The following is a 57,671-nucleotide window of genomic DNA, read 5'->3' as shown; positions in this document are numbered from 1 at the left end:
CCCTAATTTTTCATAAGAATAATTATCTTTCCCATTATTTAATAACCAAGTATCGTAATCTGTTAGTAACTTACCAAAACGATATGGGTCTTCAATGACTTGTTCACTGTCATTCCATATAATTTTTATTAAATAAGAAAAGTAAGAGTTTCTTTTAAGTTTTCCTTGAAAAAATCCATCCAAATGAATCCTGTCTAAAATAATTAACTCTTTCTTCGTTGTCTTATCAAGAATAATAACTTGTTTTGCATGAGGAAAAAAAAATCTAAATTCTAAATAACCGTTAATTAAATGAGGCCCTAAAATTGAAAAAGGATCGTTATACTCACCTTTTGTTACTTTTTCTATTATTTCATTAAAGTTATCATTTATCTTATTATGCATTTTTAATATTCAACAAATATGAATTTATCATTATTATTTAAATTATTAATCGAAACGAGATATTATTGCAAATAACATTGTAAACTGTAAAGATATATAAATCTGGTCTTGTCACAAAGTTTTAAGTTTAGTGGTTTTTAATATTTTTCTTCAAAATAGGATTTTTTAATTCATTGAATTATATAAATATTTTATAATAACTAACGCTAGTAAAAACTTAAAATTTTATAAAATTTAAACTTTGCGACAAAACCAACATAGTTGCTTTTTTGTAAAGCAACTATGTTTAACAAGATTACTTATACATTACAGGGCATTCTGGAATGGAAATTGGTTCGATCGCTTGCGTTTCCTGTGCTTTAACACAAGCTTCAGCTGCAACCGCAGCAACATATCCATTCCAAGAGCTTGGGCCTTTAATTTTTCCAGATTTACAACCATCAATAAATTCTTGGACTTCTACATCATATGCATCAATAAAACGCTCTTTCCAATCTGTAAAAATTGGAGTGGATAATTTTGCTTCAGAACGCAACAAAACCGCAGCAGGATCTGGTAAACTCACAATACCTTTTTCACCCACAACAGAACATTGGATATCATACCCATATTGACAATTCACAAATATTTCAACATCAATACGAATACCAGACTTTGTTTCTAGTAAAACAATTTGAGGATCGCGTAATTTTGCATGTGTATGGCTTGTTTGACGAGGGAAAATAACTTGTGCAGAAACATAATCATCATCTAATAGCCATCTCAACACATCAAGCTCATGAATTAATGTATCGAAAATCGCCATACTGGTTACATAATTTTCACCAACTTTTTGATTACGATGTGCTGCATGAACTATCAAAGGCGCACCAATCACACCATCCGCAATCTTTTTCCGCAACTCACGATAATCTTTGTCATAAGGACGCATAAAACCAACTTGAACCAAGCGATGACCATGTGCTTGCTCAGCTTTCATAATCTTTTCACAATCTTCGATTGTTGTTGCCAATGGTTTTTCACAAAACACGTATTTACCCACTTTAATCGCAGATAACACATATTCGGCATGTGTTGGTCCCCAAGAAGTAACCATCACTGCATCAACATCCTCTGCATTAATCACATCATGACCCGATTCATAAGCTTTGGCATTAGGATTGTGTGGAGCAACAGCTTTTTTCGCATTGTCAATAGTCACATCACTCACGGCAACAATTTCTGCACCGGATAATGTATGCGTACATCGACGAATATGATCGACACCAATAGCACCCGTCCCAATCACACCAATTCTTAACTTTTTATCTTGTTGATTTGCAGTATTCATTATCAATCTCCCTATTCAAGTCACGCGTAAATTACGGTTAATCTGTTTTTTAGAAGATAGATTATAAATCACCTTCTAAAAACTGGGCTCTTCCTAATCCAAAAGACCAATCTTCATCACTGTTTACGACAATACTCGTCATCACATCAGAGGATTCAATTCCACAATTTTCTTTTAACAATTGACAAACAAGACTATAGAATTTCTTCTTTTGCTCAACGGTTCTTGGTCTGGAAACCATTTGAATTAAAACAAATTTGTCAGTCCTTGGAATATCCAATCCTGTATCTTCAGCAACTAGAAATCCAGGCTTATGCTGTGTTAAAATCTGGTATCTATCTCGCTCAGGAACTTCAAAAGCAATGACCATTGCACGATGAATTGTTTCTTTTAACATATTCAATTCTTGCTGGTTCCTACCTTCGACAACATCAATACGAATAAGAGGCATTTTTTAACCCTTTTGAGTTTAGTGAAATATAACAAATAGTAAATATAAAATATATTCTTGACTCAAAATAGAAAAATTTTTTCATTCTAAATAAATTATTTGTGATGCTAGAATTCTGTCAATACCATCTAAATAATCATAATTATCAAAAATTAATCAATAATATAAAATATTTATACTAAAAATTGATATTAAAAGCAAAAAATAGACCCGGACAAAATCATCATTCACAAAATATTCATTATTTAAATCATATAATAAATCATAAATTTAAAAATATTTTTCTAATTTTCAGGAAAATATTCATATTGAATTAACCAACGAAAGAAATAAAAATGCTAAATATTGCTGTCCTTGGTACAGGTCGTATCGGTCGTATGCATGTTGATAATATTGTTGCCCATCCCAAAGCAAAACTGGTGGGTATATTTGATATCAATATCGCTGCTGCACAAGAAGTAGCTAGCAAACATCACGTCAAACAATTCCAATCTATAAATGATGTTTTTGCTTCTTCTGAAGTCGATGCTGTTTTCATTGCGACCTCAACCGCCACCCATGCCGATTTAATTGAACACGCTGTCGCTGCTAACAAAGCGATTTTTTGTGAAAAACCTATCGATCTATCCCTAGATCGCGTAAAATCTTGTGAACAAAAAATCAAAGGAACAAATATCCCTATTATGCTTGGTTTTGTCAGAAGATTTGATAAAGGGCATCGTGCCGTCAGAAAATCCATTGAAGCCGGTGCAATTGGTGATGTGCATCAAGTGATTATCACGTCACGCGATCCAGATATAGCACCAGATGCATATATTGAAGTTTCTGGCGGTATTTTCCGCGATATGACCATTCATGATTTTGATATGGCGCGTTTTGTCCTTGGGGAAAATATTACAGAAGTTTCAGCAACAGGCTCTCGTCTGGTGAATACCCCCTTGATGGAACGCTGCAATGATTATGATACAGTCACCATTGTCATGAAAACAGCCTCTGGCAAGCAATGTATTATCAATAATTCTCGTCGTGCAATCTATGGATATGACCAACGTGTGGAGGCTTTTGGATCAAAAGGAATGGCTATTTCAGAAAACCATCCAATGAATAATATGCGTTTATATAGTGAGAATTTTACTGATCAAAAACCTGCTTTGATGAATTTCTTTATTGATCGTTATGGCGAAGCATTTAATAACGAAATTAGTATTTTCGTTGATGCTGTTGAACAAGGAAAACAACCCGAAGTTGGGTTTGAAGATGGCAAGCAAGCTTTGATATTGGCTGAAGCAGCAAGTCGTTCTATTCTTGAAAATCGTGTTGTTCGTTTAGATGAAATCTAAAAAAATGATAAAAGGTAAGTCTCTTTATTTACCTTTTATACCAATAAAATTAACTATTTAATGCACGAATAGCATGTACTGATTTTTTTAATTGTTGTTCCAAAATCCTTTTAAAACCTTCCCCTTTATTCGTATTGAATGGATCAGGACCTGGGGCTGCAATTTCAAAAATAATGGGTCCTTGATAGTGAATATCGTTTAATGCCATGATTTGTGACTTAAAATCTGTATGTCCCTCACCTATTGCACCGCGATTTGAATCTGCCGCATGATAAAGACCAAGATGTTGCCCAACTTCCCTTAAGGACGTTGCAGGATCAGCCTCTTCTATATTCATATGATACGCATCTGCTAATATCTTTAAATTAGGAGCTTTGACATGTTCAATTAAATTCAACCCCTCTTTCAAAGTGCAAATTTGATAACTTTCATAACGATTTAACACTTCAAAAACAACGTCAATTCCTGCCTGTTGCGCCATAGTACAGATTTGTTTTGTACTTTCCACTAAAAGCATATTTTCTTCTTTTTGTGTGCTGATAGGACGTATACGTTGCACCAGACCATGACAAGAAATCAATGGGGAACAAGGTTGTTGATTAATTTTCAAAACCCAATCAATTAATTTCTTATAATAATCAATAGCTTCTTGTCGAATAGTCGCATCAGGATGGGAAATATCAGCATCCCCAGGAGTGATAGAAAATATTTGCAACCCTTGATCTGCAAAAACTCTACCAGCCTGCACAGGATCAATCGAATGAATATCCCCATGTAACTCTACACCATTTAGTCCAATATTTTTTACAAGAAGGGCGGTTTCTTCAATGGGTTCATTATCAAAAATCCATGTACAACATCCAATATGACGCATAATAACCTCTTATGTTTAAAATCTATGGGCAGAATATTGCCTTCACAACATTGAAACAGTGTGAAGGCAGTACAAAATTGCTTTTATAATGCTTTAACAGAAACCTGATTATCTGTTTGTGTTTTGTTCTTACGATCCAACCAAATTTGTTGAATTTCTTCCAAACTGCGTCCTTTTGTTTCTGGAACAAAGAAGATCACAAAGAACGTTCCTAATACCCCCATAATTCCATAGATAATAAATGGGAAACCATGATTGAACACTGCATTCAAAGAAGCATTGCCATCCATAATTTTAAATGACCATGATACGAATAAATTTACTGTCCATTCAATAAAAACAGCCAAGCTCATGGCACGTCCTTTGATTGCTGTAGGGAACAATTCTGCCAATAAAACCCAAGCCATTGGTCCCCATGAAATAGAGAAGCTGGCACAGTAAAAAAGGATCATAAAGACAGCAATCATGCTATCTAATTTAAACATAAAAGTCGCAGCCAACCCTAACATTGCAATAGCTTGTAAAATACTACCAACAATTAACAAAGGTTTTCTACCAACCTTATCCACCATTTTCATAGCAATCAAACAGAAAATAACGGTTACAACACCAACGAAAATTGTCTGGAATAATGCCCCTCTTTCACCAAAGCCCATATTTTTAAACATTTCAGGGGCATAATACATCACGGCATTGATACCAACCAATTGTTGAAAAGCCGCAACACCAATTCCTACAAGAACTGCAGCCGCACCAAATTGAAATAAAGATCCCAATTCTGTATTTTTCTTTAAGCTGCTTCTAATTTCTGCAGCGGTTTGATGTGCTTCGTTTGGATGGAAAATATTATGTAATACATTCAATGCATCTTCATCGCGGTTTTTCAGCATTAACCAACGAGGAGTTTCAACAGCAGGAACCAACAAGATCAAGAAAATAAACGCTGGGATAATTTCTGAAACCAACATAATGCGCCAGCCTGTGGTCATCAACCAATCATGATCGCCAAGACTTGCAATAAACCAATTCACAAAATAAACGCCAGCTTGACCGCTAACAATGGCAATTTGATAGTAAATAATTAAACTGCCACGAATAGTTGACGGAGCAATTTCCGAAATATACATAGGTGCCAATGTCGACGCAATCCCCACCCCAATACCACAAATAATACGATAAAAGATAAAAGAACACACAATCGCCACAGGATCATGCAAAGGATATATCACCCCATATTCAGGCCAAGCCGATCCCAATGCTGAAATCACAAAAAGAACAGCTGATATAAATAACCCTTTTTTACGACCAACAAAGTCTGCAACAAATCCGCTGATAATACTGCCAATCATGCACCCAACAAGAGCGCTGGCAATAACAAATCCAGAAATAAAATCTTCCCAATTATTCGAAAGATTTAATGGTTTGACCAATTGATGATCAATCGATGCTACAGCACCCGAAATAACCGAGGTATCATATCCAAATAATAATCCCCCTAATGCTGCAACCAGAGTTGTTTTAGTAATAAAATTTCTTTTTGTTAAATCAGTCATAGATCTTTACTCTTTCATCTAAAAATACCCTTTAAGATTTTAAAAGAGTATTCTGTAACCCTGATAAAAAGGTCTTTTACGAACCTCAACCAAAAAGCAATTTGCCAACCTTATTGAATATTATTCTTTATTCGAAATAATTTCAAACTATGAAGTAAACCGCATACTCATCCTCTTTAGAAAATTTTTTCTAAAAGAATAATATTTGCTAATTATTATATAAATAATAAATTTTCTTAATAAACTTATTGTGTAACGATTGCTAAAATTCTAATTTTTTGAAAAAATTTTTCCAAATTAACTAATTAATTCGCAGTTTTTAACTCTTTTTTCTGTCAAAAAGGTTTATGATAACTTTTTGTTGAGCATTCTGCCTATGATTTTTGAAGGTAAAGCTCGATCAATAAGCTGTGAAAAGCAAAAGATCACATCTTTTTTATTATCCAAAAGCCTTAGTCTGTCGTAAATTTAAAATTATTTTTCTATATTTATGAAAAATAGAATTTTATTATTATAGTTGGAGAATACTTCATGACCAATGGCGAACTCGATGTGATTACTATAGGAAGATCTTCTATTGATCTTTATTCTCAACAAATAGGCTGTCGGTTAGAAGATACTTCATCTTTTAATAAAGCCGTTGGCGGATGCCCAGCCAATATTGCCATTGGAACATCCCGTTTGGGATTAAAATCAGGTGTGATTACGCGGGTTGGGAAGGATCATTTTGGACATTTTATTATCGAACAAATGCAACGTGAAGGCGTTAATACCAAAGGGATTCATCAAGATCCGGAACGCCTAACTGCCCTAGCAATTCTTGGCATTAGGGATTCTGAACAATTTCCGTTGCTATTTTACAGAACTGATTGTGCCGATGCTGCGTTATCAGAAGAGGATATTCATGAGGATTTCATTAAAAAAGCCAAAGCAATTGTAGTAACAGGAACGCATTTCGCCCAAGAAAACAGCGCAAAAGCACAACGTAAAGCCATGAAATTGATTCATACACATGGCGGAAAAGTCATTATCGATATTGATTATCGCCCAAATCTATGGGGGGTTGCATCTATTGGTGATGGTGAAGCACGTTATGTGCGTTCTAAAGAAGTAACAGAGAAATTATTATCCATTCTCCCTGAATGTGATTTGATCGTTGGCACAGAAGAGGAACTACATATTGCCAGCGGTTATGAAAACACCATCGAAGCTATTCGGCATATTCGCAAAATTGCTCCACAAGCAACCATTGTCTGTAAACGTGGTCCTATGGGATGCGTTGTTTTTGATGGGGATATTCCTCATGTTTTGGATCAAGGAATTAAAGGAAAAGGCTTCAAAGTTACTGTTTGTAATACGCTTGGAGCTGGCGATGCGTTCATGTCTGGTTTCTTAAGGGGCTGGTTAAAAAATGAACCGATTAATGTTTGTTGTACTTATGCAAATGCGTGTGGAGCATTTGCAGTTTCTCGTTTACTATGCTCCCCAGAATATCCGACCTTTATTGAATTAACGCATTTTTTAAATCAAAATAGTCATAATCATTCTATTCAACACGACAAAACGCTGACCCATTTACATCAAGCAACAACGCGTCCTGTTCAAACTAACCCTATCATGGCATTGGCATGCGATCATCGTTTGCAATTAGAAGAAATGGTGGATGAATATGGAGTTTCTCGAGATAAAATCAGTGAGTTTAAAATCCTAACCATTAAAGCAGCAGCATTAGTTGCTAAAGGCAGACCTGGGTTTGGCACTTTTATGGATGGTCGCTATGGTCAAGAAGCATTATTTTTAGCATCTCATGAAAATCTATGGATTTCTCGTCCCATTGAATATCCTGGTTCTCGCCCCCTTGATTTTGATGGTAAAGGCAGCCTAGGCGCACAATTATTATCATGGCCAGCACAACATACAGTGAAATGCCTTTGCTTTTATCACCCTGATGATCCTATTGAATTAAAAAAGAAACAATTAAGAGAACTTGAACGTGCCTATGATGCGTGTCAGCGTTTACAACGGGAATTGTTAATTGAAATTATCGCTGGAAAAAATGGACCATTAGACAGCCAAACCATCGCAACCGCCTTACAACAACTTTACGACGCAGGTCTTAAGCCAGCATGGTGGAAACTAGAACCTCAACAAGATCAGGCTGCATGGAAAGAAATTAATAACGTTATTAAACAAAATGATCCTCTATGTCGGGGTGTTGTGGTGCTTGGGTTAGATGCCCCCCTTGAAACCATTACACAAGCTTTCCAAGCTGCTGCAAAAATATCTTATGTCAAAGGATTTGCCGTGGGTCGTACAATCTTTGGAGAGCCTGCACGTCAATGGTTTACAAAACAAATCAATGATGATGAAGCTATTCAAAAGATGGCTAATGCTTTTCAACAGCTCGTTGATGCTTGGCTAAAAGCAGCGCAATAATATTCCCCAGACAAGTTAAGGAGAACAATAATGAAAACAATACGTCTTACAATGTCTCAAGCTTTGGTCAAAGCAATGATGGCACAAAAAATCAGACTAGATGATGGCAGCGTTCAACTTTTTTTTGCAGGAATGTGGGCAATTTTTGGTCATGGAAATGTTGCTGGTCTTGGGGAAGCATTATACGAAGTGAAAGATCAATTTCCAACTTTCAGAGGGCAAAATGAACAAGGAATGGCACATACAGCCATCGCTTTTGCCAAAGGTAAACGTAGAAGACAAGTAATGGCTTGCACAGCGTCTATTGGACCAGGTTCGTTAAATATGATTACAGCTGCCGGGGTAGCACATGCAAACCGTTTGCCTATTCTATTATTACCTAGCGATGTTTTTGCAACACGCCTGCCAGATCCAGTATTACAACAGCTTGAAGATTTTGGTGATGGTACTGTTTCTGTTAATGACAGCTTCAAACCTGTTTCAAGATATTTCGACCGCATTACACGACCAGAACAAATTATTCCTGCATTCCAGCGTGCAATGACTGTTTTAACGGATCCAGCAGAATGCGGACCTGTCACCCTTTCTCTGTGCCAAGACGTACAAACAATGGCATGGGATTTTCCAGCAACATTCTTTGAAGAAAAAATTCATTATATTCGTCGACCTCATCCTGATCCAAATGAATTAGAAACCGCTAAAGAAATTTTATTAAAAGCTAAAAAACCTTTAATCATCATTGGTGGCGGTGTTGCTTATTCTGGTGCGGAAAAGCTAGTTGAAGATTTCTGTAATAAGTATGGAATTCCTGCTGGTGAAACCAATGCTGGTAAATCAGCAGTTCCAGACCAATCTCCTTTAAACATGGGCGGGATAGGCGTCTCAGGAACAGCCGCCGCAAATGCACTGGCAAATGAAGCGGATGTTATCCTTGCTATCGGCAGCAGATTACAAGATTTTACAACAGGATCATGGGCAGTCTTTACAAATCCCAACCTGAAAATTATTGGTCTTAATATTCAACCTTTTGATGGCACCAAACATAATTCATATCCACTCATTGGAGATGCCAAAGCAATTTTAGAACTATTAAGCCAACAAATTACCAATTATAAAACCGATCAATCTTGGACAGAAAAAGCTAAAAATTTGAAAGCAAATTGGTATAAAATAGCCGATAAATACATGGCGATCCCATCAACAACCGCAGAAAAATTACCAAGTGATGCCCAAGTCATTGGTGCGGTTATGCGTTCCATTCCTGATAATAGTATTGTTGTCTGCGCTGCGGGCGGTTTGCCTGGGGAATTACAAAAATTATGGCGCGCCAAACAAAGTGGCGGATATCACATGGAATATGGTTTTTCTTGTATGGGATATGAAGTGGCTGGCGGTATTGGTGCAAAAATGGCAGAACCAGACCGTAATGTTGTGGTCATGGTGGGCGATGGTTCTTATCTGATGCTGAACTCTGAAATTGTTTCATCGATTATGTTAGGGGTAAAAATAACCATCGTTTTACTTGATAATCGTGGCTATGGATGTATCAATCGTTTACAACAAGCCTGTGGTGGAAAACAATTTAATAACATGCTTGTAGATACCCATCACAAAGAATTACCCAATATTGATTTCGTCCAACATGCTAGAGGATTAGGGGCAATCAGTAAAAAAGTTTCTTCTGTTCAAGAATTACAAGATGCATTAATAAAATCAGGACAGAATGATCGCACAACCGTCATCGTGATTGATACCGAAGCCGTCAGCATTACCGAAGAATGTGGCTATTGGTGGGATGTTGCTGTGCCAGAAATTTCAAAGCAAAAAACAGTCAATGAAGCCTATAAAACATACTTAAACTATAAAAAAACTCAAAGACTTTGGAATTAAAAATTAAACAAGGAACAAAGAACATGACAATTCGTATTGGTGCGCACGCAATTTGTTGGTCTAATGATGACATGCCTGAACTTGGTGGCGATATTCCTTTGGATATTTGTCTTTCCGAAGCCAGTCAAATTGGTATCGAAGGCATGGAAATGGGCAACAAATTTCCAAAAGAAGCCAATGCTTTGAAACAAACTTTGAGAAAATATAATTTAGACCTCACCAGTTGGTGGTTTTCAGGGGCTTTGTTATTACGTTCTGCCAAAGAAGAATTTAAGGCAATGCGTTCTCACCTCGATTTATTAAAAGCAATGGGATGTGATGTGGTTGTATATGCTGAAACAGCCAATACTATTCAAGGTCGCCGTGATATTGGACTAGCACATCGCCCAATTATGGAAAAATCTTGTTGGCAAGGTTATTTTGAAAAACTGAACGAACTTGCTCAATTAACACTAGATTATGGGGTTAAATTATCTTTTCACCATCATATGGGAACGATTGTCCAATCAGAAGAAGATATTGACCGTTTAATGGGGTCTACAAACAAAGAAGTATATCTTTTATTGGATACAGGTCATGCAACATGGGGCGGGGCGGATCCTATTCGTCTAGCCAAAAATTATGCAGAACGTGTTGCTCATATTCATACCAAAGACGTTCGTGAAGATGTTATGAAAAAAGCCAATGCTGAAAATTGGCCATTCTTAGACGGTGTTTTACAAGGTGTCTTTACGGTTCCTGGCGATGGCAGTGTTGATTATGTTGAATTTTTTAAGCCATTCCAAAACTATTCTGGCTGGATTGTCATTGAAGCTGAACAAGATCCTGTTAAAGCCAATCCATTTCAATATGTTACCAAAGGATATAAACATCTTATTACTTCATTAAATCAAGCTGGTATTCAAAAATAAGGAGCTTCTCATGAGTAAATTACTCGTCAAACCCCATACTCCAGATGCAGAAGGCATTGTCACACGCATTACCCCTCAAAGTGCTGGCTGGCAATATATCGGATTTGAAGTGGCTCACTTACAAGCTGGGCAAACATTAATCAGAGATGGTAATGACAATGAAATTTGCTTGGTCATTATCACAGGAAAAGCCGATATTTCAACCACAGAAAAAGATTTCGGTGTTCTGGGTGAACGTATGTCTGTTTTTGATGGTAAGCCTTCTGCGGTTTATGTTCCTCCTCATATGAAATGGACAGTCAAAGCAACCACTTATTTAGAATTAGCTATTTGCCAAGCCCCTGCAAAAAAGGGCGTTGCTCCTTATGCGATCAAAGCTGACGATATTGAAACCGTTAAGCGGGGCAGTGGCACGAATGTGCGTTATGTTAATAATATGCTGACCGATACTGATCCATCTGAAACTTTACTGGTTGTAGAAGTTATCACTCCAGGAGGAAACTGGTCCAGTTATCCACCCCATAAACATGATACCCCCATCGAAGGCAAAGAAACCTATCTGGAAGAAACCTATTATCATCGTAATAAGCGTAAAGGAGGATATGTTTTCCAGCGTGTTTATACAGACGATCGCTCGTTAGATGAAACCATGTCTGTCTATGATGGAGAAACGGTAATGGTTCCAAAAGGATATCACCCTGTTGGTGCGCCTCATGGTTGTGATTCCTATTATTTGAACGTCATGGCAGGTCCAACCAAACAATGGAAATTTAGCCAAAGTCCAGATTTCGCAGATATTGCTTTTCAATAAAATTAGAGAAAACATACAATGAAACAAAAAACAAATTTAGGTGTCGGTGTTATCGGTAGTGGCTTTATGGGCAAAGCTCATGCTTGGGCCTTTGGAAATGTGGCACGCTTTTTCCCCGTGCAACAAGAGCCTATTTTGAAAATATTGGCTGATGTCCCACTTGATAAAGCAAAAGCCGCAGCCAAACAATTAGGATTTGAGCAAGCGACCGATGATTGGAAATCGCTAATTCACAATCCAGAAATTGATATTGTATCCATCACAACCCCTAATAATTTACATACACCAATGGCTTTGGAAGCCATCAATGCAAAAAAAATTGTTTATTGTGAAAAACCTTTGGCAACCAATCTAAATGATGCCATTACAATGACCAAAGCTGCTGAACAGGCTGGAGTTATTACGATGGTTGGCTTTAACTATTTACGCAATCCAATGATGATTACAGCCAAAGAAATTATTCAAAGTGGTGAAATTGGTGAAATTACAGGCTATCGTGGTATTCATTCAGAAGGATTCATGGCAGATGCGGCACCCTACAACTGGCGCTGTGAAAAAAATCAGTTTGGCGGAGCTTTGGGGGATATTGGTTCTCATGCTCTAGCAACAGCACGTTTCTTGTTGGGTGAATTTGACTCGGTTTGTGGAAAATTAGATACAATCTATAACTCTAGACCTACAAAGGATGGTGGTTCAAAACCTGTTTATACAGACGATCAAGTCAATGCATTAATTCAATTCAAAGATCATCATTTTACTGGTGTTGTGACCTCTTCATGGTTAGCAACAGGATGGGAAATGCATCATGGATTTGAAATTTGTGGCAGTAAAGGCTCTTTGATTTTTGACCAAGCCAGATTTAACGAGTTACAAATTTATAAAGGAGATCAAAAAGCAGGTCGCCGTGGATTTACCACTATTGTGGCTGGACCAGAACATAAAGGATATGGTGAATTCTGTCCTGCAGGTGGACATCAAATTGGCTTTAATGATCTTAAAACGCTGGAAGTTCGTAAATTAATGGAATGTATTGAAAAAAATATACAGACCGATTTTAATTTTAGAGATGCGTTAACCATTGTTCGAATTTCTGAGGCTATTTCTATTTCATCAATTGAAAATCGTTGGGTTAATTTAGAAGAAATTCCTACAATTCAATAAATAAATTTCTTTGGCGAACAAGGGGGTTGTTTTTTGCCAAAGAAATTTAAAATTAACGTTCTTTTTCTTTTTTATTCAGATGATGAATAATCATTTGTTCAATTTCTTTGATCGTATTTATATTCATTCGATTAAATTCAAATTTTACTTTTCGACCATTTGAATTTCGACTAATCCTTGCATATTGATCTTTATTTGAAAAAGTAACCAGATCTCTTGTTTCCCAAATAATTTCCTTTTCTTGATTCATCATATTTTTAACATGCATCGTTAAATGATGAATTAAATATTGTTGTTGCTCTTCGATTGTCTCAATAGTCTCAAAATTAACTTCTGATCGTAATTGTTGACATAATGTTGGAATATCTAAATTATTTTTTTCAGCTTCTTTTTCAATTTTAGCAAGTTTTGAATAATAACTATTCGGTATGCCCTCAGCATCGGGGAAAATTTGAATAAGGTGTTCATTAATTTTTGCTGCTTGAATACGTTTTCTTATTGTTTCAGAGCTTGTATTTAAATATGCAGCTAAATCATCATTGGTTGTAAATCCCAATTCTTGCATTTGTTTTAAATATTGTTTCCCAACTTCACGATAAGAGAATTTTTTACTACTTTGTGATGCATTAATAATCTCATAAATTTCTTTTGAATTTAACTCATCAGTGATTACCCATAAAGGCAGATCTTGTTGTGTTTCTATACAGCAATAACGACGACGACTTCCTTCTATAAGATAATATTTATCTTGATGTTGAATGGCAATGCCTTCTTTATCAACACCACGCTCTCGAATTTGTTCTATGATATCACGCACAGATTGACGATCCAAAGCTGTCTGATTTCGTGGATTTATCGTATGAACGACAGTGTTTGATACAATCTTGTTTCCTGGAATAATAACGTGTTTGGCTTCTACTTTTCGACCATTAGAAAATGTAAAAGATCGTTTAAAATGAAGTGTTTTTTTTAATGAAGATAAATTGTTTTTTTGTTCAAAACTTGTTCTTTTATGACCATGTATGTAAAGATTTTTATTCGTTCCTCTTTCTATTTCAGACATTGATCTTACTCACTTTTTAAAGAAATCATTTTAATTTCATTGATAAATTGTTGATAGACTGAATAAACAGACATTTCCGCAATATCGAATTGTTTAGAAGAACAAAATTCTTCAGATTTTTTAATATCTAATATTGTTCTTCCTTTTTCTGCCGAAACTACAAAGGCTTCTGAATGTTTAATATTCGTTGTTAAAAATTTATCCTGAACTGTTCTTACCAATTTTGCTAATGTTCGTGTTTCATGTTGACTTTTATCATCAACATTAACGGCTAACACTTTAAACCATTTAATATTTTTTCCTTGAGAAGGAAGCTGTTTTAATCTTTCGGCAATGGTTAACATATAATTTGTTGTTGATGCAAAATCATATTCACGCGGTGTGATAGGAACTAGTAAAGCATCGGCAGCTTCATTGATAGACCAAATAATTGGGGAATCTTGTGGGGGTGTATCAATAAAAATTAAATCATACTGAGATTTTAAAATAGGTAAGATAACATCACGAAAGCGAATAAGTAATTTATGCCTTTCTTCTTTATTAATTCCCCAATAAGTATCTGTAAAACGATCATCGGTTGGAAAGGCTGTAATAACATCTAAATTGGGTAAATGAGTGCTAAATGGGATTTTAGAAATAATAGCTTCTTCTGAATAACCTGCTTTGATATATTGTGCATACTCGCCTTGTGGTTCATATTCTTTTAATAAAATATCTGTAATGGTTAAAAAGACATCATCTTCATCGACAGCACGAATAAGGTTATTACCTATTGATCCCTGTGGATCTGAGTCTATAATACATATACGTGCATTTAAATGAAGATCTAAGGCTGCTGCGGTTGCTAAGGTCAGGGTTGTTGTGCTTTTACCTGTACCGCCTTTATGATTTTCAGTAACGATAATTCTTGCTTCATATGTATCTTTATAACATGGTTGTTTTAGCTCATTCATAATAGATTGAATATCAAAACGTGTATAAAGATGATTTTTATTTTGCAAAATAGGTTTTTCAATAATTTCTTTATTTTCTAATTCTGTTAGAATTTTACTAAATGTATTTCTGGATTTACCAAAAAAATCAGCAAGTGCTTTTTTATTCATACAATGATTATAAATTAGACGATCTAATCCATCAATTTGTTCATCAGAAACATGCATTTGTGTTGTTTCTATCACTGAATCTTTTAAGGATAATTGTTCTTGTTTCATTCTTTGCCCAATGGCAGAGATATCATCTAATATATTCATTACAAAATCCAAAATATTATTTTAACATATAAGCGCAAAATGATCGCTTTATTGATTAAAAATACAATTTAATGCTCAAATTTACTTTTAATAATAAAATTACGATTTGTAAATTAGAAATATTTTTTTATTTAAATATAATTTAGTGAATAATCAGTTTATATTTAGAATTTCAGGTATATTTTAAAATAGGTTTTTTATGGAACAGACTTTCGAGAATAAAACAAATAATGAGATTAATACATTATTACCGTATGATTATTATAGTTTACATCAATTAATTCTTGATCGAAAGAGTGGTTTTTCAAAACGTTTGGTTCAGATAGCAGATTTTCTATTAGCAACACCGTCTTATACAATTGCTTTTGGAAAAATTACTGAAATTGCAAAAGCAGCAGAAGTACAGCCATCAGCTTTGGTGCGTTTTGCAAAAAATTTAGGTTATAGCGGTTTTTCAGAATTACAAGCTATTTTTAGAGATCATGCAAGTCGTTTTTGGCCTGATTACTCTGAAAGAATTGATAATATTAATCATCAAGATTTAAGTGATGAATCTGCTCATCAGAAAAAATTATTAAGTAATTTTATAGAATCATCTCATCAATCTTTAAATATTTTAGAACATAATATTAATTATAAGCATTTAGATAAAATGATAGATTTATTAGCAAATGCAGAAACAATTTGTTTAATAGGTACAGAGCGTGTTTACTCAATTATTATGTATATGACGTATATTTTTCGTCGAGCTGGTATTAAATGTGAATATGCTGATGATGCTGGTGGTCTTGCACGAAATCAAATAGAACTTCTTAGTCAAAAAGATGCTATATTGACGATTAGTTATACACCTTATGCTTCTAAAACTCTAGATTTGGTTTTCTTTGCAAAAGAATTAGAAATTCCAATTGCTGCTATTACAGATTCTTCTTTTTCTCCATTAGTACATAATGCAAATATTTGGCTTGAGATAACTGAAGCAAATTACTCAGGTTTTAGATCATTAACAGCTACATTCGCTATTGTGAGTATGTTAGCAATAGCAATTAATACAAAGCGTAAATGTTAGACTTATCCACAGGCAAAATGTTTTAAGTCTTTTAATTACTTTTAAAGACTTTTACTATTCAATAAGTTTATGTATTTCAATGATAATATCGTCTATATGACACCATTTTTCGACCTATATGACACCATTTTTCGACCTATATGACACCGTTTTTCGACCTATATGACACCATTTTTCGATCTATTGACACCAAAGATATACAATGGTTGTATAGGGTAAAGAATTCTTATGTGGTGTTATGAAATATGAAGGAAATCATTGTCAAAGATAATGTATTAATTAATGCTAGCTACGATCTTGACTTAGTTGAACAAAGATTAATTTTATTAGCGATTGTTGAGGCAAGAGAAACAGGTAGAGGGATTAATGCAGATAATGCGTTAACGGTTCATGCTTCAAGTTATATGAATCATTTCCATGTAGAGAAACACACGGCTTATTATGTAATGAAGCAAGCTTCAGAGAATTTATTTGAACGTCAATTTAGTTATCAATTTACAAATGAAAAAGGAAATTTAGAATTTGTCAGATCAAGGTGGGTGAGTGAGGTTCGATATGTTGAAAAAGAGGCTCTTATTAAACTAATATTTTCTCCTTCAGTTGTGCCATTAATTACACGCCTGGAAAAACATTTTACAAGTTATGAATTAAAACAGGTGAATAGATTATCCAGCCGATATGCTGTACGTTTGTATGAGATGTTAATTGCTTGGAGGAGTTTAGGGAAGACACCTATCTTTGAATTGCAAGAATTTCGTAATCAATTAGGTATTCAACAGGATGAATATAAACGAATGGAGCTGTTTAAAAGACGCGTTTTAGAGGCAGCTATTATACAAATTAATAATCTTACCGATATTGTAGTAAAATATAAACAGCATAAAAATGGTAGGGTTATCATTGGCTTTAGTTTTACATTTCAGCAAATTAGATGATTCATATAACACCATTTTTCGACCATTAATGACAAAAATCATTGGATATAAAAAGTAAATAAGAGAAAATTAATTTACTTTAATCGAGAAAGTTGTATATCAAAATTATAAGTTGTATCAACGGTATTTCGTGAAATATTACTTTTCTTTTACATCTAGAATTTTCCCATTTACAATTATTTTATTTTTGATTTGTCCTCCTAACCAATAAGCTAAGTCGGCTGGATGTGTGATATCCCAAGCTACGAAATTGGCTATTTTTTTTTGCTCTAAGCTCCCATGCTGATGGTTTAGTGCTAATGCATGTGCAGCATTGATTGTTACACCAGCCAAAGCTTCTTCTGGGGTCATTTTAAACAGAGTACAAGCCATGTTTAACAACAACCTTGCCGAGAGCATGGGAGAAGTTCCTGGGTTTAAATCTGTAGATAGGGCTATTTTAACGTGATGTTGACGCAGTGACGGAATAGGGGGGAGTTGTTTCTCTCGTAACATATAAAAGGCTCCAGGCAATAATACAGCGACTGTATCAGATTGAGCCATTGCAATAACGTCTTGCTCGGTCATATATTCCAAATGATCGGCGGATAATCCGTGATATTTGGCTGCTAGTGAGGATCCATGTAAAGAGGAAAGTTGTTCGGCATGTATTTTAATAGGTAAATTTAATTTCTGTGCCTTACGAAAAACCTTTTCTACTTGTTGAGGGGAGAATGCAATATGCTCACAAAATGCATCCACAGCATCAATCAGATTTTCAGAAGCAAATAAAGGTAACATTACATCACAAATATAATCAATATATTCGTCCGATCGATTTTTATATTCTATTGGAATATCATGAGCTGCTAAACAAGTAGCTTTAATAGTAATGGGTAATAGTGTTTTCAGCTTTTGAATAACGGTTAATATCTTTCTTTCACTGTTTAAATCTAATCCATATCCAGATTTAATTTCGATAGCGGTAACACCGTCTTTCATTAAGAATTCGATGCGTTTTAAAGCCAGTTTTAGCAACTCTTGTTCTGTCGCTTGACGTGTTGCATTTACTGTGCTGATGATTCCACCTCCTTTGGCTGCGATTTCACTATAGCTGATACCGTGAAGTCTTTCTTCAAATTCTGCGCTGCGACTACCTGCAAACACAAGATGTGTATGGCAATCAATCAATCCAGGGGTAACCCACCAATAATTCAAACTGATTTGTTGGGCATCACTATCAGGGACTTCGTGCGCTTTTCCAATCCAAATAATTAGACCATCTTCTGTCAAGATAGCGGCATCTTCAATAATGTTATATCGACCATCTCGCATTGTAATCGCATGTAGATCTTTCCATAAAGTTTTCATGGTTTATTCCTTATTTCCAGTTAAACAAGATTTGCCAAATAAATCGTGCTGCTACTCTTGCACATAACCCATCTTTGTCTAAATCTGGATTAAATTCAACAAAATCAACGGCTTTTAACTTGTTTGTTGCTTTTATTTCTTCGGCAAGGGTTAATAAAATAGATAAATCTACCCCATAGGCTGCTGGGGCTGAAACAGCGCTCATAATACTCAAGGGTAAAACGTCTAAATCAATGGTTAAATAAATTATATCAACGGCTTTTATAAAATCGTGTAATTGCTTTTGGATAAAATCTAAACGATTAAAATGACATTCTGTATCCCAGATAATATGTACATTTAATTTATGAGCTGTTTCCAAGAGGGATTGCGTATTTGATGCCAAGCTGGCACCGATACATAGATAGTTAAATTCAATATCTTGCTGTTGGCAAAAATGTGCCAGCTGTTTAAACGGTGTGCCAGAAGAGGTTGTAGAGGAGTTGCGTAAATCTAAATGTGCATCAAAATTGATAATACCAATTTTTTTTCCGATATGACTTTGGTAGATCCCAAGTCCATGCCCATAAGCGGTCTCATGCCCCCCTCCCAAAACTAAAGTTTTTAATTCTAGATTTTGACATTCTTTAATTGATTGTGCCAAATATTGTTGGCTGGTATTTAAATCTTGGTTGAAAAGAATATTTCCAAAATCAACAATTTGATGAATTGTATGAGCGGCTAAATTCCCCAAAGATTTACGTAAGATATCGGGGGCATTGGCAGCCCCCACTCTGCCTTTGTTTAATCGAACACCTTCATCACACATAAACCCCATGAATGCAATATGATGTAAATAATGGTTTGGTAAGAAATTTTTGGCCACCTTTATAATTTGAAATAGTCGTAACGCAGAGGGGCCTTCCTCCCGATCATTGCGCCCACTCCAAATATTTTTTTCTGTTGCTTTCCAAAAATGATGTGCCATCTTTATTCCTTTTAAGAAAAATAATTATCAATAGATTATATAGATGCGTTCTTTTTATATAATATTTTGATTATGTAATAACATCCAACTAACCAGGCTACCCATCCCATTCCGATATAAAGAGCAACACGCGTTTCTGGAATGATACCAACCACAACGATCACAAACATCATAAAGAATATCGTTAGGATAGGGGCAATAGGCCAGAATGGTACAGGATATTTAAGGTTTTTAACCTCTTCTTTGGTTAATTTCATTCGCATACAAAATTGTGAAAGTAAAATCATCAGCCATACTAAAACAGTTGCAAATGTTGCCATGGCTGCAATGAAAAAGAATAACCCTTCATGATAGAAATAATTGAGGACAACGCCTATAATGAGGACCAAAAACATGATTAAAACGGCACTGATTGGTGTTCCATTTTTAGAAAGATAGTTAAGCTGTTTTAGTGCGCTTCCTTTTTGTGCCAGTCCATACATCATTCGGCTTGCACCATACATATCACTATTGATGGCGGAAATGGCTGCGGTGATACAAACAATATTCAAAATATTGGCAGCGGATTTAATCCCGATACTGTTAAATATCGTAACGAATGGGCTGCCATCTAAACCAATTTTATCCCAAGGATAAATAGACATTAATATGGTTAACGTCATAAGATAAAAGAGTAAAATTCGCATGGGAATGGTGTTGATGGATTTAGGTATATTTCTATCTGCATCTTTGGTTTCAATAGCCGTTAAGCCAATAATTTCAATGCCTCCAAAGGCAAACACAACGACGCTGAAACATGCAATAAACCCAAACCAACCATTTGGCATCCATCCGCCATTGCTCCATAAATTATGTAGTCCTACAGAAGCATGGTGCGAATATTGGAACCCAAAAATTAAAATAACAGAACCCGCAACAATCATTGCAACAATTGCAAGAACTTTAATAGCGGACAACCAAAATTCTAATTCACCAAAAATTTTAACCGCCGCTAGGTTTATTCCCGTAATAATTAGGGTAATTCCTAACGCCCAAACCCATGATGAAACACCCGAGTACCAAAAATCCATGTAACCAGCAAAGGCAGTGATGTCTGTTAAGCACACCAAAGCCATTTCAAAAACATATGTCCATCCTGTAACAAAACCCGCCAAAGGACTGATAAAATGTGTTGCGTAATACCCAAAAGATCCAGCCGATGGGTGTTGCAGTGCCATTTCACCTAATGCACGCATTACCATAAAAACAGCTGCCCCTGCGATACAATACGCAAATAAAACACTTGGACCAGCAAGGTTAATTGCTGATGCGGAACCGTAAAAAAGACCCGTGCCTATTGCTGAACCAAGTGCAATGAAAAAAATATGCCGTTTACTTAGCCCTTTTTTTAATTCATGTTGTGTCAATACAAGACTCCTTTGGAGGAAATGTAAATTAATAGCTTGCAAAAATATTCTGTGGTAAAATAACAGAAAACACTCTTTCAGCAATTAATTGGTTTGCTCTTTCGATATCTGGAGCAAAAAAACGGTCTTGTTCATAATGCGAAACATGTTCACGTAATTTATTTCTTAGATTTTCAAGAATAGATGTTGTCTTTAATCCTGTCCTGAAATCCAATCCTTGACATACAGATAACCATTCGATGGCTAGGATATATCGCAAATTTTCGGCCATTTCCCATAATCTACGTCCTGCATTGGGTGCCATAGATACATGATCTTCTTGATTTGCAGAGGTTGGCGAGCTGTCTACACTGGATGGCATGGCCAAAGTTTTAATCTGACTGGCTAATGCGGCAGCGGTAACCTGTGCGATCATAAATCCAGAATTTACCCCAGCATCCTTGACTAAAAATGGAGGAAGTTGGGACATATGGGTATCCATTAATAATGAAATTCGACGCTCTGCCAAAGCTGCCATTTCTGCATAAGCCAATGCAATATTATCGGCTGCCATGGCAACGGGTTCTGCATGGAAATTCCCACCTGAGATAATATCCCCATTATCGGTAAAAATTAATGGATTATCAGAAACGGCATTTGATTCCGTTAATAAAATATCAGCAGCGTTTAATAATTGTGTTAGGCATGCTCCCATGACTTGTGGTTGGCAACGTAAAGAATAAGGGTCTTGGACTTTGATGCAATTTTCATGTGATTGTGCGATTTCGCTTGTTTCGCCTAACACATGGCGATAGCATTGGGCTGCTAGAATTTGCCCTTTATGCCCTCTGATTTCATGAACACGAGGATCAAAAGGTTTTCTTGATCCCAAGGACGTTTCGACATTTAATGCACCACATCCGATGGCTGTGGCAAATAAATCCTCGGCATCGAACAGCCCTTTTAAAGCAAAAGCAGTTGAAACTTGTGTACCGTTTAAAAGAGCCAACCCTTCTTTTGCCTCTAAAATAATAGGTTTTAAATTGGCTTTGGCTAGAGCTTCTTGTCCAGAAAGGATGTTCCCTTGATAGGTTGCGGTTCCTTCACCAATTAATACCAAGCTCATATGAGCCAAAGGGGCTAAATCTCCAGACGCGCCAACTGATCCTTTTTCAGGAATACAAGGATAAATTTCAGCATTTAATAAATCAATCAATCCTTGTATAACCTTTAAGCGAATGCCTGAAAAACCTCTGGAAAGGCTATTGATTTTTAAAATCATAATCATACGCACAAGGTTATCGTCTAAATTTTTCCCAACACCTGCAGCGTGGGACAGAACTAAGGATCGTTGTAGCTTTTGCAAATCTTGTTTGGGAATGCGTTGGCTGGCCAATAATCCAAAACCTGTATTAATCCCATAGGCAACAGCGTCAGGAGTATTGGTAATATTATTGACACAATCAACGCTTTTTTGAATAAGGTCATGGGCTGTTTGATTTAATTCAATTTTAACTGGGTTTTCATAGCAATGTCGTAATTCTGATAAATTAAGATTTCCTGGAGAAAGAACAATTGTTTTCATTAAAATTTCCTAAGCTATTTAAATGGATTGATAAAATTATTTAACCATGGGTAGGTTTAAGTTTTTTTCTTTTGCACATTTAATCGCAATTTCGTAGCCAGCATCTGCATGGCGCATTACCCCTGTTGCAGGATCGTTATGTAATACTCGTGCAATTCTTTCCGCTGCTTCATCCGTGCCATCACAAACAATAACAACACCTGAATGTTGAGAGAATCCCATACCCACACCCCCGCCATGATGCAAAGAAACCCATGTTGCACCGCCAGCCGTATTTAATAAGGCATTTAATAATGGCCAGTCAGAGACAGCATCGCTGCCGTCGCACATAGATTCCGTTTCTCGATTGGGACTGGCAACAGATCCGGAATCCAGATGGTCACGCCCAATAACAATCGGTGCGCTGACCTCACCAGAACGAACCATTTCATTAAAGGCTAATCCTAATTTTGCACGCAATCCCAAGCCGACCCAACAAATACGTGCGGGTAGCCCTTGGAAACGGATTCTTTCTTTGGCCATATCCAGCCAATGATGTAAATGTTCATCATCGGGAATAAGCTCTTTTACTTTTGCGTCTGTTTTATAAATATCTTTTGGATCTCCAGACAAAGCAACCCAACGAAACGGTCCAATACCTTGACAAAATAAAGGGCGAATATAAGCAGGCACAAATCCTGGAAAATCAAATGCGTTTTGAACGCCTTCTTCAAAAGCCATTTGCCGAATATTATTACCATAATCAAACGTCGGAATTCCCATTTTCTGAAATGCAAGCATGGCTTTGACATGATCTGCCATAGATTGTTTAGCTGCTTTGATGACTTTATCGGGATTTGTTTTCGCTTCTTTTCGATATTCTTCCCATGTCCAATTTTTAGGTAAATAGCCATTTAAAGGATCATGAGCGCTGGTTTGATCTGTGACCATATCAGGTCGAATATTACGACGAACCAATTGGGGTAATATATCGGCAGCATTGCCACATAGGGCAATGGAAACGGCTTTGCCTTCATGCGTATATTTTTGAATACGATTTAATGCATCATCCAGATCAACGGCTTGTTCATCGACATATTTTGTTCTCAGGCGAAAATCAATACTATTTTGCTGACATTCAATTGTTAAAGAACATGCACCAGCAAACGTTGCCGCAAGAGGTTGAGCCCCACCCATACCCCCAAGTCCAGCGGTTAAAATCCATTTCCCTTTTAAATTGCCTTGATAATGTTGGCGACCTGCCTCAACAAAGGTTTCATAGGTTCCTTGAACAATTCCCTGGCTGCCAATGTAAATCCAGCTGCCAGCAGTCATTTGTCCATACATCATCAGTCCTTTGGCATCAAGCTCATTAAAATGTTTCCATGTTGCCCAATGCGGAACAAGGTTTGAATTTGCAATGAGTACACGAGGGGCATTACGATGTGTTTTAAAAACACCAACAGGTTTGCCCGATTGAATTAACAGGGTTTCATCTTCATTAAGCTCTTTAAGAACAGCAACGATTTTATCAAAACATTCCCAGTTTCGTGCGGCTCTACCAATACCACCATATACTACTAATTCTTTAGGATTTTCAGCAACATCAGGATCAAGATTATTCATTAACATACGCAAAGGGGCTTCAGTTAGCCAACTTTTAGCAGTTAATTGAGTTCCTGTTGGTGCTTTGATAATAACATCACGAAATAAATTGGTGCTCATTGTTCTTTACCCCTTAACTTGTATGTGCTTGTATGTACTTATATATACAACTTAAGAGAAAAATATTATGATGGCAAATCAAATTTTTATTATCAAAAATTATCCATAGTGATTGATTTGAGTTACAATCCAAACTTTCCTTTTAATTGATATCTTGATCCTGGATAAATCAGCTTTGTGTTGGATATAATGATTGCATTAGACCAAGTGCGTCTATAAATCAACAAACAAGGATCTTTGGGATTGATATTTAACAAAGAACATTCTTGTTTATCAGCCAGAACGGCTTCTACAATATGTTCCCCCTCTGTTGCAGGGGCAACATGATTTAAATATTTGTTAGGGGTTTGTTTGGTAAAATCTTGTAATATATATTCTGGAACTATTTCTGCGTTGACATATCGTTCTTCTATTTGAACGGGAATTTTATCTTCGTAATGCACGATTAAAGAATGATAAATAGGGGTGCCTTGTTGAAAATCCAACCTTTTAATAGAAGATTCAGCGTCGTTAAGATCGATGGTTTCCATGATAATCACTTGACTTGAGTGGCTTCGTCCTCTTTGTTGGATTTCATCAGCAATATTTTCAACTTTAAAGAGTGCTGATTGTCCTTTTTGTTTGGCAACAAAACTGCCAACCCCTTGTATTCGTATTAAATATCCCTCTGACATTAATTCGCGCATGGCACGATTGATCGTCATACGACTGATAGATAGATGTTTTACCAATTCTGCTTCAGAAGGTATTTTAAAGTTATAATACCATTCTCCAGATTGAATCTTGTTGATAATCATTTGCTTAGTTTTTAAATATAACGGAGCAGGGTCAGTATGAAATTCAGAGGAGGGCATTAATATGTCTTTCTACTCGATATTATATTTAGTAAACATATAGTTATATTTTACAAAAATGATAAGTAAATAATGCACGGGCAATGTGCTTTTGAAACTAAAAATATCTCGATACTTATATACAAGATATCCGCTAAATTATATAGGTCATCAGATATTTTGAATATCAATATCGTTTTATTAAGCAATTGTGAGGGTTATGTCGCAAATATAGAGTGAAGGAAAGTTTTTTATAGATATGAGGTTGACTATTTATATTTAGGAAATATTTATGTCTATTATTATCTATAGCAAGCTTATATTAAGATATAAAGATGATTTTAAAGGTCGTCACTTTAATGGATTGATGATTATCCAAGCGATCAACTGGTATTTACGCTATTCCTTAAGTTATCGAAATATAGAAGAGTTATTCCAAAAAATGCCTGTTTTCAGTCTGTTCGTACAGCAAGAAAAACAATTAAAGGATATGAAGCAATCCTCTGGCTCAAAAAATTCTGGGCTTTAAAGGAAAATGGACGATCAACAAACAAAGAAACCTCATCCAAAATATCTTCGGATTAAATAACATAATAGTGGTCTAAACTAGCTATCTTTATGGCTAATTACATATCAGTTCAACATTTGCGATAAGACGACTTTTATGATTAATCATATATTAAGTAATTGTCTGCGACAAGACTCTTTGTCGCAGACAATTTTTTAAGCTATTTTCGACAAAATCAAATCTTGTTTATCTTCTTCAATTCGATAATGATTAGAAGCAATAATATTAACAACCAAAACACATTGTTGTTGATAGTTTTGTTCTATATTTAATAATGCCTTTCCGTTTGTCCAACGACAGGGTTCATCCTCAATAATATCCCATCCTTGTAACTCTGGTTGTTCTAAATGGGTAGTAATAGGAATGATTTGAGTTTTTGTTAAGATATGTATATCTCCAACCAACACTCCTAAGTGACGACGATCATCAACGAAAGGTCCAATAACATCACTTGGGCGACTTGTTCTAGAAACAAGGTAAACATAACCAATATTATCAGGAATTACAAAAAAATAACGACCTTCTTGATTAGATTTAGGCTGAATTACTAACCCTGTTGATGTAATCAAATGCAAATTAGGATCATTAGTAAGCGCTGTTTGTTGTGTTTGAACCATTGGCAACCCCATGGATATACCACGTTGTACTAATTGATGATAAAGAGGTTCAACATAATTACGTGCAACAGTAAGTTCCGCAGCAGCATCTTTTTTCCAATCTTTTATTTGATTAGATTTAGTGGGAAGGGCAAACAAAAAGAAATCGCCTTTTTTTTGTTTAAATTGACCACGATTACCCGTGTCAAGATAACTTTCAGTTAACATAGCATTTGCCCAAATAACAGAATGTTCCTCTGTTTCAATATGAAAATAGTCATATTCTGTTATTTCTTTATCATAATAAATGCTTATACCATTAATTAACATTCTAACAGGTACAAACTTACCTTCAAAGAATAAACAATGTTCAGGCGTTACAAGCAAATCTTTATGAGGAACACCCTCGGAAACAGCATCTTTTAATACACGCACAGGATAACCAGCTTCATCATCAGGCAAGTACGTCTTTACAGTCATATTCTGCCGGCCAACCCAACGAACTTTACGCACAACCTCTTTTTCTTGTTGCCAGTCAAAGGTCAATACTTCATCCCCAACACAAATATCCTCAACAGCAACCTCTCCACAAACAGTTCTAATTAACGTACCCATCAAAAAACAAGCACTATACGTTAAATATCCATCAGGTCCAACACCCAATTCATACCCCGTTTCTTTTGCACCAGCAACAGTAATTGTGATTTTTTCACCATTATTTAAAGTCAAGGTAACGTTATTGTTTGTTGATGATCCACCTGCATTCACATAATCTACAGACTTCACATCGTTAGGATAAATACCTACAAACTCAATATAGCTTTCGTCTTGGTCCAACGTTTGAATGCGTGTAGTAAGAACTCCCCCATTTTCAAGACCAGAAACTGTTAAATGCCCCCCCTCGAGGTACACCGTCCCTAGATTATCAGGGCTTCCTAATACAAGAGAACCACCCGCATAAATAATATTATCAGTAAGGCCTAATTGCCCCGCACTTCCTAAAGAGACATAGCCACCACTAGAAACTTGAAACCGATTAAGCTGTGCAGAAGTACCAACATAGACTTTACCACCAGCAGTAACAACTGTGTCAGTCGCAACAGTATGATCGCCAACATACATTGTTCCACCAGCAACAGTAGTAGAAGCGGCTTTTCCTGGATACAAAACACTTTGAACACCACCATTATTAATGGTTGTATTACTAGCGAGACCACCCGATATAATTTGAACACCACCATTATTAATGGTTGTATTACTAGTAATACCTGAATAATTATTTTGAACACCACCATTATTAATTATAGTACCAACAGCCGAATTTCGATTATTTTGAACACCACCAAAATTAATACTTGTATTACTAGTAATACCTGCATTGTTATTTTGAACACCACCATTATTCACTGAAGTGTTTAGAGTTCTTCCTCCATTATTGTTCTCAATACCACCACTATTAATTACCGTATCAGTAGTTCTTCCATTTCTGTTGATATTTTGTATATCGCCATCTTCAAGTACACGCCCAGTGATAGGAGAACCAGGCAAAACAGTATAAGTAGTCATTATATTCCCTTTATTAATATATTTAAATTGTTGCAACAAATTTGTTTCATATGGAAATTATCTCAAAATTCATATTAATAAAAAATTAATGAAAAATATATATTATTTTAAATAAATTTTTCAAACAAAATAATCAATTTAGTCTTGTCGCAAATGTTGAATTGATATGTAATTATCCGTAAAGATGGCTAATTTAGACCGCTATTATATTATTTAGTCCAAAGATGTTTTGAATAAAATTAATTTATTGTAAAATAGTTCTTTTTTCTTTAAAGTCAATATTTTTTCTATTTCATTATCGTAGTGATTGGGAAGTATATTCTCATTTTTCATGGTCTGTATGGTCTTTGGAAAAGAAGAGGCTTTATCTGTTCCAATATGAGTGGGTGCAAATAATCTATTCTCTTTAAACTATTTTCTAAAGAAACATTGTACTGCTTTTATACCTCATTGGCAAATATTATAAGGTTTTCAATAATGGGCATAATAACAGCTTTGGCAGCAGCACCCGCTTTTTCTGGGTTTTGATCTTTGATTGCTTGAACTATTTCCAAATGTGCTGATTTTCCTGGTTCCTTCATATTTTTAATATTTTTAACTTTTTTTACATTATTCTGAATATCTATCGAGAAATAAGAATATAGCTCTAATAATGCTTCATTATGAGCCGCTTTGGTAATAGCAGTATGAAAAGCAATATCTCGTTCTATAAATTCAACAAGATTATCTTTTGTAGGAATGTCACCACGCTCTTTCAAAAGCTGATCAATCTCTTTTAAATCTTCGTCAGTTCTGCGTATAGCTGCAAGCCGTGCTGCTTCGGTTTCTAAAATTGCACGCAACTCGAAATGATCTTTTAAACTGGCACTGTTTACACGGCGCATTACCTCTGCTGGATCAACACTGCATCTTACATAGGTGCCATCACCTTGACGAACTTCCAATATTTGTGCGTGGGACAAAGCCCGAATAGCTTCACGCACCGTATTACGTCCAACTTGTAACATCGTCGCTAGGTCTGCCTCTTTGGGAATACGTTCGCCCACTTTCCATTTGCCACTCTTTATTTGAGAGCGAATAAGATGAATTGTTGATTCAACTAAGGATACTCGATTGAGTTGTGGAAGCGCTGTAGTTTTTAGCATGGTTTTGTATTTTCTAACTGGTTAAATAAATAATGCGTCTATTTATAATTATTTATTACCCTTTATCAGGTTGAGGCACAACTAAAACAGGAAGGAATGAGTTTTTGATAACAGAATGACATATTGATGTTTCTGTTAATTGCCCCAGCCATGATAAATGACGATGTCCCATAATAATCATATCGCACCCCATTTCTTTAGCTGCTTTAGGAATCGATTGCTCAGGCTCCCCGCCGATGATTTTACCATCTACTAATATTTTTTCTTTGCGTAAATCGGTTACTATTTTTTCCATAAACTCCTCGACAATTGTGCTTTCTCTTGCCGCAGCAGGATAGTCTATTTCATTTACCATATTCTCTTTTTTACTGTTCGATTCTTCTAAAAAATACGCAGGATCTACAACACAAATTACACATAATGTCGCTTGATATGCTTTAGCAAGGCTAACAGCAACAGGAAGAATATTTTTGACCTGTTTTGATCCATCTAAACTTATTAAAATTTTAGTAAACATTATTATTCCTCTTTACATTAATTCGATCTTACTATATTTAAACATCCTATGTTAGGATGATTCTATATGTGAAAGCATATATCAGTAATTTAAGAAATATACAACTTCATAAAAATCATCTGAAATAGTTCTAAATAGTTTAAGATTAAGGTGACCTATCGTGAGTGAAGCGATTGCAACCCCAAGAATACATGTATCAAAAACAACACCGACACCCTTTACGTTGCGTGTTTCCATAGGATTAATGGGTGTACTTATCGCAGTACTGGTATCGGGGTTTAATGAACATGTCACTGATATTGATTTAGCTGATATTAAAGGAATACTAGGTATTAGCTATGATGAAGGAACTTGGTTTACAGCCATTTATGAAGCCTTTCAAATTTCAGCAATGGCATTTGCCCCATGGTGTTCTGTTACCTTTTCCTTACGTAAATTTACCATCACTATGATTTCTATCTTTGCATTGATGGCATTTCTTGCGCCATTTATGCCCAATCTGAACAGTTTATATGTTCTACGCTCTATTCAAGGATTTGCAGGGGGATCTTTGCCGCCAATGTTAATGACGGTTGCTTTACGTTATCTGCCTCCTAAAATTAAAATTTACGGACTTGGTGCCTATGCATTAACAGCAACATGTGGTCCCAATCTTGCCACTTCAATTGCGGCTTATTCTTTTGAATATTTCGGATGGAAAGCCGTTTTTTGGGAAGCTATTCCATTAAGCTTATTAAGTATTGCCTTGATTGCTTATGGCATTCCCCAAGATCCATTAAGATTAGAACGTTTTCGCCAATTTAATTGGTCAGGATTACTCTTGGGATTTCCAGCCATCAGCATGATTGTGATTGGTTTAATACAAGGGGATCGCTTGGATTGGTTTAATTCACCCTTGATTTGTCATTTACTTGTTGGTGGTGTTTTTTTGTTTATTATGTTTTTAATAAATGAATGGTTTCATCCATTACCATTTTTTCGCATTCAAATGCTTAAAAGCTGTAACTTATCCTTTTCATTAATTTCATTATCTGTCGTGTTGGTCTTATCCGTAGCAAATATGGATTTGGCTTCTTCATATCTTATTGAGATCAGAGAATACCGCCCTTTACAACTTGTTCCTATGACTTTGATCGTAGCCATACCACAGTTAATTGCTTTGCCACTAGTTGCAGCCTTTTGCAATATTAAACATGTTGATTGCCGCTGGGTTTTAGCAGGGGGTTTGGGATTAATGATCCTGTCAAGTTATGGCGGAACTTTTATTACATCTGATTGGTACGGAGGTAATTTTTATCTTTTGCAAATGTTACAGGTCTTTGGTCAACCAATGGCAGTTATTTCGATTTTAATGCTGGCAACCATAGGGTTAGCTCCAACAGATGGACCTTTTGTCTCTGGGATGTTTAATATGCTCAAAGGGTTTTCTAACATAATTGCCATAGGCTTAATCAGCTTTATGGAAACATGGAGAGAGCATACTCATTCTCATCATTTATTAGATCATTATGGCAGCTCTCATTTTGTACTAGCTAACTTAAATCGCCATCCAGAATCTCTACAAATGCTTGCCAAATCAGTCAAAGATCAAGCAACAGTTTTAACAATTGCCGATATTAACCTGGTCATGATTGGGATTGCCAGTGTTTTACTGATATTTATTCCTCTGGTCGCAACCCGTATTTACCCACCTTTTTTAAATAATATTTCAAAATCTAATTCTCCTTCATAAAAGGTAGTATAATTATGACAAAAATGAAAAAAATCCTTTTAATTTTCAGTATCGCTTGTTGTGCATTGATTGCTATTATTGCCGATAAATTACTTATTGGAAATGGCGTTACGCAAACCACTAATGATGCCTATATCGTTGCGGATTTTACAGTGGTCGCCCCAAAAATTAGTGGCTTGATCGATCGAGTATATGTAGAAGATAATCAATATGTTCACGCTGGACAAAAACTTGCTCATATTGATGACAAAGATTATCGCACAGCAGTTCGTTTTGCGGAAGCATCCCTTAAAAGTGCAGAGGCAAAAGCAGATAATCTGTCCGCAGAATTGGTCAGACAGGATTCTGTAATTATGCAAGCAAAAGCAACGGTTCGTGCTGATAATGCTGCTGTTATTTTTGCCAAAGAGAATGCCACCCGTTACCATAATCTTTCCCGTGGGGGGGCAGGCACAGTAGAGCAACAACAAAAATCTGCATCACAACTTCAACAAAAAACTGCGATTAAAGAACGTGATAGTGCTGCGGCCACTGCAGCTCAACACCAATTGGCTGTTTTAAAAGCCAAACATGAGGAAAGTATCGCCGATATTGCACGTGCACAAGCAGAACTTGAACAGGCTCGGTTAAATCTTTCTTACACAACTATTTTATCCCCCATAGACGGAATGATTGGTCAACGCAGTGTTCGTGTAGGTGGATATGTTAATCCTGGCAAAGCATTAATGGCGGTTGTCCCTTTAGAATCGGTTTACATCGTTGCAAATTTTCAAGAAACACAATTAACACATATAGAATCTGGACAACAGGTTAAGATTACAGTGGATAGTCTTCCTGGGAAAACGTTCAATGGTAATGTGGATAATATTGCCCCTGCCAATGGGATTGCGTTTTCACCGCTCCCTCCTGACAACGCAACAAGTAACTTTACCAAAGTAGTACAACGAATTCCTGTTAAAATTTACCTTGATCCTCATCAGGGTTTAGCAAAACGTCTTCGCGTTGGTATGTCCGTAGAAGTAAGTATCAATACTGCTCAAACAAAGAAAAACAATAAAAACACATTTTAATTATCAAGTAGTTAAGAGTAGATAGATCATGTTTAAAAAAAATAATTTTATCTTTGTTTTTTCTCTTTTATTATTAGGAGGATGTTCAGTTGGACCAGATTGGGAAAAACCAACAGCGAAGCTTCCATCAAGTTTTTTACCACCAACTGGAAAACCTGCAAAAAGCCAAGTAATAACTATGCCTGTCGATCCAATGTGGTGGAATATTTTTCAAGATAAAGAACTTTCTTCTTTAGTTAGTAGAGTAGCAGCTGCTAACTTAGATGTTGCAGAGGCCTCTGCAAGACTGGCACAAAGTCGCTCAGAACGACGTATTGTCGGTGCGGATCGATATCCCACTGCGCATTTAAATGCTTCTTATGCGCGTGAAAGAGCCAGTCCAAATGGAATCCTTGGCTTAATGGGAACAACGCAACCTCAAGCAATAGATACAATTGCCAATGGCTCGCCTGGTTTTGGTCCTTCAGCATTGCCTGGAAGCAGTGGATCACACCCGTTTAATCTTTGGCAATATGGATTTGATTCTTCATGGGAAGTTGATTTGTGGGGACGGGTACGTCGTTCTGTTGAAGCCTCTAGCGCAATGGTTGAAGCAAGTGAAGATACACGCCGTGGTATTTTGATCAGTGTACTAGCTGAAATAGCAAGAGATTATATTCAGTTACGTGGTGTGCAAGCACAGATCATAATTGTTAAAGAAAATTTGGATATTGCAACCCATAGTTTGTCCTTAACCAAGCTGCGTTTTACAAATGGTGCAACAACTAATCTGGATGTCGCAAATGCTTCTGCACAAGTGGCAACTATTCGTGCTGATTTGCCAGAGCTTCAAAAACAAGAAGCACAGCTAATAAATGCATTAAGTTTTTTATTGGGGGAACCCCCTCGTGCATTAAAACAAGAATTATCAACACCTCAACCTGTTCCACCTGTTCCACCTAGGGTGCCAATGGGATTACCCTCTGACTTGGCACGTTTTCGTCCAGATATTCGTGCAGCTGAGGCACAGTTACATGCAGCAACAGCAAATATTGGTGTTGCAAAAGCTGATTTTTATCCACGTATTACTTTATCAGGAAGCTTAGATATTCAAGCTTTGCAATTTTCTGGTTTAGGTGCTTTGGCATCAAGGCAATATGGATTAGGACCCACAATAAGCATTCCGTTTTTTGAAGGAGGAAAGTTACATGGCACATTGGAGTTACGTAAAGCCCAGCAAAAAGAAATGGCTATTAATTATCAACGTACAGTGCTTCGTGCTTGGCATGAAGTTGATGATGCTTTAACTACTTATAATGCGGCACAAAACCAACGAGAACAATGGCAAGAATCAGTTAAACAAAATCAAACTGCTTTGGAAATAGCACAGACACAATATAAAGAAGGAGTAATAGATTTCTTAAATGTAATTTCTGTTCAAAACAAACTTTTATTAGCACAAAGAGCATTAGTTAAAATGGATACAGATACAGATGTTGCCTTAACAAATCTGTACAAAGCATTAGGGGGAGGATGGCAAGCAGATTTTCCAATTTAAAACCAAGGTCTTGTCGCAATTTTAATTATGTATTTTAGTATGATATAGAAGTTGTCTGAATATTTATATACTGGAACGATTTATGTCTATTGGTATCTATAGCAAGCTTATATTAAGATCTAGAGATGATTTTAGAGATCGTCATTTTAATGGATTGATGATTATCCAAGTGGTAAACTGGTATTTACGCTATTGTCTTAGCTATCGAGATATTGAGAAATTATTCCTAAAACGTGGGATAAATACAGATCATAACACGTTAAACCGTTGGGTATTACGCTATGCTCCTCTATTAGAAAAACCTTTGAGAAGCTATAGAAAGCCCCATTGTGGTGAGGTGAGGATTGATGAAACCTATATCAAAGTAAAAGGTCAGTGGAAGTATCTATATAGAGCCATTGATAAGAATGGAACTGCTATTGATTTCTTATTAACAGCTAAAAGAAATATCAAAGCAGCACAACGTTTCTTTAGAAAGGCGTTTAAAAAAGATGGTCTATTTGCACCCACTCATATTGGAACAGATAAAGCATTACCGTTTCCAAAAACCATACAGACCATGAAGAATGAGTATATCCTTCCCAATCACTGCGTTCATGAAACAAAAAAATCCTTACAACAGGGAATAGAAAATGATCATTTCAGGTTAAAGAGGGGTATACCAAGAAATGGCTGTTTTCAATCTTTTCATACAGCAAGAAAAACACTCAAAGGATATGAGGCCATTCTCTGGATTAAAAAAGGACTGGGTTTTAAAGGAAAATGGACAATCAACGAACAAATAAAACTCATTCAAAGCATATTCGGTCTAAATAATAATATACCCGTCTAAATTAGCTAGCTTTATGGCTAATCACAGCACCATTCAATATTTGCGACAAGATCAGAATTACTATACAAATTGAGGTAAATAAATCTTAAACAATCCTCATAAAGTGATAATAGCCAAACATTACCATTTCAAGCTACATTTGATTGTCGATAACAAATATTATTTTTTTTTAGAAATATGCTCTGCAAAAAATTTATTTTTAACTGCGTGATATAAATCTAGATTTGTAGCAAACAATAATGAAATATATATGACGAAACTAAGTAAAATTTTAATAATAAAAATTTCCAAGAGTGATATGTTCAAATCTACAAAATAAACACTAATAAATTTTACAAGACAAAACATCAAGGCAGCACATAGCATGGGTTTATATATGCATAGCATAAAATCAGAGAAGCGTCCCCCCAATAATCTGACAGCTAACATCGTATTAGGAAAAAACATAATCGCATTTGCTAGTAAATATAGTTTTACAAGTACCTCAATGTCATAAAACCCACCAATAATAAATGAACCAACTTGAAGAACTGAATTAAAAATTGAAATATACAACAATAAGTCCGTTTTTCCTTTGGACATAAAAACAGCACCTGTTGTACTAACTATTGCTTGTAAGATACCGACAACTGATAACCAAACCAATAATTTTGGTAACAGTAACCATTGAGAGCCAAAAATCAAAAGAGAAAATTCATGACTAACCGCTGATAAGCATAACATCACTGGTGGAACGATCATTGCAATCGCTTTAATAGATTTAAAATAGACCTCAACAGCTTCATTAGACGATGTTTGTAATCGGCTCAAAATTGGATATAAAGACCGCGTTAATATGGATCTCATATTTTGAACCGGAAATAACATTACTCTGTATGCCAGAGAATATTCTCCCAATATTGCTGCTGTAAAAAATTTACCTATAATCATTTCGTCACTATTTCTTGAGAAATAATTTACGAAATTAAATAAAACTAGGTTTGAACTAAATTTAAAAATAGATTTAATCTTGTCTAGATCAAATATAAATTTGACTTTCCACCCTGAAAAAAAACAGAAAGAAATAGAGGTTAACAACGAAAAAGACAATGTTTGAAAAACGAGGCTATATACACCAAAATTATGCGTTGCAAAATATATACCTATTGCCAACGCTGACATTGAGGATATAACCTCAGTAAGAGCAACGGTTCTAAATTTGGATTTTCTTTCCAAAAGAGCCAAATGCACGGATGTGATGCTGTTTAATATAAACGTAATGCTTATTAACTTTATAGTATATTTGAGCAGTTCAAGTTGAAAGAAATGAGAAATATAATAAGACAAAAAAAAGAAAATTATCGCTAATGAAAACCCCATTATTGTATTTAAGATAAAAACGGAGCTTATTAACGTATCGTCAATCTCTTCCTTTTGAATAATTGCTGCTGAAGACCCCATATCTCTTAAGATGTTGACAAAGCTGACTACAATCATAGTCAGTGACATAACACCAATATCTTTTGGTGTGAGGTATCTTGCAAAAATAACCAACCCTAATAATTGACAAGCTACTTTAATAACTTGTGAAAGCGTAAGCCATTTTACATTATGGAGTAAATTCATTTAAATCCAACGATTAAAAGTTATTTGTTTTTAAAATAATGTGATATTTTTTTTATTGATATATCATTATTTGTTCTCTGCAAACCAAAGTAAGATAAAAATATTTGCATAGGTCTATTGATTAATTTGAAAATGAAATTTGCGTGTTTAGTTTGATATGTGTTTGATAAATTAAGAGCATTATTTTTATGATCTATTTCATCAACATAAGTCAACGCTTTAGGGCATGCCTCTACTACTGTACCCGATAGCTCCAATATCTTACTAATCCATATATCATCTGTTCTAGGTGCGAGTGAAATATAATCATTATTATTTATTAATGATTCTTTAATCATATGCTTGGTTAAAACGCAACCACCAACGCCTGTGATTATGTAATCACGATTAAATCTAATAGGTTGTTTACAAATTCTATATCGACTATAGGATTGCATCCATCCAAAAATATTTCTTTTAACAACTCTAATTCTTGACGCAATTGCTAATTGTGCGTCATTTTTATAAAAAGCATGTAATAATGTTTCCAACCACATATCACCATAAATAACGTCATCATCTGCGTAAACCAATATATCAGAATGGTCAGAGAGTTTTATGGCATTGATTATTTTTCTATAGGGTCCTGTATTTTCCACAAATTTCACATCTACGATGTTAGATATGCTATTTAACTCATCAATCCAACTGGGTATGGTTTTTACACCTTCATCTGATAAATATGCTTCGTGTGATATCCATAGGAAAATTTTGTCAGGTCTTTTGGTTTGATGAATTAACGACCATATCGTTGCACTACAAAGCCCCAACCTTGATGAAGTTGTTGTTAAATTTACTGAAATCATAAGTCGCTTTTCTCATTTTTTTATAAAAAATTTTATTTCAATCTGATGTTATAAACAAAATTCATTAACTTATTAATAGCTTATTCTCTTTTAACATCTCAATTTTCTAAAAAGAGGAGGTAACTTCAATACGGTTTTGTCACAAAGTTTAAATTTTATAAAATTTTAAGTTTTTGCTAGCATTAGTTATTATAAAATAACTATATAATTGAATGAATTAAAAAATCCTATTTTGAAGAAATAATATTAAAAACCACTCAACTTAAAACTTTGTGACAAGACCATTATTCTTTAGTACTGCTTTCCCAATTGGCATGGTATACGTCTTTGCGATTACTTAATGTTTTGACGACGTCTTCAATTTCTTCTTTATCAATTGCTGTACTAATTAATGTAGCCACAAGTTCCACACGATCGTCTGAAAGATCAAAAAATTCAACATCACTGACAGGATATTGTGCTGTTTCTAACAGATCCACGACTAATTCACGTAATATCGGAGCAGCCTTTCGATCAACACTTAAACGTATTTCAAATGTTGATTCACCCGTTTCTTCGTTAAGAGGAATACGATTGATTGCATTTGCCAAGCGACGTAGAAATGTATTCCCAAAAATAACAAAAAAAGTAAGTATTAACGCCTCTGTTAACATATCTCCACCTGCACAGCAACCAACAGCGGCCGAACACCATAATGTCGCAGCAGTATTTAAACCACGTACATTCATACCTTCTTTCATGATGACACCAGCACCAAGAAATCCTATTCCAGAAACAACATAGGCTATAACACGAACCGCCTCAACATTTCCCCCCATACGCTGAGCAAGATCAACAAAAGTAGCAGCACCAATTGCAACCAGCACATTTGTACGTAATCCTGCTGTTCTTTGACGATATTGACGTTCAGCGCCTATTAAGGTTCCTAGGATAAAAGCAATCAGTAACGACAACGTCGTATCATAAAAAGTTGCAAAGGAAAAATTTTGTATAAATTGCATAGTGATATTGCCCTTTTTTTGGTCTTGTCGCAAATATTGAATGGTGCTGTGATTAGCCATAAAGCTAGCTAATTTAGACGGGTATATTATTATTTAGACCGAATATGCTTTGAATGAGTTTTATTTGTTCGTTGATTGTCCATTTTCCTTTAAAACCCAGTCCTTTTTTAATCCAGAGAATGGCCTCATATCCTTTGAGTGTTTTTCTTGCGGTATGAAAAGATTGAAAACAGCCATTTCTTGGTATACCCCTCTTTAACCTGAAGTGATCATTTTCTATTCCCTGTTGTAAGGATTTCTTTGTTTCATGAACGCAGTGATTGGCAAGGATATGCTCATTCTTCATGGTTTGTATGGTTTTTGGAAACGGTAATGCTTTATCTGTGCCAATATGGGTTGGAGCGAACAGACCATCTTTTTTAAACGCCTTTCTAAAGAAACGTTGTGCTGCTTTTATATTTCTTTTAGCTGTTAACAAGAAATCAATAGCAGTTCCATTCTTATCAGTGGCTCTATATAGATACTTCCACTGACCTTTTACTTTGATATAGGTTTCATCAATCCTCACCTCACCACAATGGGGCTTTCTATAGCTTCTCAAACGTTTTTCTAATAGTGGTGCATAGCGTAATACCCAACGATTTAACGTGCTATGATCTGTATTTATCCCACGTTCTAAAAACAATTCCTCAATGTCTCGATAGCTAAGACAATAGCGTAAATACCAGTTTACCGCTTGGATAATCATCAATCCATTAAAATGACGACCTTTAAAATCATTCCTAGGTCTTAATATAAGCTTGCTATAGACATAAATCGTTCCCAAAATATAAATACTCACTCCATTTTTATATCATACTAAAATACATAATTAAATTTACGACAAGACCATGGGACTGTTATTGATTTCTTGTTAACAGCTAAAAGAAATATAAAAGCAGCACAACCTTTCTTTAGAAAAGCATTTAAAGAAGATGGTCTGTTCGCTCCAACCCATATTGGAACAGATAAAGCATTACCGTTTCCAAAGACCATACAAACCATGAAGAATGAGCATATCCTTGCCAATCACTGCGTTCATGAAACAAAGAAATCCTTGCAACAGGGAATAGAAAATGATCACTTCAGGTTAAAGAGGGGTATACCAAGAAATGGCTGTTTTCAATCTTTTCATACCGCAAGAAAAACACTCAAAGGATATGAGGCCATTCTCTGGATTAAAAAAGGACTGGGTTTTAAAGGAAAATGGACAATCAACGAACAAATAAAACTCATTCAAAGCATATTCGGTCTAAATAATAATATACCCGTCTAAATTAGCTAGCTTTATGGCTAATCACAGCACCATTCAATATTTGCGACAAGACTCAAAAAAAGGATAAAAAGAAACATAAACAAACAGATTTCTTTATTGCTGACATCTTTAATAATCTAACATTCCAAGATGATATCGCTAGTATGGAACACCCTTTATTTGCTTTAAAAGCTGGCAATACTAAATTTAGAGAATATAAGCATAACAATTTTAGTATTTCTATCGCTCCTCATTCTAAGTATGGAATGGCTACCATTCATGACAAAGATATTTGGATTTATTGCATCTCAAAACTCATGCAAGCCGTTTACGAAGAAAAAGAAATCAGCAGAACCGTTCATTTTACGATCTATGATTACCTTATCACTACGAATAGAGGCACGAGCGGTCAATATTACGAACTGGCTAAAATGGCTCTTGAACGACTAGCAGGAACTCGCATTACAACCAATATTGAAACAGCACAAACAAGAGAGGCACATGGCTTTGGTCTAGTTGATTCTTGGCGTGTTGTTGAGGAAAAAGACGGTCGTATGGTCAGAGTATCTGTAACCCTCCCAGATTGGCTCTATCGTTCTATAATTTCTAATCAAGTATTAACCATCAGCCCAGATTATTTCAGGCTTAGAAAGCCCTTAGATCGCCGTATTTATGAATTGGCTCGTAAACATTGTGGAAGCCAAAAAGAATGGAAAATCAGGCTTGAATTACTTTATTATATTGAACGTCTATTCCTTGTTTTTTCAAATAGTCTATTGTTGATTTATTGCGAATATTATTTATCTCATCAACAGCAACTTTATATGCATCGTCTCGTTCTTTTGCTGTTGGCTTGGGACGAATATTATCATGTGTTCCTGATAATTGTTGAGCTCCTGTTTCAATCAGTGTAATTGCCCCAGCTCCAGCCAAAGCAGCAAGAATACGTGGATCTTTTATCTTGGTAGCAAGCCCCATTAAAGCTCCTCCCAAATCAGATGCAGCACCTCCTGCTCCTCCCATACTTCCAATAACAGATTCAACTTGTTGTGCATATTGTAACCCAGCTGTAACAATTGCGGTATAACCAGGATTATTAATCATTTTTTCTGTTAGAAAATTTAGTTGATCCCCATAACCCTGACCTCTTATTGAAGCTGCCTCTGCGTTATTTACCTCTACGCGATTTTGAGCGGTAACTTGTGCATGATACCCATATGGTATGTTGGGACTTTTCATTGCAGATGCGGCATCTTTTGCATTGTTAAACTCTGTTGCCACTATATCAGTAGGATTAGTCCCTTCAGAAGTTCCTGATTTAAATTTTTGATTTTCTATAGGAACCTGTGTTGAAGTGGTAAACATACCAATACTCCCTGGATCACCAGCAAATACTTTAGCAATATGATCTAACGCATTTTGATCTTTTACTTTTTTAGCAATTGATCCAGCTTGCATTAATAAAAGGAGAACTTCATTAAAACCATTAGCATTTTGTAAATTTTGTATTAAATGTTCATTCCCTTGAACGTTTGATAAACTTCCAACCAACTCATCTTTTTTAAGAGCTTCAGGGTCTTTTCTTTTATCAAAAATTGCTTTTACAATTTCTGCATTATGGTCAGCTCGATCATCGTTAAGACCATTATGATGCGCCATAAATCGATTAAACATTAGCTCAAAAACACTTATTCCTAAAGCATTTGCTGCATCTTTATCATTTTGAACTTTCGTAAAAGGGTTAGATGTTTCAAATTTAGACGTTAATTTTTGTAACGCTAAGGTAAACTCACCAAATGCACTCTTTTGTTCTTTTAATAATTGATTTAAAACTTTTTGTGTTTGTAAATAATCTTGCCCATCCCGAATACCTGCGCTTTGCATCTCTTTTATAACAACAGTGGGATTTTTTAATTTTTCATTAAGCGCTGCAATTAAAGAGGTTTGAAAACGCCCATCTTGTTTCGCAGAGAATTTCTGAATTACTTTTGATGCGTCTGTAACAGAATATTGAAATTTTTCAATGATTGCTTGTAATCGATTGAGATCAATTTGTGCATACTGAGTAGTAGCCATATTTAATTCCTTTGATGAAGATATTTTTTGGTTTAAAATGAGAATTAATAAATAATTTTAATGTTTTTACTTAAGGTTTAATGAATGAGAAAATTCTTACTTGCCTTGCCTATTCTGGTATTTCCTTTGATCGCACAAGCAGAAGACAAGCCAACACATGCCTCTGAAGCTATGATACAAGCGACAGAAAAAAGGTTTTTTCCAAAATATTGTGCTGAAGGGGTAAAAGGTTTGGCTGCTGATGTTTATGACTGTTACTTACATACTAAAGATACAGATCCCAAAAAAGAAGAATGTATGATTGGTGATTTCATGACTGTAGCAATAAGTACAAGAGCTAATGAACGTGCTGTTGCGTTAGGTGAAACACCAAAATACAATATACCATTTTTTATAGCTCCAAAAATGAGAGAACGTGTTGATAATTTTATTACACAGAATCAAAAGTTTAAAGATTATAATCAAGAAGAATATATAAATTACCTATCACAAACACTTAATACTATGATTGATGATTTCCAAAGATTATATAAAAAAACAAGAGGCAATTGTTCTGCTTTTTTTAAACCTTAAATAGCCATAAAAAAACGACCTCAAAACGGGTCGTTTTTTATCAGTTTGATATTGCGATCTATCTTGTAGACGCACTAATTTCATTATGGTGTTTACCATAGCATATTTTGACAAATACAACAATCATTCATTCCTACACTGATCCTTTTTCCGTTGAGCATGAAATACGAATAAGTTTAGTATTCCAGTACTGGAATACACATCTTGCCATACGAAATTCTATGAGTTTGAACAGGGAGTTTGATAGTTATGGAAAGTAAGAAAGTTTGGGGATCATCTCGAGTGATATTTTTTACTTTAAAGACAGAACATAGAACAGGAGGTCTTGTCGCAAATTTAATTATGTATTTTAGTATGATATAAAAATGGAGTGAGTATTTATATTTTAGGAACGATTTATGTCTATTGGTATCTATAGCAAGCTTATATTAAGATCTAGGGATGATTTTAAAGGTCGTCATTTTAATGGATTGATGATTATCCAAGCGGTAAACTGGTATTTACGCTATTGTCTTAGCTATCGAGACATTGAGGAATTGTTTTTAGAACGTGGGATAAATATAGATCATAGCACGTTAAATCGTTGGGTATTACGTTATGCACCACTATTAGAAAAGCGATTAAGAAGCTATAGAAAACCTCATTGTGGTGAGGTGAGGATTGATGAAACCTATATCAAAGTAAAAGGTCAGTGGAAGTATCTATATAGAGCCATTGATAAGAATGGAACTGCTATTGATTTCTTATTAACAGCTAAAAGAAATATCAAAGCAGCACAACGTTTCTTTAGAAAGGCGTTTAAAGAAGATGGTCTGTTCGCTCCAACCCATATTGGAACAGATCAAGCCGCAACTTTTCCAAAGACCATACAAACCATGAAGAATGAGCATATCCTTGCCAATCACTGCGTTCATGAAACAAGAAAGTCCTTACAACAGGGAATAGAAAATGATCATTTTAGAGTAAAGAGAATGATCCCAAAGAATGGTTGCTTTCAGTCTTTTCATACAGCAAGAAAAACACTCAACGGATATGAGGCCATTCTCTGGATTAAAAAAGGACTGGGTTTTAAAGGAAAATGGACAATCAACGAACAAATAAAACTCATTCAAAGCATATTCGGTTTAAATAATAATATACCCGTCTAAATTAGCTAGCTTTATGGCTAATCACAGCACCATTCAATATTTGCGACAAGACCAAATTAAATCCTAAAGACGCAAACATAAACAAAACTTTCCAAATAACATCCCAAGAATTTCTTAATGCTTTTCCAAATATTGGAAAAAAACATGCTGAAGAAAGGTTACAGGAGGCTGTCGATAAATTGGCAGAAAGATGGATACACGTTTATAGTGATGATGAAAAAAGACGAATTAGATGGATACAAGAAGAGGCTAAGTATTTTAACGGTGAAGGTAAAGTAGAAATTGTTTTTTCAGACTCTATCATGCCTTACCTTACTCAATTAAAAGGTCAATTTACTAGCATTATTTTAAAGAACATATCTTCGTTAAAAAGTAATTATAGTATAAGAATTTATGAACTTCTTATGCAATTTAAAATTATTGGATCGCGTACAATTACTGTTACAAAATTACGATCTATACTGGAAGTAGAAGATAAATATAAAACTTTTAAATCATTTAATCAGTGGGTAATACAACCATCTATAAAAGAATTAAATGAAAAAAGTAATTTAACAATAACCATTCAAACTATTAAGATTGGACGTAATGTAAAGTCACTACAATTTAATTTCAAAGAAAATTAATATCATGCTAGCAATATATAATTATATTATGCTATACGATTTTTTCCATGCTTTTCAAATAAATCATTTATAGCTTCAATCATTAAACTTTGTATACTTTTAGCCCCTGTTTCCAAACGTAAAAACTCTAGTTGCGTTTTAGCTGCTTGATCTATTCTGAAATTCAGCTGAACTAGATCGCTTTTACTATCTTTTATATCAGATATTAACTGACGTTTTTTATCTTGTAGTAATACATCTTTTAAAGAGTTCACTCGTTTTTGTGTCATGATAATTAACTTTTTAATTGTTTAATAACAAATTTATACAAATTATTAATTTCTTGGAAAGATTTTCCGTTAGGGTCAAATTCCATTACCCCTTCACCGTGAGTAACAGAATTTATAAATGCAATCCGTTGTCCTATATTAACTGGCACAGTTGGAATTTTAAGTTCTTTCAAAGCATCTAATGCATCTTGTGTTAAATTACTTCTTGATAAAACTTGATTCAAAACAATAAAATACTTAACTTCTGCTATCTTACAAATATCAATCGTAGATTGAATTGCTCTTATGTCGATAACAGATGGTCTACAAGGAATTATTACCAAATCTGCTTGCCTTGCTGCTAATAACGCAGATTGCTCAGCATGTGGAGCAGTATCAATAAATACAAAATCAACTTTATTGTCTAAACATTTTGTTAATGTATTGGACAATCTAGATGCTTGCACTGATATAACTGTTGGGTTTTCTTTCTTCCTACTATCTCCCCATTGTGTAATAGATGCTTGAGGATCAATATCTATTATTACAGATGTTTTTTTCTTCAAACTAGCAGCAACGCTTAAGTTTAAAGCGATTGTAGTTTTTCCTGCTCCACCTTTTTGACTTAAAATTGCTATTGTTTTCATAATATCATCCTATAATGATAGCATTATATATTTATATAATAATAAATTATTATCATTATAGTTATTTTAATACAACCTACTAATATCGTATTATAAAAGTTTATGTATAAGATTTTTTGATATTGAGAGCTTTATAAAAAGTTGCCTTTCTAACTTTAACTCTAGTAGCAACTTCTTTGACATTCAATCCGTTATTAAGATGCTCTTTTGCTTTTATACTCTTTCATCACTCTTTGAACCGTTGAAAGACTTATATTGAGTGTCTTGGCAGTTTTTCTGTAACTAGCACCTTCTTTACTCATAGTTTCTATAATAATGTTGCTATTGATTGTTTTCCTTCGACCTTTATATTTCCCAGCTTGTTTTGCTTTGGCAATTCCTTCTCTTTGTCTTTCCCTAATAAGACTTCTTTCAAACTCAGCAAAGCTGCCTAAGAGTTGGAACATGAGTTTTTTAATAGAATCTTCACTATTTGTAAAAGTTAGATTTTCTTGATGAAAATGAATGCTAATTCCTCTGGCATTCAAATCATCTACTAGCTGACTTAAATCTTTAAGGTTTCTTGCTAGCCTATCAATAGAATGAACATGAATAACATCACCTTCTCTGACATATTCTAACATTGCTTGTAATTGAGGTCTTTTCGTATCCACACCGCTAATTTTATCTGTGAAGATTTTATCTAGTTTAACTCCATCAAGTTGTCGTTCTGTATTTTGATATGCAGAGCTTACTCTTATGTATCCAACATTGCTCATAATTGTCTCGATTGTATTCTTTTAAGTTTAAGATGTTTATCTATATAACTGTATTCTTAAATAAATCAACTTAAATAAATACGGATTCCAATCGTTTCTATGTTTACATATACGTATTCTTTTGAGTGTAATCATTTAAATACAAAATACTTTATACAAACTCATATAATAAAATATTGCACTACATTTGTAATTACATTATAATTTATCTATTATAGTTTGATCTGAAGGTAAGAAATAATGAGTACTATTCAAATTAGAGTGGATGAAAATTTAAAAAAAGATGCTTATAAAGCTTTTGATAATCTTAATTTGTCCCCCTCAGATGCACTGAGACTATTCTTACGTTATGTTGCTGAAAACAAAAAATTACCTTTTTCAGAGGTTTCAGTGATGGTCAGTGATAATGATAAAGATGATGATATTTTAGCGGTTGTGCGTGAACGTTTAAACAGTCCTACAAAACGTATTAGAGTTAATTTAGATGATCTTTAATATTGACTTTGATGAAAGGGCTTTAAAAGAATGGCATAAGCTCGATAAATCTATTCAAACGTTATTCAAAAAGAAGTTAAAACAATTACAGAATAATCCTCATATTGAATCTGCTCGTTTACATGGAGACCTAGCTAACTGTTATAAAATTAAGTTAAGATCTTCTGGTTATAGATTAGTTTATCAAGTCATTGATGAAGAAATCGTAATTTTAGTTATTGCTGTGGGAAAACGTGAAGATAAAAAAGTTTATGGAACAGCTACTACTAGATTAAATAATAACTAGACTTTAATTTATTCAACAATCTCAGGATGAAGTTCAAAATATGCATCTACAGAACACGTATCTTCAAATTGTTTTGAAACACCCATCAAAGCAGGTTTTATCGTTAAATTGTTACTATAAAGCGGAATAAAAGATTTACTATATTGAGCAAATTGTTCCGTAGCCCAACCTTTGTTAAATCTGGTTTTGAAAGTTTGAGCCAGCTCTAGAGAACTGATTTGTTCATTCCCGAAAAATAGTATATTCATCATTACTTCTGATTGTATCAATGATATTTTTTGTCCATTCACAGTGTAAGTCTTTAAATCTGGCAAAAGATAAATATCAGCGATGAGTAATGAGATAAAAGGCAATTGAGGGATAGAAATTTTAAAACTTGTCCTATTACTAATCGTTAACTCAACATCTTTAATTAAAACGACTTTCTGTATAAATTTTGTTACTAAATCATATATTTCACTATGATTTAATATTTTTAACTTTGGAAAATCTCCGTCTTTAGAAGACTTAACTGTATCTTTCGATGAATTATTCTTTATGGTCATATTTTATTTACCTTATATAATTTGTTGTTAAGACATAAAAAAACGACCTCTAATGGGTCGTTTTATAAATATTATAATGTATTTTAATAGGTTACATCGTTAAAATTCATTTTGCCATGATAGGCTTTGCAACCCATGTCATATTTTTGCAGACAGGATTTTTTAAAATATTCCATGGCTTTTTTTTCGTCTTTAGGAACACGTCTACCCGTCATATATTGCGCACCAACAGTAAATTGTGCTTCTGCGTTACCCTGATTAGCAGAAATTAGGTCTTGTCGCAAATTTAATTATGTATTTTAGTATGATATAAAAATGGAGTGAGTATTTATATTTTAGGAACGATTTATGTCTATTGGTATCTATAGCAAGCTTATATTAAGATCTAGGGATGATTTTAAAGGTCGTCATTTTAATGGATTGATGATTATCCAAGCGGTAAACTGGTATTTACGCTATTGTCTTAGCTATCGAGACATTGAGGAATTGTTTTTAGAACGTGGGATAAATATAGATCATAGCACGTTAAATCGTTGGGTATTACGTTATGCACCACTATTAGAAAAGCGATTAAGAAGCTATAGAAAACCTCATTGTGGTGAGGTGAGGATTGATGAAACCTATATCAAAGTAAAAGGTCAGTGGAAGTATCTATATAGAGCCATTGATAAGAATGGAACTGCTATTGATTTCTTATTAACAGCTAAAAGAAATATCAAAGCAGCACAACGTTTCTTTAGAAAGGCGTTTAAAGAAGATGGTCTGTTCGCTCCAACCCATATTGGAACAGATCAAGCCGCAACTTTTCCAAAGACCATACAAACCATGAAGAATGAGCATATCCTTGCCAATCACTGCGTTCATGAAACAAGAAAGTCCTTACAACAGGGAATAGAAAATGATCATTTTAGAGTAAAGAGAATGATCCCAAAGAATGGTTGCTTTCAGTCTTTTCATACAGCAAGAAAAACACTCAACGGATATGAGGCCATTCTCTGGATTAAAAAAGGACTGGGTTTTAAAGGAAAATGGACAATCAACGAACAAATAAAACTCATTCAAAGCATATTCGGTTTAAATAATAATATACCCGTCTAAATTAGCTAGCTTTATGGCTAATCACAGCACCATTCAATATTTGCGACAAGACCACAAAAAGTGCAAATCTCGTTATGAAAAATGCACTTTAAAATTTTATACAAATAGCTTGAAGTATTATATAAACATTTGCATTTGTTCATTTTTCAACTGACTAACCTTATCATGTAACTTTATTTTTTCGTCCGCTTTTGTCAAAGAAGCTGGAGACATACAATCAAGAAGCGTATCAAGATGTTCAGGAGATTTGATAATAAAAAACTGCTTAGTCTTATTAACAAATACAACTGAGTATTTTTTTCGTTTTAACAGTTCAATTATATTACTCAAAGTACCAGTACTTTTCGTATCCCAAACCATCAAACCATAGTCTGCTTCTTCTGCCATTTTAAGGTCTTTAGCAGTAAAAAATGCTCGTGAACCTTCAGTATGATTTGTTTTAACAAAATTAACTGGCCATGAACCAAGATTATTACGTGGCTTTTCAGAACTACTAAATACTGTTGCTTGTTTATGCCCTAGCTCTACTAAAACACGTTGAACGGATGAATCAACGCCATTAGCGTCACCAACGACCACATGAAATCCTGAATTAACAATTTTTCTCAAACGATCAACAAGAAGCATATCAAGGTTTTTAATGGTTATTGAACCAGCAACAAATACTGTCGTCATCACATCCTCCACGTTAAAGCTACCACATATATGTTTTTTACTTTAACATATTTTTTCAATGCAACGCATGCCTTCTCCATAGAAGCACCTGTATGATACAAATCATCTATAATAAGCGCATTCCAACATCCTTGATTAGTAATAGGCTCATTAATATAGAATGAATTACCTATTGCTTCTAACTTTTCATCTTTTGTATTTAAATCTTTTAATGAGATGTTAATAGGTTCTTTTAATAAAATATTATCAAAGTATGGTTTTTCAACTAATTCGGCAAATTTTTTAGCTATTTCATTAACAGGTTGTCGCTGTCTTGGTTTTGATGCAGGCATGGGTAGAACAAAACCAATATTATCAAAGAGAGGATAAGCATTTTCAACTAAGCATTCTGCTAACGAAGCAACTTTCGTAAAATCATCCCGATATTTCAGTTGAAAAAGAGCCTCACCAACCTCGCTGCGCTCTTTCTCAAACTGCATATGCCCCCATTGGTTTTCACCAACAGGGATACTTCGCAAGGTATGTTTATCCATTACAAAGCCAGAGTGCCAATTACCTGAAATTGACTTCATATTAACTTTCATAAAAGATAACCCTCACTAGTTAAAAAGTGAATGACCTAAACTTTTGGAAGACCTTCTAAATTATCTTTAGTACTACCATTAGGGTCTGTTGTGATATATTGCTCGTCATATAAGCTAACATTTTCCCCTCGTTGATATGTGTTTTTTGATTTATCCAATGTTGCCGTATAAAAAATTATTTTACCCGTTTGTAATAAATCAACTATAAATTCCCGAGGAACTAATACTGGCCTCTTCATTTTTATTTCACCTGTGCTTGTTACGAAATGTAATGCTACACGAACATGACTAATACATTCGTCATCACCATACCTAACACCCGTTATATAAAAGTCTGGCACATCTGACATATAACCCCCCTATATTTCAATAATAACTCTAACTAAAACAAACTCTTAATCAGTGTCATTATATTATAAATACACAATCGTTCCAAATTTTTTAAACTAAAATATAAATTAAAACAACTATATCTTTTGGATATACCCTAAATAGAGTATTGAAAGATGTCTATTTTAAAGAATAAATATAATCTATAATAGACAGTCTATTTTAAATGATCTATAATAGATTTTTTAAGGTATTTTTAGATAATGTTCATTCGAGCCTACTTGCGAGCTTCAACCAAAGACCAACATGCAGATCGTGCAAAAGATATGCTTAGGCAATTTGTAGAAGAAAGGGGGCATAAAATTGCAAGTTACTATATTGAAAATGCCAGTGGCACCCAATTAAATCGTATAGAACTAACGAGGCTCTTAAATGATAGTCAGGCTGATGATATTTTATTAATCGAACAGATAGATCGTTTGACACGATTAAATGACCATGACTGGACACAGCTTAAAAAACAAATCAGTAATCTTGATTTAAAAATTGTAAGTCTTGATATACCGACTTCTTGGCAAGCTTTAGATAAAAATATTACTGATAATGATCCTATTTCCAAAGCTATTTTAAATGCGGTGAATAACATGTTCATTGATTTAATGGCTGCAATATCACGTAAAGACTGGATCACCAGGAGGGAACGTCAACGTCAGGGAATTGAACGAGGTATTCGAAATGGGAAATACAAAGGCAAACAAGCTGATCTTGAGCGTCATCAACAAGTTATTTCCTTAAGAAAACGTGGGCTTACTCTAAAAGAAATATGCCAAACTACAGACTATTGTTATTCAAATGTATGTAAAATATTAGCAAACCATAAAAAATATATCATGAATAAAAACCAAGATATAGTTTTTCCAAATAAACTTTAAAAGCAATCAGAAAGCTATTTAGCTCAATTAGCTAGCTTGACCTATAGCAATATAGATCACAAACCTTATGACTGTATAACGCATCCAAGATTTCCCCCATGACTTCGCCGACGAGCTGCATGCCGAGTTGGCTGTTTTGTAGTCGGTTGGAAAGTTTATCGGCGTTAAACTTGTTCCGAACTAAGCAATCAGAATAACGGTTGTTTAATCAGTGTAAGGCACACCACATGAGTTGGGTAAATCATAATATAAATCAATAGCTTTTTGTCCTTCGGCAATAAACTCTACATCCATAGAGGGAGGAGGATTTTCGGGATCCTTATATTTTTTTTTAAAAAAATTTTGTATTGTTCTAACACGTATAAAAATTGTTCTATAGTCATTATAACTTTTTGCTCATCAAGATAGTCATTACATATAAAAACATATTGGTTTTTAACATGTAACTCCCAATATTCACCATTGTAAAAACTATTTGATTTTTGACTCTTATTTAAATCTTGTAATTTACTGATCCAATTATCTACCAAATCCACTGAGCGTTCGATCTCTGATGATAACCAATGAGCTATTGCACACGCACCAAAACCCTGACTAGGTAAATCTGCAATATTTTGTCCAAAAGAATATCCTGATGGATAATATCTATATTTACCCCATAAAAAATATATTTTTCTTGTAATCATTATTTTTTCACTCCTTCGTAAACTGGCCATGCTGTTGAAGCCGAACCATCTTTATCATGAATAGCCGTAAAACTCCGTCCTTTAGGGCGGAGATATAAGGCTTAGTTAGTATCTAATTTTTGTTGCTGTTCGATATATTGACGAATAATTGAGATTGGAGCGCCACCACAACTTCCAGCAAAATATGACGGTGACCATAAATGATTACCCCATAATTTTTGTTTTAGGTGGGTTGCATATTTTTTTCTAATCATACGACTAGAAACACCTTTTAAACTATTTACAAGGTTGGATATGGCGATTTTAGGTGGGTAATTAATGAGTAAATGCACGTGGTCATGTTCGCCATTAAACTCGATTAATTCTGCTTGGAAATCAAGGCATACTTTTTCAAAGATACCTTTTAGATCATCAAGGATCATTTGATTAAAAACGTTTTTTCTGTATTTTGTAACAAAGACTAAGTGTATATGAATATTAAATACACAATGTCGTCCATGTCGTATATCTTGTTGACTATTCATAGACCAAGTCTATAATACAACCATGCGTATAAAGAAAGCCTTTAAATATGAATTAATGCCAAATGGTGCGGATATTCGCAAAATGCGTCAGTTTTGTGGATGCTCTCGGTTTGTCTATAATAGGGCTTTGGCGTATAACGAGGAACAACGTAAGATTGATACTGATTTTAAGTTTAGCTATGCCAAGATTGCGGTTTTGTTGCCGAAATGGAAGCAAGAGTTTGAATGGTTAAAATCTTGTCACAGTCAGGTTTTGCAACATTCTTTAAAAGACCTTGAAAGTGCATTTCGTAACTTTTTTCGTAAGCAAGCTGATTTTCCAAAGTTTCAGAAAAAAGGATTAAAGGAAAGCTTTCGTTTTCCTCAAGGGTGTAAATTAGAACAGCATAACAATCGTATCTATTTACCAAAGATTGGTTGGGTAAGATATCGTAATAGTCGTGATGTGATTGGAACCATTAAGAACGTTACGATTAGTTGTAAGTGTGGCAAATGGTTTGTTTCTATGGTCTTGTCGCAAATTTAATTATGTATTTTAGTATGATGTAGAAATGGAGTGAGTATTTATATTTTAGGAACGATTTATGTCTATTGGTATCTATAGCAAGCTTATATTAAGATCTAAGGATGATTTTAAAGGTCGCCACTTTAGTGGGTTGATGATTATCCAAGCGGTAAACTGGTATTTACGCTATTGTCTTAGCTATCGAGATATTGAGGAATTGTTTTTAGAGCGTGGAGTAAGCGTTGATCATAGCACGTTAAACCGTTGGGTATTACGCTATGCACCACTATTAGAAAAGCGATTAAGAAGCTATAGAAAACCTCATTGTGGTGAGGTGAGGATTGATGAAACCTATATCAAGGTAAAAGGTCAGTGGAAGTATCTATATAGAGCCATTGATAAAGAAGGCACAGCGATTGATTTCTTGTTAACAGCTAAAAGAAATATAAAAGCAGCACAACGTTTCTTTAGAAAGGCGTTTAAAAAAGATGGTCTATTTGCACCCACTCATATTGGAACAGATAAAGCATTACCGTTTCCAAAAACCATACAGACCATGAAGAATGAGTATATCCTTCCCAATCACTGCGTTCATGAAACAAAAAAATCCTTACAACAGGGAATAGAAAATGATCATTTCAGGTTAAAGAGGGGTATACCAAGAAATGGCTGTTTTCAATCTTTTCATACAGCAAGAAAAACACTCAAAGGATATGAGGCCATTCTCTGGATTAAAAAAGGACTGGGTTTTAAAGGAAAATGGACAATCAACGAACAAATAAAACTCATTCAAAGCATATTCGGTCTAAATAATAATATACCCGTCTAAATTAGCTAGCTTTATGGCTAATCACAGCACCATTCAATATTTGCGACAAGACCGAAAAACAACAACAAGTGATTTCGCTAAGAAAACGTGGACTTACTTTGAAAGAAATATGCCAAACCACAGGATATTGCTATTCTAATGTCTGCAAAATATTGGCAAAGCATAAAGAAAATATATCATTAATAAAAACCAAGATATAGTTTTTCCAAATAAACTTTAAAAGCGATCAGAAAGCATTTAGGTCAATTAGCTAGCTTGACCGATCACAAACCTGATGACTGTATAACGCGTCAGACACTTGCCCCATGACTTCGCCGACCAGCTGCATGCCAAGTTGGCTGTTTTGCAGTTGGTTCGCATCAAAATTGTTCTCTAAATGCCCATCAGCACTATTCACATCATTGGTATAGCTGCCTTGAGTATTACCAGCAGTGACCGTTAAATCCCCATTATGCGCATCATTCGCATTATCCCCACGCGCAACAATATTTAGATTATTCCCAGCCGTGGCAGAGGATCCAACAACAGTGCTTTGCGAAGTTTCACTTTTGGATTTGCTGGAACTAAATCCAGCCTTTATGCCACTATTTTTCTCCAATTAGAACTAGAAGCAGTATAAATTGCTATATAAACAGATTACTTTATTTTTGTAATTATAATACCGTTAGTTTTATCTATAGCTAATTCCTCTGCCAACGGTAATTCTCTAATCAGTTTCTCCACGGTTCCTTTAGGATAACGAGTCTCAGCATAACTCTTTGCATAATCTACGGTATAGATCAAGCGCTCTTCATTACCATCAAATCCTAACTAAAAAGTGCACCCATAATCATACAACACACCCTCATTTAATGATATTAAATTTTTAAATTCACCTTCTGATAAATCTATTTGTTCTATAGGTATATCACCGATATCGCCATCTATTTCCTTAAGCCCAGCCTCCAGACTTTCTTTCAATGAAGATATTACCATATATAAATCTATAGTTACCCCTTTACCAGGAATGAATATATCATTGATAATAAAGTTAAACATTCCACTAGGAGAACATAAAATATCTATTTGTTCTACTTGTATAGCAATTTGATAAGGATCCCCAATAATCATTTAATTTTCCACCCTTCTTGTTTACGTAATTTTGCTTTAATATTATCTTTTAAATCTAATGGATTTCTTGAATCACTTGTGCTTCCAGACCAATGATAACTTCCCGTATTATCAGGGGAGTAACGATAATTAGTACCCATACTGTAATGATCTTTACTATCATTTTAATTACACAAAAATTTGGCAAAATAATTCTGGGTCATCCATTGTTCCCCATAATCTTATTGGAATCATGCCTGCCTCCAAATAGAGATCCACTTCCGTTTTTTTATTTATTTTTCGATATTCCTTATCATGCCTTTTTAAAAGCAATTCTTCTAAAGGAAAATTTTCTAAATTTTCTTTATCACTAAAAAATATAGAACTACTTTCTCCATTACCTTTACAATTATTCATAATAATTGGTAAACATTTTTGATTTAGCTCAAAGATTTTCCAATATATTATCTGGTTATCTATAATTTTATCACCTTCAACACAAATAAACATATCCTCTGTATAATTATGATAATTAATTATTCTCTTGTGAAGTTTATATCTATTTATCTTATTATCAACCAATGGGCATGGAGACCAAAAAAAGTAATTTTTTTTATTATTAAAATGTGTTTGCCAGACACGATATAACCACTCAGCTGCTTCCGTAGAAACAGGCTCCCACGGATCACTAGGGTAATGTTTAAAGCTCTTTTCAAGAAAAACACGGTTAAAGGGCAACTCATTTTCTGCCTCATTACTTTTTATAATCAAAATGTGCTCCATCTTCTGTGTTAAAATGAGAACCACGGTCTTGCGTTGGATCATCTATATACATATGACCATCAGCATCATCTCTAATATGTATTTTACCATCTTCAGCTATAAACTTACTATCTTGCCCTGTCGGAGTATATACATAATCCATACCTCCAACTACTTTCCCTTGTTTATTAATATTCGGTCCTATACTTTCAGGTTGCTGTGTTACTGGAATACCAACATATCGTTTTGCTTCTCTTAATGCACCATTTCTTCCTGCACCATCAGGTGAAAGATTTGGAGGAGGATTACCAGTTGAAGTAAAGATAGTTCCTTTCCCAGCGTCTGGATCAGCGGTAAAGCCCTCTGTCCATCCTTTATTTTCATCAGGGATTGGATCAGCGATAGTGCCTGAGTTTTTATCTCGATCGGTAATAGGTGTGGTTAATGTTGTGCCATTATTCTCAGTAATTGGCGTAGTTAACGTTGTCCCTTTACCAGCATTTGGATCAATAGTAATGCTGCCATAAATGGTTGCTCCGACTTGTTTCATCAGATCAATATATTGACCATATTGTTCGGCAGATTGGCTTGCATATTGTGTAAGTTGGTTATACAATTCTGGCGCTGCCTGAGCCATAACAGCCATGCCCATTAACGCCTGTCCCACTCCTTGGGCTTGATTATTTACAGAGCTATCCAAAAAATAACCATAAACGTTACTCGTAACATTACCAGCATAACTGATGACATCACTTAACGCCTGACCAACATCCTTATTATTCGCAACAGCCCATATAGCCACACCCGCAAGTGCTGCCGCTCCTATAGCATCATCCACTGCCGCCATATTATATTCTTGAATACTAGAAGAAATCCCGGCACCATTTATAGCACCAGTTCCCCCTCCAATCGCTCCACCTGCCGCAGCGCCGCCCATACTCGCAAAAGCATTTTCAATCGCATTGGTTAACAACTTCGCCGTATCAGGATTACCATTGCTTTGCGCAATCGCCCAATCTTTTATCGTATTAACCGTCGAGGCAGTAACAATATCCCCAGCGATTGCACTTCCCGTAGCGGCACCGACGTTGCCGCCAGTAACGCCTGCCACGGCGGCGGAGCCAGCGGCTTCGAGGAGGATGCGTCCCCAATCGTTGGATAGTTTCGTTTCGTCAAAGCCATTGATACCACTATTATGTAACGCATCAGACACTTGTCCCATGACTTCGCCGACGAGCTGCATGCCAAGTTGGCTGTGTTTTTTAATGAGCCATTTATTTTAATAGTAATTATTAATCCTTTAAAAATTATTAAAAAATCTCTCATATCTTTATTACTTAGTTTTTTTATTAGGAATAAAAGGTATCAAACAAGTTTCATCAAGAGGGTAAAAATACAATTCTCCAAATATTGGATCTAAACATTTGTTTTTGTTCCATTGATATATAATACTACCACTAACCCATATTCCTAGATAATGATCTATATTACTATAATGATAATCTACCCAACCATATTGATTTTGTAATATCCATTGATATTTACTATTTTCAAGATTTTTACACCGAACTACAGGGCTTAATCCACGATTATAAATTCGTTTAATCAACATAAAAGCAAAATATCGCCATTCACACTCAGAAAAATTAAATTGCAATTTTAATTTTGAAATGATATCAGATAAGGAAATAACAGATAAAGGTAATTTATTTACAAAATCATCCATCCATTTCTTTATCAAAATACCTTCTTTACTTTTTTTAGTATAATCAGGGACAAAACAATATTCGTCAGGAATATAAAACCAAAGCTCATTTAAAACAGGATCTTTACATCCATTCTGTTGCCATTCTTTAATCACATTATCTGCAATCTCTTCTTTACTAGAACCATACTCTAACAATACAACATAAGAAAACCCATCCATTATAGATGCCCCTATTACAGGGCGCCCTCCTCGATCATATATTTCGTACAAAGCCATACGAATATAATATAAATTCTCTTCATCTGTTAAATTAAATACATGTTTTAAATGAGGAATAATATCTCGTAATCCTATAGCATCTACTACTAATTCATCTGGAATACCTTTAATATAATCTTCTATACTAATAAACTTATCATTATATTGTTGTTTTATTATAATATTTTTTCTCATAATGAACACTTAATCTATTTGAAATGAATTTTAAAATTTGGGTCTATATTTTGCCCATTATTATTTTTAATTTCAATTGTCGTACCATTTTTATTACTTTTCCTAATGCCAAACTCTACACCATCTGCTCTTTCATAATACTGTCCCTTTCCTCCGTCCTTCGATAGTCCATAGTTTTCAGGTGTATCTATTTTTTTTGCTCCTTGCAACCACTGATCAACAGTTTTTTGCTCTGCTTCTTTAGGTAAAGTTCTTATACTATCTTTGCCAGCATATTTGCTATTAGTTCCAATTGGATTTCCATTTTCATCCTTAGTAAGGTTTTCTGTTTTTTGAGGTTCTTTATCTCCGTCATTATCATCAGGTGGGGTAATATTTCCTCCTGAGCTTCCTCCACTAACTGAGGTTTGGTCTTTCTTTTTAGTAGCATTAGCAGCAGCTTGTTCATTGGCATTATCCTGATTTACAGCATCAAGCACAGCACCAATAATCGTTGAAACAATC

The 57,671-nt window shown here is 34.8% G+C and carries 59 protein-coding genes and 2 pseudogenes (1 of these 61 running past the window's edge); 24 read left to right on the top strand and 37 right to left on the bottom strand.

The window, feature by feature from the left end; translation table 11 throughout:
• The 3 genes from glgB to QJV33_RS11200 all read right to left on the bottom strand — a co-directional run.
• Window positions 1-384 carry the start of a 1,4-alpha-glucan branching protein GlgB gene (glgB, locus tag QJV33_RS11210; protein ID WP_281463483.1) on the bottom strand. Its footprint begins 1,818 nt before the window's first position, so the window shows 384 of its 2,202 coding nt (coding positions 1-384); it begins with the start codon at window positions 382-384; its stop codon lies off the left edge, out of view.
• 295 nt (window positions 385-679) lie between these two features.
• A complete protein-coding gene (locus QJV33_RS11205) occupies window positions 680-1,714 on the bottom strand; it encodes a Gfo/Idh/MocA family protein (RefSeq protein ID WP_281463482.1) in 1,035 nt (344 codons plus the stop codon).
• 61 nt (window positions 1,715-1,775) lie between these two features.
• Window positions 1,776-2,165 carry a tautomerase family protein gene (locus QJV33_RS11200; RefSeq protein ID WP_281463481.1) on the bottom strand — a complete coding sequence of 130 codons (390 nt, stop codon included), beginning with the start codon at window positions 2,163-2,165 and terminating at the stop codon, window positions 1,776-1,778.
• A gap of 335 nt (window positions 2,166-2,500) precedes the next feature.
• Here QJV33_RS11200 and iolG point away from each other — a divergent pair, with 335 nt between their 5' ends.
• Window positions 2,501-3,505 (top strand): inositol 2-dehydrogenase, encoded by a 1,005-nt coding sequence (gene iolG, locus QJV33_RS11195; RefSeq protein WP_281463480.1) that lies wholly within the window; start codon window positions 2,501-2,503, stop codon window positions 3,503-3,505.
• A gap of 49 nt (window positions 3,506-3,554) precedes the next feature.
• Here the strand turns inward: iolG and QJV33_RS11190 are convergent, their stop codons facing one another.
• Both QJV33_RS11190 and QJV33_RS11185 read right to left on the bottom strand, forming a co-directional pair.
• A complete protein-coding gene (locus QJV33_RS11190) occupies window positions 3,555-4,379 on the bottom strand; it encodes a TIM barrel protein (RefSeq protein ID WP_281463479.1) in 825 nt (274 codons plus the stop codon).
• Window positions 4,380-4,462: 83 nt separating this feature from the next.
• Entirely contained in the window at window positions 4,463-5,932 is a 1,470-nt protein-coding gene (locus QJV33_RS11185; protein ID WP_281463478.1) for a sugar porter family MFS transporter, read from the bottom strand.
• 531 nt (window positions 5,933-6,463) lie between these two features.
• Between QJV33_RS11185 and QJV33_RS11180 the strand changes: the two genes are divergently transcribed.
• The 5 genes from QJV33_RS11180 to QJV33_RS11160 are packed head-to-tail and all read left to right on the top strand — an operon-like array spanning window position 6,464 to window position 13,141.
• Window positions 6,464-8,368 (top strand): bifunctional 5-dehydro-2-deoxygluconokinase/5-dehydro-2-deoxyphosphogluconate aldolase, encoded by a 1,905-nt coding sequence (locus QJV33_RS11180; protein ID WP_281463477.1) that lies wholly within the window; start codon window positions 6,464-6,466, stop codon window positions 8,366-8,368.
• Window positions 8,369-8,398: 30 nt separating this feature from the next.
• Entirely contained in the window at window positions 8,399-10,258 is a 1,860-nt protein-coding gene (iolD, locus tag QJV33_RS11175) for a 3D-(3,5/4)-trihydroxycyclohexane-1,2-dione acylhydrolase (decyclizing) (protein ID WP_281463476.1), read from the top strand.
• A gap of 23 nt (window positions 10,259-10,281) precedes the next feature.
• Complete coding sequence (iolE, locus tag QJV33_RS11170) at window positions 10,282-11,169, top strand: myo-inosose-2 dehydratase (protein WP_281463475.1); 888 nt, start codon at window positions 10,282-10,284, stop codon at window positions 11,167-11,169.
• A 10-nt stretch (window positions 11,170-11,179) separates the two neighbouring features.
• Entirely contained in the window at window positions 11,180-11,980 is an 801-nt protein-coding gene (iolB, locus tag QJV33_RS11165) for a 5-deoxy-glucuronate isomerase (protein WP_281463474.1), read from the top strand.
• 18 nt (window positions 11,981-11,998) lie between these two features.
• Window positions 11,999-13,141 (top strand): Gfo/Idh/MocA family protein, encoded by a 1,143-nt coding sequence (locus tag QJV33_RS11160; RefSeq protein WP_281463473.1) that lies wholly within the window; start codon window positions 11,999-12,001, stop codon window positions 13,139-13,141.
• 52 nt (window positions 13,142-13,193) lie between these two features.
• Here the strand turns inward: QJV33_RS11160 and QJV33_RS11155 are convergent, their stop codons facing one another.
• The gene (locus QJV33_RS11155; protein WP_281463472.1) at window positions 13,194-14,204 is read right to left on the bottom strand and encodes a ParB family protein; all 1,011 of its coding nucleotides are present in this window, start codon (window positions 14,202-14,204) and stop codon (window positions 13,194-13,196) included.
• A gap of 5 nt (window positions 14,205-14,209) precedes the next feature.
• The gene (locus QJV33_RS11150; RefSeq protein ID WP_281463471.1) at window positions 14,210-15,454 is read right to left on the bottom strand and encodes a ParA family protein; all 1,245 of its coding nucleotides are present in this window, start codon (window positions 15,452-15,454) and stop codon (window positions 14,210-14,212) included.
• A gap of 199 nt (window positions 15,455-15,653) precedes the next feature.
• On the opposite strand from QJV33_RS11150, the gene QJV33_RS11145 reads away from it, so the two are divergent.
• Window positions 15,654-16,523 carry a MurR/RpiR family transcriptional regulator gene (locus tag QJV33_RS11145; RefSeq protein ID WP_281463470.1) on the top strand — a complete coding sequence of 290 codons (870 nt, stop codon included), beginning with the start codon at window positions 15,654-15,656 and terminating at the stop codon, window positions 16,521-16,523.
• A 245-nt stretch (window positions 16,524-16,768) separates the two neighbouring features.
• Entirely contained in the window at window positions 16,769-17,458 is a 690-nt protein-coding gene (gene repM, locus QJV33_RS11140; RefSeq protein WP_281463469.1) for a replication initiation protein RepM, read from the top strand.
• 138 nt (window positions 17,459-17,596) lie between these two features.
• Here the strand turns inward: repM and hutI are convergent, their stop codons facing one another.
• From hutI to hutC, 6 genes are all read right to left on the bottom strand, one after another.
• The gene (hutI, locus tag QJV33_RS11135) at window positions 17,597-18,808 is read right to left on the bottom strand and encodes an imidazolonepropionase (RefSeq protein WP_281463468.1); all 1,212 of its coding nucleotides are present in this window, start codon (window positions 18,806-18,808) and stop codon (window positions 17,597-17,599) included.
• 10 nt (window positions 18,809-18,818) lie between these two features.
• Window positions 18,819-19,775 (bottom strand): formimidoylglutamase, encoded by a 957-nt coding sequence (gene hutG, locus QJV33_RS11130; protein ID WP_281463467.1) that lies wholly within the window; start codon window positions 19,773-19,775, stop codon window positions 18,819-18,821.
• Between the two features lie 35 nt (window positions 19,776-19,810).
• Window positions 19,811-21,181: an amino acid permease gene (locus QJV33_RS11125; RefSeq protein WP_281463466.1), complete on the bottom strand. Its 1,371-nt coding sequence runs from the start codon at window positions 21,179-21,181 to the stop codon at window positions 19,811-19,813.
• A 28-nt stretch (window positions 21,182-21,209) separates the two neighbouring features.
• Window positions 21,210-22,751 (bottom strand): histidine ammonia-lyase, encoded by a 1,542-nt coding sequence (gene hutH / locus QJV33_RS11120; protein WP_281463510.1) that lies wholly within the window; start codon window positions 22,749-22,751, stop codon window positions 21,210-21,212.
• A 30-nt stretch (window positions 22,752-22,781) separates the two neighbouring features.
• Window positions 22,782-24,449, bottom strand: coding sequence for a urocanate hydratase (gene hutU / locus QJV33_RS11115; RefSeq protein WP_281463465.1), 1,668 nt, complete (start codon window positions 24,447-24,449; stop codon window positions 22,782-22,784).
• 122 nt (window positions 24,450-24,571) lie between these two features.
• Window positions 24,572-25,303, bottom strand: coding sequence for a histidine utilization repressor (gene hutC, locus QJV33_RS11110; protein WP_281463464.1), 732 nt, complete (start codon window positions 25,301-25,303; stop codon window positions 24,572-24,574).
• A gap of 271 nt (window positions 25,304-25,574) precedes the next feature.
• Between hutC and QJV33_RS11105 the strand changes: the two are divergent.
• Window positions 25,575-25,715: pseudogene (locus QJV33_RS11105) on the top strand (IS6 family transposase); the annotation flags it as partial.
• Window positions 25,716-26,005: 290 nt separating this feature from the next.
• Here the strand turns inward: QJV33_RS11105 and QJV33_RS11100 are convergent.
• The 3 genes from QJV33_RS11100 to QJV33_RS11090 form a co-directional block, all read right to left on the bottom strand.
• Window positions 26,006-28,012 carry a Hint domain-containing protein gene (locus QJV33_RS11100; protein WP_281463463.1) on the bottom strand — a complete coding sequence of 669 codons (2,007 nt, stop codon included), beginning with the start codon at window positions 28,010-28,012 and terminating at the stop codon, window positions 26,006-26,008.
• 440 nt (window positions 28,013-28,452) lie between these two features.
• On the bottom strand, window positions 28,453-29,157 hold the full coding sequence (locus tag QJV33_RS11095) for a FadR/GntR family transcriptional regulator (protein WP_281463462.1): 705 nt from the start codon (window positions 29,155-29,157) through the stop codon (window positions 28,453-28,455).
• 55 nt (window positions 29,158-29,212) lie between these two features.
• A complete protein-coding gene (locus QJV33_RS11090) occupies window positions 29,213-29,674 on the bottom strand; it encodes a universal stress protein (protein WP_281463461.1) in 462 nt (153 codons plus the stop codon).
• Between the two features lie 160 nt (window positions 29,675-29,834).
• Between QJV33_RS11090 and QJV33_RS11085 the strand changes: the two genes are divergently transcribed.
• The 4 genes from QJV33_RS11085 (at window position 29,835) to QJV33_RS11070 (ending at window position 34,845) form a co-directional block, all read left to right on the top strand.
• Complete coding sequence (locus tag QJV33_RS11085; RefSeq protein WP_281463460.1) at window positions 29,835-31,406, top strand: MFS transporter; 1,572 nt, start codon at window positions 29,835-29,837, stop codon at window positions 31,404-31,406.
• A 14-nt stretch (window positions 31,407-31,420) separates the two neighbouring features.
• Entirely contained in the window at window positions 31,421-32,476 is a 1,056-nt protein-coding gene (locus QJV33_RS11080) for an HlyD family secretion protein (RefSeq protein ID WP_281463459.1), read from the top strand.
• A 28-nt stretch (window positions 32,477-32,504) separates the two neighbouring features.
• The gene (locus tag QJV33_RS11075; RefSeq protein ID WP_281463458.1) at window positions 32,505-34,013 is read left to right on the top strand and encodes an efflux transporter outer membrane subunit; all 1,509 of its coding nucleotides are present in this window, start codon (window positions 32,505-32,507) and stop codon (window positions 34,011-34,013) included.
• 82 nt (window positions 34,014-34,095) lie between these two features.
• Window positions 34,096-34,845: an IS6 family transposase gene (locus QJV33_RS11070; protein ID WP_281463457.1), complete on the top strand. Its 750-nt coding sequence runs from the start codon at window positions 34,096-34,098 to the stop codon at window positions 34,843-34,845.
• 159 nt (window positions 34,846-35,004) lie between these two features.
• On the opposite strand, the gene QJV33_RS11065 is transcribed toward QJV33_RS11070, so the two are convergent.
• The 4 genes from QJV33_RS11065 to QJV33_RS11050 form a co-directional block, all read right to left on the bottom strand.
• Entirely contained in the window at window positions 35,005-36,450 is a 1,446-nt protein-coding gene (locus QJV33_RS11065) for a lipopolysaccharide biosynthesis protein (RefSeq protein ID WP_281463456.1), read from the bottom strand.
• A gap of 20 nt (window positions 36,451-36,470) precedes the next feature.
• The gene (locus QJV33_RS11060; RefSeq protein ID WP_281463455.1) at window positions 36,471-37,295 is read right to left on the bottom strand and encodes a glycosyltransferase; all 825 of its coding nucleotides are present in this window, start codon (window positions 37,293-37,295) and stop codon (window positions 36,471-36,473) included.
• A 284-nt stretch (window positions 37,296-37,579) separates the two neighbouring features.
• Window positions 37,580-38,296, bottom strand: a complete 717-nt coding sequence (locus QJV33_RS11055; RefSeq protein ID WP_281463454.1) for an MgtC/SapB family protein — start codon at window positions 38,294-38,296, stop codon at window positions 37,580-37,582.
• 73 nt (window positions 38,297-38,369) lie between these two features.
• Window positions 38,370-39,122, bottom strand: coding sequence for an IS6 family transposase (locus QJV33_RS11050; RefSeq protein WP_281463509.1), 753 nt, complete (start codon window positions 39,120-39,122; stop codon window positions 38,370-38,372).
• Between the two features lie 72 nt (window positions 39,123-39,194).
• Between QJV33_RS11050 and QJV33_RS11045 the strand changes: the two are divergent.
• The 5 genes and pseudogenes from QJV33_RS11045 to QJV33_RS11025 all read left to right on the top strand — a co-directional run.
• Window positions 39,195-39,611 (top strand): annotated as a pseudogene (locus QJV33_RS11045) (DDE-type integrase/transposase/recombinase); the annotation flags it as partial.
• Between the two features lie 143 nt (window positions 39,612-39,754).
• Window positions 39,755-40,504 (top strand): replication initiator protein A, encoded by a 750-nt coding sequence (locus QJV33_RS11040; protein ID WP_281463453.1) that lies wholly within the window; start codon window positions 39,755-39,757, stop codon window positions 40,502-40,504.
• Window positions 40,505-41,750: 1,246 nt separating this feature from the next.
• Complete coding sequence (locus QJV33_RS11035; RefSeq protein ID WP_281463452.1) at window positions 41,751-42,239, top strand: hypothetical protein; 489 nt, start codon at window positions 41,751-41,753, stop codon at window positions 42,237-42,239.
• Window positions 42,240-42,637: 398 nt separating this feature from the next.
• Window positions 42,638-43,387 (top strand): IS6 family transposase, encoded by a 750-nt coding sequence (locus QJV33_RS11030; RefSeq protein ID WP_281463444.1) that lies wholly within the window; start codon window positions 42,638-42,640, stop codon window positions 43,385-43,387.
• A gap of 20 nt (window positions 43,388-43,407) precedes the next feature.
• Entirely contained in the window at window positions 43,408-44,013 is a 606-nt protein-coding gene (locus QJV33_RS11025) for a replication initiation protein (RefSeq protein ID WP_346771138.1), read from the top strand.
• A 26-nt stretch (window positions 44,014-44,039) separates the two neighbouring features.
• Here the strand turns inward: QJV33_RS11025 and QJV33_RS11020 are convergent, their stop codons facing one another.
• The 3 genes from QJV33_RS11020 to QJV33_RS11010 all read right to left on the bottom strand — a co-directional run bounded on the left by QJV33_RS11020 (window position 44,040) and on the right by QJV33_RS11010 (window position 45,666).
• Window positions 44,040-44,282, bottom strand: a complete 243-nt coding sequence (locus QJV33_RS11020; RefSeq protein ID WP_281463451.1) for a ribbon-helix-helix domain-containing protein — start codon at window positions 44,280-44,282, stop codon at window positions 44,040-44,042.
• 5 nt (window positions 44,283-44,287) lie between these two features.
• Window positions 44,288-44,908, bottom strand: a complete 621-nt coding sequence (gene parA, locus QJV33_RS11015; protein WP_281463450.1) for a ParA family partition ATPase — start codon at window positions 44,906-44,908, stop codon at window positions 44,288-44,290.
• Between the two features lie 194 nt (window positions 44,909-45,102).
• Complete coding sequence (locus tag QJV33_RS11010; RefSeq protein ID WP_281463449.1) at window positions 45,103-45,666, bottom strand: recombinase family protein; 564 nt, start codon at window positions 45,664-45,666, stop codon at window positions 45,103-45,105.
• Window positions 45,667-45,906: 240 nt separating this feature from the next.
• Here QJV33_RS11010 and QJV33_RS11005 point away from each other — a divergent pair, with 240 nt between their 5' ends.
• Both QJV33_RS11005 and QJV33_RS11000 read left to right on the top strand, forming a co-directional pair.
• A complete protein-coding gene (locus tag QJV33_RS11005; RefSeq protein WP_281463448.1) occupies window positions 45,907-46,161 on the top strand; it encodes a type II toxin-antitoxin system RelB/DinJ family antitoxin in 255 nt (84 codons plus the stop codon).
• A complete protein-coding gene (locus tag QJV33_RS11000; protein WP_281463447.1) occupies window positions 46,151-46,447 on the top strand; it encodes a type II toxin-antitoxin system RelE family toxin in 297 nt (98 codons plus the stop codon). Before QJV33_RS11005 ends, QJV33_RS11000 begins: the two co-directional genes overlap by 11 nt.
• 8 nt (window positions 46,448-46,455) lie before the next feature.
• Here the strand turns inward: QJV33_RS11000 and QJV33_RS10995 are convergent, their stop codons facing one another.
• Window positions 46,456-46,992, bottom strand: coding sequence for a phage neck terminator protein (locus QJV33_RS10995; protein ID WP_281463446.1), 537 nt, complete (start codon window positions 46,990-46,992; stop codon window positions 46,456-46,458).
• An 83-nt stretch (window positions 46,993-47,075) separates the two neighbouring features.
• A complete protein-coding gene (locus QJV33_RS10990; protein WP_281463445.1) occupies window positions 47,076-47,276 on the bottom strand; it encodes a hypothetical protein in 201 nt (66 codons plus the stop codon).
• A gap of 64 nt (window positions 47,277-47,340) precedes the next feature.
• On the opposite strand from QJV33_RS10990, the gene QJV33_RS10985 reads away from it, so the two are divergent.
• Window positions 47,341-48,090 carry an IS6 family transposase gene (locus tag QJV33_RS10985; protein WP_281463444.1) on the top strand — a complete coding sequence of 250 codons (750 nt, stop codon included), beginning with the start codon at window positions 47,341-47,343 and terminating at the stop codon, window positions 48,088-48,090.
• Window positions 48,091-48,207: 117 nt separating this feature from the next.
• Here QJV33_RS10985 and QJV33_RS10980 read toward each other — a convergent pair whose 3' ends face one another.
• Genes QJV33_RS10980 through QJV33_RS10970 form a run of 3 tightly spaced genes read right to left on the bottom strand, consistent with a single transcriptional unit; the run spans window position 48,208 to window position 49,699 of the window.
• Complete coding sequence (locus QJV33_RS10980; protein ID WP_281463443.1) at window positions 48,208-48,765, bottom strand: hypothetical protein; 558 nt, start codon at window positions 48,763-48,765, stop codon at window positions 48,208-48,210.
• On the bottom strand, window positions 48,765-49,349 hold the full coding sequence (locus QJV33_RS10975; RefSeq protein ID WP_281463442.1) for a ComF family protein: 585 nt from the start codon (window positions 49,347-49,349) through the stop codon (window positions 48,765-48,767). The genes QJV33_RS10980 and QJV33_RS10975 overlap by 1 nt, the downstream gene beginning before the upstream one ends.
• Before the next feature lie 35 nt (window positions 49,350-49,384).
• A complete protein-coding gene (locus QJV33_RS10970; RefSeq protein ID WP_281463441.1) occupies window positions 49,385-49,699 on the bottom strand; it encodes a DUF3892 domain-containing protein in 315 nt (104 codons plus the stop codon).
• A 243-nt stretch (window positions 49,700-49,942) separates the two neighbouring features.
• On the opposite strand from QJV33_RS10970, the gene QJV33_RS10965 reads away from it, so the two are divergent.
• Window positions 49,943-50,611: a recombinase family protein gene (locus QJV33_RS10965; RefSeq protein WP_281463440.1), complete on the top strand. Its 669-nt coding sequence runs from the start codon at window positions 49,943-49,945 to the stop codon at window positions 50,609-50,611.
• 284 nt (window positions 50,612-50,895) lie between these two features.
• Here QJV33_RS10965 and QJV33_RS10960 read toward each other — a convergent pair whose 3' ends face one another.
• Complete coding sequence (locus tag QJV33_RS10960; protein ID WP_281463439.1) at window positions 50,896-51,297, bottom strand: YacL family protein; 402 nt, start codon at window positions 51,295-51,297, stop codon at window positions 50,896-50,898.
• A 101-nt stretch (window positions 51,298-51,398) separates the two neighbouring features.
• Window positions 51,399-51,821: an IS200/IS605 family transposase gene (gene tnpA, locus QJV33_RS10955; protein WP_281463438.1), complete on the bottom strand. Its 423-nt coding sequence runs from the start codon at window positions 51,819-51,821 to the stop codon at window positions 51,399-51,401.
• 22 nt (window positions 51,822-51,843) lie between these two features.
• Between tnpA and QJV33_RS10950 the strand changes: the two genes are divergently transcribed.
• Both QJV33_RS10950 and QJV33_RS10945 read left to right on the top strand, forming a co-directional pair.
• Window positions 51,844-52,347: an RNA-guided endonuclease InsQ/TnpB family protein gene (locus QJV33_RS10950; RefSeq protein ID WP_281463437.1), complete on the top strand. Its 504-nt coding sequence runs from the start codon at window positions 51,844-51,846 to the stop codon at window positions 52,345-52,347.
• A 58-nt stretch (window positions 52,348-52,405) separates the two neighbouring features.
• Complete coding sequence (locus QJV33_RS10945; RefSeq protein ID WP_281463436.1) at window positions 52,406-53,155, top strand: IS6 family transposase; 750 nt, start codon at window positions 52,406-52,408, stop codon at window positions 53,153-53,155.
• A gap of 250 nt (window positions 53,156-53,405) precedes the next feature.
• On the opposite strand, the gene QJV33_RS10940 is transcribed toward QJV33_RS10945, so the two are convergent.
• The 7 genes from QJV33_RS10940 to QJV33_RS10910 all read right to left on the bottom strand — a co-directional run.
• Window positions 53,406-53,753 (bottom strand): hemagglutinin repeat-containing protein, encoded by a 348-nt coding sequence (locus tag QJV33_RS10940; RefSeq protein WP_281463435.1) that lies wholly within the window; start codon window positions 53,751-53,753, stop codon window positions 53,406-53,408.
• A gap of 212 nt (window positions 53,754-53,965) precedes the next feature.
• Entirely contained in the window at window positions 53,966-54,265 is a 300-nt protein-coding gene (locus tag QJV33_RS10935; RefSeq protein ID WP_281463434.1) for an Imm42 family immunity protein, read from the bottom strand.
• The gene (locus QJV33_RS10930) at window positions 54,262-54,405 is read right to left on the bottom strand and encodes a hypothetical protein (RefSeq protein WP_281463433.1); all 144 of its coding nucleotides are present in this window, start codon (window positions 54,403-54,405) and stop codon (window positions 54,262-54,264) included. The genes QJV33_RS10935 and QJV33_RS10930 overlap by 4 nt, the downstream gene beginning before the upstream one ends.
• 28 nt (window positions 54,406-54,433) lie before the next feature.
• Window positions 54,434-55,015 carry a hypothetical protein gene (locus QJV33_RS10925; RefSeq protein ID WP_281463432.1) on the bottom strand — a complete coding sequence of 194 codons (582 nt, stop codon included), beginning with the start codon at window positions 55,013-55,015 and terminating at the stop codon, window positions 54,434-54,436.
• Entirely contained in the window at window positions 54,999-56,249 is a 1,251-nt protein-coding gene (locus tag QJV33_RS10920; RefSeq protein WP_281463431.1) for an HNH/endonuclease VII fold putative polymorphic toxin, read from the bottom strand. Before QJV33_RS10920 ends, QJV33_RS10925 begins: the two co-directional genes overlap by 17 nt.
• A 90-nt stretch (window positions 56,250-56,339) precedes the next feature.
• A complete protein-coding gene (locus QJV33_RS10915) occupies window positions 56,340-57,167 on the bottom strand; it encodes a hypothetical protein (protein ID WP_281463430.1) in 828 nt (275 codons plus the stop codon).
• Window positions 57,168-57,181: 14 nt separating this feature from the next.
• Window positions 57,182-57,671 (bottom strand): hypothetical protein (locus tag QJV33_RS10910; protein ID WP_281463429.1); only part of this gene is annotated, 490 nt, incomplete at its 5' end.

Origin of the sequence: Commensalibacter nepenthis, assembly GCF_029953305.1 — a bacterium.
In the GTDB taxonomy this organism is placed as follows: domain Bacteria; phylum Pseudomonadota; class Alphaproteobacteria; order Acetobacterales; family Acetobacteraceae; genus Commensalibacter; species Commensalibacter nepenthis.
The sequence above is the reverse complement of the archived record's forward strand: the minus strand, read 5'-3'. Positions and strand labels throughout refer to the sequence as shown.

What these genes read in the sequence shown, in the direction of transcription:
- QJV33_RS10985 (WP_281463444.1), top strand. Translation starts at nt 47,341, where the DNA reads ATGTCTATTGGTATCTATAGCAAGCTTATATTAAGATCTAGGGATGAT.
- QJV33_RS11005 (WP_281463448.1), top strand. Translation starts at nt 45,907, where the DNA reads ATGAGTACTATTCAAATTAGAGTGGATGAAAATTTAAAAAAAGATGCT.
- hutU (WP_281463465.1), bottom strand. Translation starts at nt 24,449, where the DNA reads ATGAGCACCAATTTATTTCGTGATGTTATTATCAAAGCACCAACAGGA.
- QJV33_RS11080 (WP_281463459.1), top strand. Translation starts at nt 31,421, where the DNA reads ATGACAAAAATGAAAAAAATCCTTTTAATTTTCAGTATCGCTTGTTGT.
- QJV33_RS10935 (WP_281463434.1), bottom strand. Translation starts at nt 54,265, where the DNA reads ATGATTATTGGGGATCCTTATCAAATTGCTATACAAGTAGAACAAATA.
- QJV33_RS10930 (WP_281463433.1), bottom strand. Translation starts at nt 54,405, where the DNA reads ATGGGTACTAATTATCGTTACTCCCCTGATAATACGGGAAGTTATCAT.
- QJV33_RS11100 (WP_281463463.1), bottom strand. Translation starts at nt 28,012, where the DNA reads ATGACTACTTATACTGTTTTGCCTGGTTCTCCTATCACTGGGCGTGTA.
- iolG (WP_281463480.1), top strand. Translation starts at nt 2,501, where the DNA reads ATGCTAAATATTGCTGTCCTTGGTACAGGTCGTATCGGTCGTATGCAT.
- tnpA (WP_281463438.1), bottom strand. Translation starts at nt 51,821, where the DNA reads ATGAATAGTCAACAAGATATACGACATGGACGACATTGTGTATTTAAT.
- QJV33_RS10965 (WP_281463440.1), top strand. Translation starts at nt 49,943, where the DNA reads ATGTTCATTCGAGCCTACTTGCGAGCTTCAACCAAAGACCAACATGCA.
- QJV33_RS11035 (WP_281463452.1), top strand. Translation starts at nt 41,751, where the DNA reads ATGAGAAAATTCTTACTTGCCTTGCCTATTCTGGTATTTCCTTTGATC.
- QJV33_RS10920 (WP_281463431.1), bottom strand. Translation starts at nt 56,249, where the DNA reads ATGCAGCTCGTCGGCGAAGTCATGGGACAAGTGTCTGATGCGTTACAT.
- QJV33_RS11095 (WP_281463462.1), bottom strand. Translation starts at nt 29,157, where the DNA reads ATGCTAAAAACTACAGCGCTTCCACAACTCAATCGAGTATCCTTAGTT.
- iolE (WP_281463475.1), top strand. Translation starts at nt 10,282, where the DNA reads ATGACAATTCGTATTGGTGCGCACGCAATTTGTTGGTCTAATGATGAC.
- QJV33_RS11190 (WP_281463479.1), bottom strand. Translation starts at nt 4,379, where the DNA reads ATGCGTCATATTGGATGTTGTACATGGATTTTTGATAATGAACCCATT.
- QJV33_RS10995 (WP_281463446.1), bottom strand. Translation starts at nt 46,992, where the DNA reads ATGACCATAAAGAATAATTCATCGAAAGATACAGTTAAGTCTTCTAAA.
- QJV33_RS11090 (WP_281463461.1), bottom strand. Translation starts at nt 29,674, where the DNA reads ATGTTTACTAAAATTTTAATAAGTTTAGATGGATCAAAACAGGTCAAA.
- hutI (WP_281463468.1), bottom strand. Translation starts at nt 18,808, where the DNA reads ATGAAAACTTTATGGAAAGATCTACATGCGATTACAATGCGAGATGGT.
- QJV33_RS10975 (WP_281463442.1), bottom strand. Translation starts at nt 49,349, where the DNA reads ATGAAAGTTAATATGAAGTCAATTTCAGGTAATTGGCACTCTGGCTTT.
- QJV33_RS10970 (WP_281463441.1), bottom strand. Translation starts at nt 49,699, where the DNA reads ATGTCAGATGTGCCAGACTTTTATATAACGGGTGTTAGGTATGGTGAT.
- QJV33_RS11040 (WP_281463453.1), top strand. Translation starts at nt 39,755, where the DNA reads ATGGAACACCCTTTATTTGCTTTAAAAGCTGGCAATACTAAATTTAGA.
- hutC (WP_281463464.1), bottom strand. Translation starts at nt 25,303, where the DNA reads ATGCCCTCCTCTGAATTTCATACTGACCCTGCTCCGTTATATTTAAAA.
- QJV33_RS10915 (WP_281463430.1), bottom strand. Translation starts at nt 57,167, where the DNA reads ATGAGAAAAAATATTATAATAAAACAACAATATAATGATAAGTTTATT.
- QJV33_RS11205 (WP_281463482.1), bottom strand. Translation starts at nt 1,714, where the DNA reads ATGAATACTGCAAATCAACAAGATAAAAAGTTAAGAATTGGTGTGATT.
- QJV33_RS11070 (WP_281463457.1), top strand. Translation starts at nt 34,096, where the DNA reads ATGTCTATTGGTATCTATAGCAAGCTTATATTAAGATCTAGAGATGAT.
- repM (WP_281463469.1), top strand. Translation starts at nt 16,769, where the DNA reads ATGAAGGAAATCATTGTCAAAGATAATGTATTAATTAATGCTAGCTAC.
- iolB (WP_281463474.1), top strand. Translation starts at nt 11,180, where the DNA reads ATGAGTAAATTACTCGTCAAACCCCATACTCCAGATGCAGAAGGCATT.
- QJV33_RS10945 (WP_281463436.1), top strand. Translation starts at nt 52,406, where the DNA reads ATGTCTATTGGTATCTATAGCAAGCTTATATTAAGATCTAAGGATGAT.
- QJV33_RS11000 (WP_281463447.1), top strand. Translation starts at nt 46,151, where the DNA reads ATGATCTTTAATATTGACTTTGATGAAAGGGCTTTAAAAGAATGGCAT.
- QJV33_RS11180 (WP_281463477.1), top strand. Translation starts at nt 6,464, where the DNA reads ATGACCAATGGCGAACTCGATGTGATTACTATAGGAAGATCTTCTATT.
- hutG (WP_281463467.1), bottom strand. Translation starts at nt 19,775, where the DNA reads ATGGCACATCATTTTTGGAAAGCAACAGAAAAAAATATTTGGAGTGGG.
- iolD (WP_281463476.1), top strand. Translation starts at nt 8,399, where the DNA reads ATGAAAACAATACGTCTTACAATGTCTCAAGCTTTGGTCAAAGCAATG.
- QJV33_RS11155 (WP_281463472.1), bottom strand. Translation starts at nt 14,204, where the DNA reads ATGTCTGAAATAGAAAGAGGAACGAATAAAAATCTTTACATACATGGT.
- QJV33_RS10960 (WP_281463439.1), bottom strand. Translation starts at nt 51,297, where the DNA reads ATGATTACAAGAAAAATATATTTTTTATGGGGTAAATATAGATATTAT.
- QJV33_RS11030 (WP_281463444.1), top strand. Translation starts at nt 42,638, where the DNA reads ATGTCTATTGGTATCTATAGCAAGCTTATATTAAGATCTAGGGATGAT.
- QJV33_RS11075 (WP_281463458.1), top strand. Translation starts at nt 32,505, where the DNA reads ATGTTTAAAAAAAATAATTTTATCTTTGTTTTTTCTCTTTTATTATTA.
- QJV33_RS11055 (WP_281463454.1), bottom strand. Translation starts at nt 38,296, where the DNA reads ATGCAATTTATACAAAATTTTTCCTTTGCAACTTTTTATGATACGACG.
- QJV33_RS11160 (WP_281463473.1), top strand. Translation starts at nt 11,999, where the DNA reads ATGAAACAAAAAACAAATTTAGGTGTCGGTGTTATCGGTAGTGGCTTT.
- QJV33_RS11060 (WP_281463455.1), bottom strand. Translation starts at nt 37,295, where the DNA reads ATGATTTCAGTAAATTTAACAACAACTTCATCAAGGTTGGGGCTTTGT.
- QJV33_RS11150 (WP_281463471.1), bottom strand. Translation starts at nt 15,454, where the DNA reads ATGAATATATTAGATGATATCTCTGCCATTGGGCAAAGAATGAAACAA.
- QJV33_RS11185 (WP_281463478.1), bottom strand. Translation starts at nt 5,932, where the DNA reads ATGACTGATTTAACAAAAAGAAATTTTATTACTAAAACAACTCTGGTT.
- QJV33_RS11010 (WP_281463449.1), bottom strand. Translation starts at nt 45,666, where the DNA reads ATGAGCAATGTTGGATACATAAGAGTAAGCTCTGCATATCAAAATACA.
- QJV33_RS10980 (WP_281463443.1), bottom strand. Translation starts at nt 48,765, where the DNA reads ATGACGACAGTATTTGTTGCTGGTTCAATAACCATTAAAAACCTTGAT.
- QJV33_RS11145 (WP_281463470.1), top strand. Translation starts at nt 15,654, where the DNA reads ATGGAACAGACTTTCGAGAATAAAACAAATAATGAGATTAATACATTA.
- QJV33_RS10950 (WP_281463437.1), top strand. Translation starts at nt 51,844, where the DNA reads ATGCGTATAAAGAAAGCCTTTAAATATGAATTAATGCCAAATGGTGCG.
- QJV33_RS11065 (WP_281463456.1), bottom strand. Translation starts at nt 36,450, where the DNA reads ATGAATTTACTCCATAATGTAAAATGGCTTACGCTTTCACAAGTTATT.
- QJV33_RS11020 (WP_281463451.1), bottom strand. Translation starts at nt 44,282, where the DNA reads ATGACACAAAAACGAGTGAACTCTTTAAAAGATGTATTACTACAAGAT.
- QJV33_RS11200 (WP_281463481.1), bottom strand. Translation starts at nt 2,165, where the DNA reads ATGCCTCTTATTCGTATTGATGTTGTCGAAGGTAGGAACCAGCAAGAA.
- parA (WP_281463450.1), bottom strand. Translation starts at nt 44,908, where the DNA reads ATGAAAACAATAGCAATTTTAAGTCAAAAAGGTGGAGCAGGAAAAACT.